The organism is Thermodesulfobacterium hveragerdense DSM 12571, from assembly GCF_000423845.1.
In the GTDB taxonomy this organism is placed as follows: domain Bacteria; phylum Desulfobacterota; class Thermodesulfobacteria; order Thermodesulfobacteriales; family Thermodesulfobacteriaceae; genus Thermodesulfobacterium; species Thermodesulfobacterium hveragerdense.
Map to the genome: position 1 here is coordinate 1 of NZ_AUIT01000007.1, position 55,743 is coordinate 55,743.

The 55,743-nt window shown below is 36.0% G+C and carries 63 protein-coding genes, 1 tRNA gene and 1 other RNA gene (1 of these 65 only partly in view); 19 read left to right on the forward strand and 46 right to left on the reverse strand.

Annotated features, from left to right (window positions below; all coding sequences use genetic code 11):
* Window positions 1-54 precede the first annotated feature (54 nt).
* The 9 genes from G580_RS0103035 to G580_RS09745 all read right to left on the reverse strand — a co-directional run bounded on the left by G580_RS0103035 (window position 55) and on the right by G580_RS09745 (window position 8,309).
* On the reverse strand, window positions 55-873 hold the full coding sequence (locus G580_RS0103035) for a hypothetical protein (RefSeq protein ID WP_028840989.1): 819 nt from the start codon (window positions 871-873) through the stop codon (window positions 55-57).
* Window positions 874-1,181: 308 nt separating this feature from the next.
* The gene (locus tag G580_RS0103040; RefSeq protein WP_028840990.1) at window positions 1,182-1,448 is read right to left on the reverse strand and encodes a hypothetical protein; all 267 of its coding nucleotides are present in this window, start codon (window positions 1,446-1,448) and stop codon (window positions 1,182-1,184) included.
* A 30-nt stretch (window positions 1,449-1,478) separates the two neighbouring features.
* Window positions 1,479-2,003: a hypothetical protein gene (locus G580_RS0103045; RefSeq protein ID WP_156874772.1), complete on the reverse strand. Its 525-nt coding sequence runs from the start codon at window positions 2,001-2,003 to the stop codon at window positions 1,479-1,481.
* A 69-nt stretch (window positions 2,004-2,072) separates the two neighbouring features.
* Window positions 2,073-2,930: an Eco57I restriction-modification methylase domain-containing protein gene (locus G580_RS0103050; protein WP_425425812.1), complete on the reverse strand. Its 858-nt coding sequence runs from the start codon at window positions 2,928-2,930 to the stop codon at window positions 2,073-2,075.
* A complete protein-coding gene (locus G580_RS11945; protein ID WP_425425813.1) occupies window positions 2,927-3,256 on the reverse strand; it encodes an Eco57I restriction-modification methylase domain-containing protein in 330 nt (109 codons plus the stop codon). Before G580_RS11945 ends, G580_RS0103050 begins: the two co-directional genes overlap by 4 nt.
* A 361-nt stretch (window positions 3,257-3,617) precedes the next feature.
* The gene (locus tag G580_RS0103055) at window positions 3,618-4,277 is read right to left on the reverse strand and encodes a DNA methyltransferase (protein WP_028840993.1); all 660 of its coding nucleotides are present in this window, start codon (window positions 4,275-4,277) and stop codon (window positions 3,618-3,620) included.
* Window positions 4,278-4,491: 214 nt separating this feature from the next.
* A complete protein-coding gene (locus G580_RS11410) occupies window positions 4,492-4,680 on the reverse strand; it encodes a hypothetical protein (RefSeq protein ID WP_156874774.1) in 189 nt (62 codons plus the stop codon).
* Window positions 4,635-5,189, reverse strand: a complete 555-nt coding sequence (locus G580_RS0103060; protein WP_028840994.1) for a hypothetical protein — start codon at window positions 5,187-5,189, stop codon at window positions 4,635-4,637. The genes G580_RS11410 and G580_RS0103060 overlap by 46 nt, the downstream gene beginning before the upstream one ends.
* A gap of 504 nt (window positions 5,190-5,693) precedes the next feature.
* Window positions 5,694-8,309, reverse strand: coding sequence for a helicase-related protein (locus G580_RS09745; RefSeq protein ID WP_211211342.1), 2,616 nt, complete (start codon window positions 8,307-8,309; stop codon window positions 5,694-5,696).
* A gap of 348 nt (window positions 8,310-8,657) precedes the next feature.
* Here G580_RS09745 and G580_RS0103070 point away from each other — a divergent pair, with 348 nt between their 5' ends.
* The 3 genes from G580_RS0103070 to G580_RS09750 all read left to right on the forward strand — a co-directional run bounded on the left by G580_RS0103070 (window position 8,658) and on the right by G580_RS09750 (window position 11,962).
* Window positions 8,658-8,864: a hypothetical protein gene (locus G580_RS0103070; protein ID WP_028840995.1), complete on the forward strand. Its 207-nt coding sequence runs from the start codon at window positions 8,658-8,660 to the stop codon at window positions 8,862-8,864.
* A 270-nt stretch (window positions 8,865-9,134) separates the two neighbouring features.
* A complete protein-coding gene (locus G580_RS0103075; protein ID WP_028840996.1) occupies window positions 9,135-10,415 on the forward strand; it encodes an OmpP1/FadL family transporter in 1,281 nt (426 codons plus the stop codon).
* A gap of 20 nt (window positions 10,416-10,435) precedes the next feature.
* Window positions 10,436-11,962, forward strand: a complete 1,527-nt coding sequence (locus G580_RS09750) for an AMP-binding protein (protein ID WP_028840997.1) — start codon at window positions 10,436-10,438, stop codon at window positions 11,960-11,962.
* On the opposite strand, the gene G580_RS0103085 is transcribed toward G580_RS09750, so the two are convergent.
* Complete coding sequence (locus tag G580_RS0103085) at window positions 11,959-12,858, reverse strand: cation diffusion facilitator family transporter (protein ID WP_028840998.1); 900 nt, start codon at window positions 12,856-12,858, stop codon at window positions 11,959-11,961. The two genes, G580_RS09750 and G580_RS0103085, sit on opposite strands and share 4 nt — an antisense overlap.
* 83 nt (window positions 12,859-12,941) lie before the next feature.
* Between G580_RS0103085 and G580_RS0103090 the strand changes: the two genes are divergently transcribed.
* Window positions 12,942-13,679, forward strand: a complete 738-nt coding sequence (locus tag G580_RS0103090; RefSeq protein ID WP_028840999.1) for a 2-phosphosulfolactate phosphatase — start codon at window positions 12,942-12,944, stop codon at window positions 13,677-13,679.
* Here the strand turns inward: G580_RS0103090 and G580_RS0103095 are convergent.
* The 3 genes from G580_RS0103095 to traT form a co-directional block, all read right to left on the reverse strand.
* Entirely contained in the window at window positions 13,674-14,066 is a 393-nt protein-coding gene (locus G580_RS0103095) for a CBS domain-containing protein (protein ID WP_038041435.1), read from the reverse strand. The two genes, G580_RS0103090 and G580_RS0103095, sit on opposite strands and share 6 nt — an antisense overlap.
* A gap of 139 nt (window positions 14,067-14,205) precedes the next feature.
* Window positions 14,206-14,754 carry a hypothetical protein gene (locus tag G580_RS0103105; RefSeq protein WP_028841001.1) on the reverse strand — a complete coding sequence of 183 codons (549 nt, stop codon included), beginning with the start codon at window positions 14,752-14,754 and terminating at the stop codon, window positions 14,206-14,208.
* Between the two features lie 130 nt (window positions 14,755-14,884).
* Window positions 14,885-15,646, reverse strand: a complete 762-nt coding sequence (gene traT / locus G580_RS0103110) for a complement resistance protein TraT (RefSeq protein WP_028841002.1) — start codon at window positions 15,644-15,646, stop codon at window positions 14,885-14,887.
* 364 nt (window positions 15,647-16,010) lie between these two features.
* Here traT and ssrA point away from each other — a divergent pair.
* Window positions 16,011-16,366, forward strand: a transfer-messenger RNA (tmRNA) gene (gene ssrA / locus G580_RS11235).
* A gap of 90 nt (window positions 16,367-16,456) precedes the next feature.
* Here ssrA and G580_RS0103115 read toward each other — a convergent pair.
* From G580_RS0103115 to G580_RS0103150, 8 genes are all read right to left on the reverse strand, one after another.
* The gene (locus tag G580_RS0103115; RefSeq protein ID WP_028841003.1) at window positions 16,457-16,663 is read right to left on the reverse strand and encodes a hypothetical protein; all 207 of its coding nucleotides are present in this window, start codon (window positions 16,661-16,663) and stop codon (window positions 16,457-16,459) included.
* Between the two features lie 197 nt (window positions 16,664-16,860).
* The gene (locus G580_RS0103120; protein ID WP_028841004.1) at window positions 16,861-18,543 is read right to left on the reverse strand and encodes an NAD+ synthase; all 1,683 of its coding nucleotides are present in this window, start codon (window positions 18,541-18,543) and stop codon (window positions 16,861-16,863) included.
* 16 nt (window positions 18,544-18,559) lie between these two features.
* The gene (locus G580_RS0103125) at window positions 18,560-19,894 is read right to left on the reverse strand and encodes a glutamine synthetase family protein (RefSeq protein WP_028841005.1); all 1,335 of its coding nucleotides are present in this window, start codon (window positions 19,892-19,894) and stop codon (window positions 18,560-18,562) included.
* Between the two features lie 152 nt (window positions 19,895-20,046).
* On the reverse strand, window positions 20,047-21,627 hold the full coding sequence (locus tag G580_RS0103130; RefSeq protein WP_028841006.1) for an FMN-binding glutamate synthase family protein: 1,581 nt from the start codon (window positions 21,625-21,627) through the stop codon (window positions 20,047-20,049).
* Between the two features lie 150 nt (window positions 21,628-21,777).
* Window positions 21,778-23,319, reverse strand: coding sequence for a sigma-54 interaction domain-containing protein (locus tag G580_RS0103135; RefSeq protein WP_028841007.1), 1,542 nt, complete (start codon window positions 23,317-23,319; stop codon window positions 21,778-21,780).
* Window positions 23,288-23,749, reverse strand: a complete 462-nt coding sequence (locus G580_RS0103140) for a hypothetical protein (protein WP_028841008.1) — start codon at window positions 23,747-23,749, stop codon at window positions 23,288-23,290. Before G580_RS0103140 ends, G580_RS0103135 begins: the two co-directional genes overlap by 32 nt.
* A 2-nt stretch (window positions 23,750-23,751) precedes the next feature.
* Complete coding sequence (locus G580_RS0103145) at window positions 23,752-24,921, reverse strand: Mrp/NBP35 family ATP-binding protein (RefSeq protein ID WP_028841009.1); 1,170 nt, start codon at window positions 24,919-24,921, stop codon at window positions 23,752-23,754.
* 202 nt (window positions 24,922-25,123) lie between these two features.
* Window positions 25,124-25,197 (reverse strand) — tRNA-Arg (locus G580_RS0103150).
* A gap of 180 nt (window positions 25,198-25,377) precedes the next feature.
* Here G580_RS0103150 and G580_RS10940 point away from each other — a divergent pair.
* Genes G580_RS10940 through G580_RS0103170 form a run of 4 tightly spaced genes read left to right on the forward strand, consistent with a single transcriptional unit; the run spans window position 25,378 to window position 27,764 of the window.
* Window positions 25,378-25,812, forward strand: a complete 435-nt coding sequence (locus tag G580_RS10940) for a flagellar protein FlaG (protein WP_051173022.1) — start codon at window positions 25,378-25,380, stop codon at window positions 25,810-25,812.
* Between the two features lie 3 nt (window positions 25,813-25,815).
* Window positions 25,816-27,114 carry a flagellar filament capping protein FliD gene (fliD, locus tag G580_RS0103160; RefSeq protein WP_028841010.1) on the forward strand — a complete coding sequence of 433 codons (1,299 nt, stop codon included), beginning with the start codon at window positions 25,816-25,818 and terminating at the stop codon, window positions 27,112-27,114.
* A gap of 21 nt (window positions 27,115-27,135) precedes the next feature.
* Window positions 27,136-27,537 (forward strand): flagellar export chaperone FliS, encoded by a 402-nt coding sequence (gene fliS / locus G580_RS0103165; protein ID WP_028841011.1) that lies wholly within the window; start codon window positions 27,136-27,138, stop codon window positions 27,535-27,537.
* Window positions 27,507-27,764: a hypothetical protein gene (locus G580_RS0103170; protein ID WP_028841012.1), complete on the forward strand. Its 258-nt coding sequence runs from the start codon at window positions 27,507-27,509 to the stop codon at window positions 27,762-27,764. The genes fliS and G580_RS0103170 overlap by 31 nt, the downstream gene beginning before the upstream one ends.
* Here G580_RS0103170 and G580_RS0103175 read toward each other — a convergent pair.
* The 7 genes from G580_RS0103175 to trpC are packed head-to-tail and all read right to left on the reverse strand — an operon-like array spanning window position 27,761 to window position 32,209.
* Window positions 27,761-28,009 (reverse strand): hypothetical protein, encoded by a 249-nt coding sequence (locus G580_RS0103175; protein ID WP_028841013.1) that lies wholly within the window; start codon window positions 28,007-28,009, stop codon window positions 27,761-27,763. The two genes, G580_RS0103170 and G580_RS0103175, sit on opposite strands and share 4 nt — an antisense overlap.
* A gap of 24 nt (window positions 28,010-28,033) precedes the next feature.
* Complete coding sequence (locus G580_RS09760) at window positions 28,034-28,963, reverse strand: GGDEF domain-containing protein (RefSeq protein WP_051173024.1); 930 nt, start codon at window positions 28,961-28,963, stop codon at window positions 28,034-28,036.
* A 5-nt stretch (window positions 28,964-28,968) separates the two neighbouring features.
* Window positions 28,969-29,835 carry an HDOD domain-containing protein gene (locus G580_RS0103185; protein ID WP_028841014.1) on the reverse strand — a complete coding sequence of 289 codons (867 nt, stop codon included), beginning with the start codon at window positions 29,833-29,835 and terminating at the stop codon, window positions 28,969-28,971.
* Window positions 29,836-29,843: 8 nt separating this feature from the next.
* Window positions 29,844-30,152 carry a hypothetical protein gene (locus tag G580_RS0103190; protein ID WP_022854880.1) on the reverse strand — a complete coding sequence of 103 codons (309 nt, stop codon included), beginning with the start codon at window positions 30,150-30,152 and terminating at the stop codon, window positions 29,844-29,846.
* 30 nt (window positions 30,153-30,182) lie between these two features.
* On the reverse strand, window positions 30,183-31,058 hold the full coding sequence (gene hisG, locus G580_RS0103195; RefSeq protein ID WP_028841015.1) for an ATP phosphoribosyltransferase: 876 nt from the start codon (window positions 31,056-31,058) through the stop codon (window positions 30,183-30,185).
* Window positions 31,042-31,425 (reverse strand): phosphoribosyl-AMP cyclohydrolase, encoded by a 384-nt coding sequence (gene hisI, locus G580_RS0103200; protein ID WP_028841016.1) that lies wholly within the window; start codon window positions 31,423-31,425, stop codon window positions 31,042-31,044. Before hisI ends, hisG begins: the two co-directional genes overlap by 17 nt.
* Complete coding sequence (trpC, locus tag G580_RS0103205) at window positions 31,409-32,209, reverse strand: indole-3-glycerol phosphate synthase TrpC (RefSeq protein WP_028841017.1); 801 nt, start codon at window positions 32,207-32,209, stop codon at window positions 31,409-31,411. The genes hisI and trpC overlap by 17 nt, the downstream gene beginning before the upstream one ends.
* A gap of 96 nt (window positions 32,210-32,305) precedes the next feature.
* On the opposite strand from trpC, the gene rpmH reads away from it, so the two are divergent.
* The 10 genes from rpmH to G580_RS0103255 are packed head-to-tail and all read left to right on the forward strand — an operon-like array spanning window position 32,306 to window position 40,261.
* Window positions 32,306-32,440 (forward strand): 50S ribosomal protein L34, encoded by a 135-nt coding sequence (gene rpmH, locus G580_RS0103210; RefSeq protein ID WP_022854885.1) that lies wholly within the window; start codon window positions 32,306-32,308, stop codon window positions 32,438-32,440.
* 23 nt (window positions 32,441-32,463) lie between these two features.
* Complete coding sequence (rnpA, locus tag G580_RS0103215; RefSeq protein WP_028841018.1) at window positions 32,464-32,817, forward strand: ribonuclease P protein component; 354 nt, start codon at window positions 32,464-32,466, stop codon at window positions 32,815-32,817.
* Entirely contained in the window at window positions 32,814-33,056 is a 243-nt protein-coding gene (gene yidD / locus G580_RS0103220; protein WP_028841019.1) for a membrane protein insertion efficiency factor YidD, read from the forward strand. Before rnpA ends, yidD begins: the two co-directional genes overlap by 4 nt.
* Window positions 33,057-33,061: 5 nt before the next feature.
* On the forward strand, window positions 33,062-34,705 hold the full coding sequence (yidC, locus tag G580_RS0103225) for a membrane protein insertase YidC (RefSeq protein WP_028841020.1): 1,644 nt from the start codon (window positions 33,062-33,064) through the stop codon (window positions 34,703-34,705).
* 17 nt (window positions 34,706-34,722) lie between these two features.
* On the forward strand, window positions 34,723-35,373 hold the full coding sequence (locus tag G580_RS0103230; RefSeq protein ID WP_028841021.1) for a Jag family protein: 651 nt from the start codon (window positions 34,723-34,725) through the stop codon (window positions 35,371-35,373).
* A gap of 36 nt (window positions 35,374-35,409) precedes the next feature.
* Complete coding sequence (gene mnmE / locus G580_RS0103235) at window positions 35,410-36,810, forward strand: tRNA uridine-5-carboxymethylaminomethyl(34) synthesis GTPase MnmE (RefSeq protein WP_028841022.1); 1,401 nt, start codon at window positions 35,410-35,412, stop codon at window positions 36,808-36,810.
* Window positions 36,811-36,824: 14 nt separating this feature from the next.
* Window positions 36,825-37,598: a bifunctional hydroxymethylpyrimidine kinase/phosphomethylpyrimidine kinase gene (thiD, locus tag G580_RS0103240; protein WP_028841023.1), complete on the forward strand. Its 774-nt coding sequence runs from the start codon at window positions 36,825-36,827 to the stop codon at window positions 37,596-37,598.
* Entirely contained in the window at window positions 37,583-37,879 is a 297-nt protein-coding gene (gene gatC, locus G580_RS0103245) for an Asp-tRNA(Asn)/Glu-tRNA(Gln) amidotransferase subunit GatC (protein ID WP_028841024.1), read from the forward strand. Before thiD ends, gatC begins: the two co-directional genes overlap by 16 nt.
* A gap of 18 nt (window positions 37,880-37,897) precedes the next feature.
* The gene (gatA, locus tag G580_RS0103250) at window positions 37,898-39,367 is read left to right on the forward strand and encodes an Asp-tRNA(Asn)/Glu-tRNA(Gln) amidotransferase subunit GatA (protein ID WP_028841025.1); all 1,470 of its coding nucleotides are present in this window, start codon (window positions 37,898-37,900) and stop codon (window positions 39,365-39,367) included.
* An 18-nt stretch (window positions 39,368-39,385) separates the two neighbouring features.
* On the forward strand, window positions 39,386-40,261 hold the full coding sequence (locus G580_RS0103255; protein ID WP_028841026.1) for a ParB/RepB/Spo0J family partition protein: 876 nt from the start codon (window positions 39,386-39,388) through the stop codon (window positions 40,259-40,261).
* A gap of 16 nt (window positions 40,262-40,277) precedes the next feature.
* On the opposite strand, the gene G580_RS0103260 is transcribed toward G580_RS0103255, so the two are convergent.
* The 18 genes in view from G580_RS0103260 to speB are tightly spaced (at most 55 nt apart) and all read right to left on the reverse strand, a layout consistent with a single transcriptional unit that may run on beyond the window.
* Window positions 40,278-40,619 carry a DsrE family protein gene (locus G580_RS0103260; RefSeq protein ID WP_038041439.1) on the reverse strand — a complete coding sequence of 114 codons (342 nt, stop codon included), beginning with the start codon at window positions 40,617-40,619 and terminating at the stop codon, window positions 40,278-40,280.
* A 15-nt stretch (window positions 40,620-40,634) separates the two neighbouring features.
* Window positions 40,635-41,651 carry an NAD(P)H-dependent glycerol-3-phosphate dehydrogenase gene (locus tag G580_RS0103265; protein WP_028841028.1) on the reverse strand — a complete coding sequence of 339 codons (1,017 nt, stop codon included), beginning with the start codon at window positions 41,649-41,651 and terminating at the stop codon, window positions 40,635-40,637.
* Between the two features lie 19 nt (window positions 41,652-41,670).
* Window positions 41,671-43,305, reverse strand: a complete 1,635-nt coding sequence (locus G580_RS0103270) for a peptide-binding protein (protein WP_156874775.1) — start codon at window positions 43,303-43,305, stop codon at window positions 41,671-41,673.
* Window positions 43,306-43,307: 2 nt separating this feature from the next.
* The gene (locus G580_RS0103275; protein ID WP_051173025.1) at window positions 43,308-43,799 is read right to left on the reverse strand and encodes a phosphate-starvation-inducible PsiE family protein; all 492 of its coding nucleotides are present in this window, start codon (window positions 43,797-43,799) and stop codon (window positions 43,308-43,310) included.
* Window positions 43,796-44,368 carry an RNA 2',3'-cyclic phosphodiesterase gene (gene thpR / locus G580_RS0103280; protein ID WP_083960788.1) on the reverse strand — a complete coding sequence of 191 codons (573 nt, stop codon included), beginning with the start codon at window positions 44,366-44,368 and terminating at the stop codon, window positions 43,796-43,798. The genes G580_RS0103275 and thpR overlap by 4 nt, the downstream gene beginning before the upstream one ends.
* A complete protein-coding gene (locus G580_RS0103285; RefSeq protein ID WP_028841032.1) occupies window positions 44,310-45,590 on the reverse strand; it encodes a nicotinamide-nucleotide amidohydrolase family protein in 1,281 nt (426 codons plus the stop codon). Before G580_RS0103285 ends, thpR begins: the two co-directional genes overlap by 59 nt.
* A 13-nt stretch (window positions 45,591-45,603) precedes the next feature.
* Window positions 45,604-46,095, reverse strand: a complete 492-nt coding sequence (locus G580_RS0103290) for a phosphatidylglycerophosphatase A family protein (RefSeq protein WP_038041442.1) — start codon at window positions 46,093-46,095, stop codon at window positions 45,604-45,606.
* The gene (locus G580_RS0103295; RefSeq protein ID WP_028841034.1) at window positions 46,082-46,660 is read right to left on the reverse strand and encodes a hypothetical protein; all 579 of its coding nucleotides are present in this window, start codon (window positions 46,658-46,660) and stop codon (window positions 46,082-46,084) included. Before G580_RS0103295 ends, G580_RS0103290 begins: the two co-directional genes overlap by 14 nt.
* A complete protein-coding gene (locus G580_RS0103300) occupies window positions 46,653-47,660 on the reverse strand; it encodes a potassium channel family protein (RefSeq protein WP_051173027.1) in 1,008 nt (335 codons plus the stop codon). Before G580_RS0103300 ends, G580_RS0103295 begins: the two co-directional genes overlap by 8 nt.
* Window positions 47,660-49,471: a sensor domain-containing diguanylate cyclase gene (locus G580_RS0103305; RefSeq protein WP_028841036.1), complete on the reverse strand. Its 1,812-nt coding sequence runs from the start codon at window positions 49,469-49,471 to the stop codon at window positions 47,660-47,662. Before G580_RS0103305 ends, G580_RS0103300 begins: the two co-directional genes overlap by 1 nt.
* A 55-nt stretch (window positions 49,472-49,526) precedes the next feature.
* A complete protein-coding gene (locus G580_RS0103310; protein ID WP_028841037.1) occupies window positions 49,527-50,837 on the reverse strand; it encodes a tRNA nucleotidyltransferase/poly(A) polymerase family protein in 1,311 nt (436 codons plus the stop codon).
* Window positions 50,812-51,696, reverse strand: coding sequence for a site-specific tyrosine recombinase XerD (gene xerD / locus G580_RS0103315; protein ID WP_245542834.1), 885 nt, complete (start codon window positions 51,694-51,696; stop codon window positions 50,812-50,814). Before xerD ends, G580_RS0103310 begins: the two co-directional genes overlap by 26 nt.
* The gene (locus G580_RS0103320) at window positions 51,693-52,187 is read right to left on the reverse strand and encodes a hypothetical protein (protein WP_028841039.1); all 495 of its coding nucleotides are present in this window, start codon (window positions 52,185-52,187) and stop codon (window positions 51,693-51,695) included. The genes xerD and G580_RS0103320 overlap by 4 nt, the downstream gene beginning before the upstream one ends.
* A gap of 2 nt (window positions 52,188-52,189) precedes the next feature.
* Window positions 52,190-52,849 carry a metallophosphoesterase family protein gene (locus G580_RS0103325; RefSeq protein WP_038041444.1) on the reverse strand — a complete coding sequence of 220 codons (660 nt, stop codon included), beginning with the start codon at window positions 52,847-52,849 and terminating at the stop codon, window positions 52,190-52,192.
* Window positions 52,850-52,857: 8 nt separating this feature from the next.
* Window positions 52,858-53,787, reverse strand: coding sequence for a radical SAM protein (locus G580_RS0103330; RefSeq protein ID WP_028841041.1), 930 nt, complete (start codon window positions 53,785-53,787; stop codon window positions 52,858-52,860).
* Window positions 53,784-54,851: a (Fe-S)-binding protein gene (locus tag G580_RS0103335; RefSeq protein WP_028841042.1), complete on the reverse strand. Its 1,068-nt coding sequence runs from the start codon at window positions 54,849-54,851 to the stop codon at window positions 53,784-53,786. Before G580_RS0103335 ends, G580_RS0103330 begins: the two co-directional genes overlap by 4 nt.
* On the reverse strand, window positions 54,820-55,419 hold the full coding sequence (locus G580_RS0103340) for an HD domain-containing protein (RefSeq protein ID WP_028841043.1): 600 nt from the start codon (window positions 55,417-55,419) through the stop codon (window positions 54,820-54,822). The genes G580_RS0103335 and G580_RS0103340 overlap by 32 nt, the downstream gene beginning before the upstream one ends.
* Window positions 55,403-55,743, reverse strand: the 3' portion of a protein-coding gene (gene speB / locus G580_RS0103345; protein WP_028841044.1) for an agmatinase. 526 nt of this gene lie beyond the right edge of the window; only the last 341 of its 867 coding nucleotides appear in the window; the start codon falls outside the window, past its right edge; its stop codon occupies window positions 55,403-55,405. Before speB ends, G580_RS0103340 begins: the two co-directional genes overlap by 17 nt.

Genomic DNA, 55,743 nt, shown 5'->3' on the forward strand with positions numbered 1-55,743 from the left:
ATTTTACAGACCTCCTGGTTAGTTTAGTCTTTTAGGTTTTATGTTATCATTAATTTAAAAAATATTAAAAATTTTTATTATGCCTCTAAAATATTTTATTAAAAGACACAATTTATATTCTACTCCCTGTTTCTTTTTAAAAATACTTTTTAATTTATCTGCTAAATTAAAAATAATATTTTCACTAAATTTCTCTCCAACTTTTGATGCAATCCTTTTATTTATAAATACTTCTCCAAGCCAGTATGTATCTACTATTGTTTTAGGTTCTTCTTCATCTAATAATATTTCAATTAGAAGTTTCTCTTCATCTGTTCTCTGTTCTTCTGGTTTCTCAAAAATATGTTTATGTTTTTCTCTTATTTCTTCTTTTTCCTTTTCTGTATATATAGGAATCCATTTTATTTGAGTAACAGCATCTACAATTTTTTCTGCTTTTATCCAGTCATTAGGATCATCGCTGTTTAAAAATTTGGGAAGCAGTTTTTCTATAATTTCTGCTGTGGACAGAATATTATCAAATTTTGAATCAAGCCAGATGAGAATTAAGTCAATAATATCAACCGGAATTCTATCATTTGGTATATTACAAAGAATTTTTACAAAGGAATACCAGGTTAGAAAATTGTCTAATATCCTCTCATGTTCAATGTAGTATTTAGTGACCTCTCGGATTATACATAGAAGTTCATCAATATATTTTTCATTAGTTGGTTCGTTGACCTGTTGAGAAACTTTTTCTAAATATGGTAAGACATCCCAGCATGGAATTGTCCAATAACTTTCTTTATCTGCAGGTTTTGAACCCGGAGCTTTTTCCGCTGAAAAATAACCTTTTTCTTTTAATGATTCAAACCATTCAATATGCTCCAACTTTCTGAAAAAATACTGCTTTCTGACTTCATTTTTAAGTAAATTTTTTAATGTTCCTAAAATTTACTCTGTTGGTTGTTTAGTTTCTAAGATTTTATCGATTAACCGAGTTATTTTTATATAATCTTCAACTAAGTGATTTAAAATATTTTCAAACCTTTTCCATAAATTGTCAAATACATCTTTCTCTCTCGGGGTTTTCCATGCGCCATGTCTATGAGCATATTTATGGAATTCCTTTGCTACATTGTGCCATTCCTGTACAAATTCATCATTTTTGTCTAAGCCAAGGAACTGACATATTTCATCTATATGTGTAGTTGTTTTTTAGAATAGCATTGTGGGCATATTTGAACTTTTTCTTTAATATTAGAAGCAAATATGTCTCTTATTCCCCCTTCAATTTCCCTTGCTATATGGGCTAGTAAGTATGGTTTTGAAGTAAAATTACTTTCGAATATCCTCACACCATCGTAATATAAATTTGCAATTTCTTTTCCAATCTCTTTTAATCCATTGAAAATATGAATCTGGTAATCATCTAATGATGAAGACCTATCTATATTTTCATGCATATCATTGTTTCATTATTTCATTATCCATCCTCATACACTTCTTGCTTTATCTAATCTTGCTTTTACCAACTCGGCTACTGCCCAGTAGACTTCTTTACGTTCTTCTTCGGTAAGTCCTAAAGCATCAAAAACGATGTCATCTAATTCTTTTCTGTCTGGTAATGGGTTGGGCTCTTGGTCGCGGATTGGTTTTGTTTTGTCAAAGCCAAGCTCGGTGAAGATGTTGTATATTTCTCTAGTTATTAGTTTCGTATAAACTTTTTTACAATGTTCTTTATTCAAAAGTTCTGGATTTAAAATTAATGTATCTTTGAGTTCATAAACTTTTAAATCCAACGATGGAAGACTACCTGTCATTACTCTTCCAGCAATTTCCCAGTATATCACTAAATATATTGAGTTTAATGAAACAAAAAAATTTTCGCTATTTATATTTTTTAACTTTTTTATTGCATATAAACGCGCATCAATAAAATAATTCTCTTCGTTTAAAGGAACCAAATATCTATTTCCGGAAGGCATATTAAATAACAATTCTCCAGAAATATCAGGCAATTCAAAATAGCATCTCCGAGATTTGCATTTTGGTTTAAGATGAAATCTATTTTTTATACCCCAATCAATTTAAGATTTTAAAAACATAGAAGTAGAATAATCTTCCTCTTTTGCAATCAATACTAAAAATTCTATGTTTTCTAACTCAACAAAGGGGCTTTTAATATTTTTAAGACTTTTTATCACCAGCTTTAAAAACTCTGCTTCAATTTCACCTTCCCAACCAGCACCATTCTTAACCCTAATCAATGCTTTTGAATCTCTTTCGGCAATCTCAACAACTTCTTTGACATTCATACCAACTGGTTTAAGATAAAAGAATTCGTTGGCACCTGTTTTGATTCCAAATCTTACATCTGCAATATCTCCCAATTTTACCAGTTTATCTTTTCCTTTTTCCAGAATTTTAAAATAAATCTCCGGAGCCCTAAGATACTTTCCGTCCCATTTGTTACCTATATAAGGTAAAGATTCTACAGAATGCTTTAATCCTAATTCTGTTTCTTCTAGATATTCCACGCCCTCTTCTAAAAGCTCTTTTTTGGTTTTTGGATAAAATCTAAAGAGAAGATGGTCAAAAATAGGTTTGTTTGCTATTTCAATTTCTTTAAGAACATCTAGCGATATGGCTTCTTCAAATGGTTTTTTAAAAGCAACAAATTTTATCACATAATCTTCCAGTTTGTTTACTGGCTTCTGAATTAAAACAATCACTGTATTAACATCTGCCTGCTTGAAAGAACGCTTAGCAATGTTATCAATTATGTAAATAGGTCTCATGTTTTTAAGCAAAAATTCTTGAAGTCCCGCACCATATCCTACATCAAGCCAGCTGTTGGAGTTTATAAAACAAAAAATTCCGCCATCATTCAACAGGGATAAGCCTTGATAGTAGAAGTAGACATATAAATCACTCTTTTTGTCTATTTTTTAACATCTTTCCAAACGCTTTGAACCGCTTGAATAAGCTTCTCTTTGTATTGTTTTTTTATATCTCTCCATTTATCAGGAGTGTAATTCTCTTCTCTTTCAAGTGGTGAAGCTATGAGCTCTTGTCTAACATAGGGTGGATTACCAATTACGATGTCAAAGCCACCTTTTAAGGCAAAAACTTCTGCAAAATCAATTTCCCAAAGAAAGTAATCCTTCTTTTCACTTTTACCGATTGTATAAAGAACATTTTGGTATTTGTGTATTTCATTTTCAAATTGTTTTATTTCTTCTTCAAGTTTTTTAGTTCTTTTTCTTGTGATTTATCTTTTCCAAAAAGATCTTTTTGACCTTTTAACATATTTAATTCTTTCTCTTTAAGATTTCTTTTTTTCTGTTAATTCATCAATTCTTCTCTGCAAAATCTCCCTAAAAATCTCCATCTCTAAGCTTTTTATCTCATACTTTTCTTTTAAGTCTGCAATTCTTTTTCCTGAGAAATAATCTGCTTTTCTATCAACCAGTTCAGAAATTTTCTACTGGATTGAATTTGGCAATGTTTTTAAAGCATCCCCTCTTAGATTTATGAACAACCCTCCTATCTCTTCAACCAATGAGTCGCCCTGGCGAATTTTAAAAGAAAGGTTCGGAAGAAGTGGTTTTGTGTAAATATCCATATATTTTTCATCGGTTAAGTGAAAGCCAAAGACTAAGTTCACCAACCATAACAGCCCAATCTTTAACGTCAAACCCGTAAAGGTTCTCAAGGATTATTTTGTTTTTCAGGGCAAACAGATTTTCTTCTCTGCTCTCAATCCTTTTTGTTAATTCAGAGTGAAGATCAACCAGAATATTCATCATTCCAACAAGAAAAGACGCTGAACCAACCGTAAGGTCAACAATTTTAACCTCTTCAAGGTATCTGCGGATGAGTTTCAATTTATCAATGTTTTCATATTTGCCGATTGATGCTGAATTAAAAATAAGGTCTATTAAATCTTGCTTGTCAATGCCTGTTTTTGCATGAAGATATTCAACTAACGACAACCTGCTCATAAAATCTATTTCATTTCTGGGGGTGTAGAAAATTCCAGAAGTACCACGTTCTTCTTCGTTTATCAAGAATTCATATACTTTACCGAGCATTTCAGGGTCAACCGCAACTTCCACGTCAAGAGGTGTTGCCTCATCAATGATAAAATTGAAAATTTCAAGAAATCCCTTCTTTTTGTCAGAAGACCCCAAATCAGGCTCAAACAACCATTCAAAAACTTCATCAGGAACATCAAAGCCAATCTCATCCCATTCATTCTCCGAAAAAAGACCACCATTTAAAAACGGCATCGTGGAGTAAGATTCTCTAATATCGTCAGGCAACTCAGAATGGATGCATTGAAATCTTTTATTAAATGCTCCAAAAAATAGGCTTTTTAACCAGATAGAATAAAATTTATTTAAACCATAAATTTTTCAATAACTTTTATCCTGCTCGTAGTTTTTTCCATTTAAGCCATCCTTTCTTTTGAAGGAAGTAAATAAACAGTATTCTTGATAGCATTTATTGTGCAAAGGAATGTTTTTTCTCATAAGGAATTTCGTTTATATTCTTGTGTTTTAGATTTTTGATAATTACTTCGTGGAGCGCATAGCGGTAGGCATCAAAAAATTCTTTAGTGACAGCTTCAACATTAAAAGCCTCTTCTAAATCTTCAAGGCTTGGTGGCTGGTCTCTTTCAAGAAGCGGCAAAACCTGCTTTGGGCAGTGTGGCTACTTTCGTTCTTTCCAACAAGATATGACCACCTTAGGGCAGAGGTAAACTCTTCTCTAACTTTGACCTTGCCCTCAGGCGTCTCTTCATAGCGATAGTCCATCTTGACGAGGGAAAACCTCCAGTCTTCACTGTCCGGTGAAACAAAGACAACCAGTGCGGCATCCTTTAACTTTCCTCTTCTGCTCCCCTTCAGATACCAGGCGATGAAGTTCCTCTGCATCGTCCTTGCTCGTTCAAAGTAAGTCTCCTTCTTAAGCTCTACTATAAGAAGATCAATCTCCTTTCCGTCGTGGTTATATTTTTCAACTCTTTCCAGAGACCTTACGTATTTTTCAAAGGCGTCTGGGATGTAGTTTCTCTGATAAACAAAGGTGCTTTCCTCAAAGGATTTCAGAAGGTTTCTCAGGAAATAAACAAAGCGTTCTTTAGCAAAGGGATGTTCAAAAGTGTTGATTATAAGCTCTTTTGTCTGTTCTCTATCCATGCCTTCCTCCTACTCACCCTTTGCCAAGTATAAGGAGAGTATAACTTTTCTCTTCTCCTCGGTTGCGGTAAATACTTCAGAGTAATGACTTTCAAAAAGTCTGTTTGAGATCTCTTTTTGCAAGACTGCAATAACCTTTAAGGGATTCAATTTTTCTCTGCCAAGTTTTTTTTAGCTCAGACAGGACTTTTCTTACAGTTTATTTAGGCAAGGCCCCACGCTTAAGCTAGGTTATGACTCGTTGAAGATATTCTTCTTGATCTTCAGTGAGCTGTTTGCTGTGACTTTGCATTGCCTTAAGCTCTCTGAAAAGTCTGTGATAAATATCTCTACTACTGTGCTTGAATGTTACTATCTCTTCCGCTGTTGAGTAAAAAAATGCTGTTTTATTTTTGTTTAGTAATTCGTAGTAAGTTTCAACGGGAATTTCTACCCTCTCTTCGTCAACTAATGATTCCAAGATTTTAGCCGTAGTCAAAAAAAACAAGCTCAATCGTTCTATTATTATCTGATAGAAAAAACTTCATTAGCTTTCCTTTTCTGAAAAATGTAACAAGAGAGCCGGGAGTTGCAATATTTATTAAAGATGGATTGAAAACGTTCCCTGAGCGGGCTTTTTTTAGGGAGGCGTTTTATTTTCTCAAAGAGGTCTGGATTTTTGTCCCTTACGTCTTCAATAACCCGCAAATACTTGCGCTCGCTTTCTTCTTCCTCATCTTCTGTGATGGTTTTCTTTGAGAGGAGTTTATCAAACAACTCATGAGAAGATCCAGGCTCACCTTCAGTCAGGATGGCGCTGTCTCCACCGAGCAAGGTAAGGAAGGCTTCTATCTTTGAACGGGCGATGTTTGTAAGCTCTATCTCAGACTCAGCCTGTTTTATTGAGAAAAAGTTAAAGGTGTAAATTTTGTCAAAGGGTGTGTCTACACGGTTGACCCTACCCACCCTTTGCATCAGCTTTGTGGGGTTCCAGGGTATATCGTAGTTTATCACTACGTTTGACCTGTGGAGGTTGACACCTTCAGAAAGAACCTCTGTTGACACAAGAATTCCGTAGTCATCTTTTTTATTCCTTGCCCTTGCGTCAAAGTTTTCTATGACCTTGTCCCTGTCGGCTTCAGTTGAATTCCCGTGGAAAAGGAGCGCAATTTCTTTTTTGAAATGTTCGTTTATCTTTTCTGTTAAATACTCTGCAGTCTCTTTTGATTCCGTGAAAATAATTACCTTCTTGTCCTTAAGTATTGGGTTATTTTCAAGGTTTGAGAGTAGGACTTCAATTTTGGGGTCTCTTTTTATTTTGCCCCACATTGATTTTATTCTTTTTAAAATTTCAAGGTCTTCTTTCAAATCTCTTCCAAACTCAGGCCTGAAATCTTCTTTGTTATACTTCTCTGCCTTTCCTTCATCAATAATTTTCTGAATTTCTTTATCATCCCCCTTTTCTATGAGGTTAAATATTTTATTTATATAGTCCTTACTTACATACACATTCCCTTTTTCAAATTCTTTAATGAACATTTCATATGAACGAATAAACCTGTCAATGCTACTTTTGAAAGCGTGGAAGCTACTTTCAAGGCGCTTAACAAGAAGGACTTTCATAAAGCCAGCCATGTTCCTCTGCGATTGCTCTTCAAGAGGTTTTATTCCTTTTTTTAAATAAAGAAGTGGCGTGTAGCGAGCATATTTAAACTCTTGAGTTATGAGCCTTACTGTTTCTGTGAAAATTTCATCTTCTTCATCGTTGAGCTGATAGTAAAGGGGCTTAGGGTCTTCAACCTCTGGAAACTTGACGTTGTTTCGTCCTAAATCTTCGGCAAAGTATTTCTCAATCTCGCTTCTTGTTCTCCTGATCATGATATGTTTCAGCACTTTGTTGCGGATTTCTTTGGCGTTCTCTCTTGTTATTTCAAGGAATTTTTCGTAATCTCTCTGACGATTGACTTTGCTTAGCCTTCTTTCAAGCTCTTTGAAAAACTCTTCAAGATTGCTAACACCTGGTATGGTGCTTTTTCTAACATTCTGAAAGAGTTTGATTTGAGCAAGAATATCGCTTGGGTAGTTATTATAAGGAGTAGCAGATACCAAAATCACCCTTTTTCCACGGCATATCTCTGCAAGCTTCTCATATCTCTTGGTCTCCTCTGTTCTGAAGTAGTGTGCTTCGTCTATCACAACATTTTTATATTCTCTGTTTTCTATCATCTGAATGGCATCGTCAAGTTTGCCGATTGATACGAAATCAGCCTGCACGTTAAAATCGGAAAAAACATTAGGCCATGAACCGGGATTATTTTTGGTTAGGAGTGCAGGAGGGGCCACGACAAGCGTTCTTCCATCAAGCTGTTTTACGAGCATCGCGGTGATATAAGTTTTTCCGAGCCCAACCACATCGGAAATGAATACCCCACCATGTTCTTCTAAAATCTTTTTTGCGTTCAACACTGCTTGTTCCTGGTATTCAAACCGTTTAAACCCTTGCGGTAAGTAAACCAAAGAAAGTTTTTCCTTCAGAGAAAGGTCTTCTTTAAAGTATTCGTAGAGGAATTTCAGATATAATTCGTAAGGGGTTATGTTATCGTTGAGCCAGGTTTTTTCATTGATTGTTTGAACATATTTCTCACTGACAGGAACAGCCTCAGACCACAACGCTTCAAATCTCTCTTTGGCAAAAAAATAGTCGGATGGATTTTTCAGTTCAACGTTGAATTCCAGTTTTTTCTCAAGCCCAGAATAAGTAAGGTTGCTTGAACCTGTAATAACCCTTCCAATGTCTCTGTCCCCCTCTCTAAAAGTCATGATATAGAGCTTTGCATGAAGTTTCTTTGATGGATATGCTCTTATTTCAAGCTTTCCTTTTTTTATCCATTCGATGAATTTTTTAATCCCAATTTCAACCTTAAGGTCATCTTCAGAATCAGCCATTTCTTGCTCAATCAACTCAACCACCTTTTCTTTTGTTTCTGCATGAGAAGGACGTGAAGACGGATTCTGTGCCGACTTTATCAATTCAAGGGTTTGTCTATCCGTTCCTAAACCTATGAGGATCCTTATCTTTTCTGTTCGTTCTAAGGGTTCAACAATCAGGTAAAAACCACTCAAATAAAAATACGCAACCAAACAATCAAAACTCTTACAGTCTTTTATAAGATCTCCAAGTCTATTTTTTAGTTTCTTCCCTGCTCGTTAGTTATGAAGGTTAAATCAAGTGGCGCTTTTACATTACCCATAGGATTTTTATCTCGATTTAAAAATTTAAAAATTTTTGTCATTCAAAAATTATTAATAAAATTATATAACAAATAAATATCATATAAACAAATCTGAGTCAATAATATGTAAATTTTCCCCAAATTTACCAATAGAAATTTATATTCTTTCATGTTTTCCCGTATTTTCCAATCTGTCTAAACGATTTATAATATCACCCATTAGGTGAAAAATCCATAAACCTAAGAGGATTTCTTTATGCCGCAGAAATCTCTTGCCTTTAAGATCCTAAAAACTAACCTGAACTTTCGTTCAGGACTCGTTAATGCCTTCTTAAAAATCTTTAGAATAAAAACCTTAATGGACCAACTTATGCCTTTACCTAGGTCAAACAGAGATTACAGCGCTTGGCAATATATTCAACCTATCCTTCTTATCCTTATAGAGGGAGCCCATATCTGGTAGGTTAAAAGAGGATATGGGGTAATAATTTTAAAATCAGGGGAAATTGAGAGAGAAAGAGTTGTAGGTAGAAAAGGGAGTAGAAAATACATAATATTTGGGCAAAAATTAATAAAGTAACTAAGTCATATGATTTTTAAGTCTAAAAATTACAGGAAATTTTTTGATGTTATTTTCTATTAGCAATTTCGTTATAAAAACCCTCTTGATTTATTGAAAGTTTTTTGCTAAATTGATTTCAATTTTTTATAAACCTAAAAAAGAGGTAGACTTATGTTTTTGAGTTTACTTCTAATTCTTTTAAGTTTTTTTCCGTTATTAGTAGTAAAGTCTTATGGAGCTGGAATTGCTATTTATGAACAAGGGGTAAGTGGGCTTGGCAATGCCTATGCAGGGGCTGCAGCATCAGCTGAAGACGGAAGTACTATTTTTTACAACCCTGCAGGCTTGACAAAACTTGATAAATCTGAAGCCTCCTTAGGTACCCATGTAATCATACCTACCGCTCATTTTAAAAACACAGGCTCGATTAAGGCTGATAAAACACCTCTTACCGGAAACAACGGAGGAGATGCAGGTGTAATAGGAATAGTTCCTAACCTTTATGTTTCAACCCCGATATCTGAAAAATTTTTTTTAGGTATAGGGATAAACTCTCCTTTTGGATTACAGATTGAGTATGACAAAAACTGGGTAGGTAGATATCATGCTATAAAGTCAAAGCTTACAACCATAAACTTAAATCCAGCTATAGCTTATAAACTCAATTCAAAGGTTAGTTTGGGTTTAGGGGCAAACTTTCAACGGGCAGAGGCAGAAATAACCAATGCAATAGATTTTACCAAATATGGAATTACTCAAGATGGTTTTGCCAGATTAAAAGGAGATGACTGGTCTTTTGGTTGGAATGCAGGCATTCTCTATGAACCCTCAGAAAATACCAGATTGGGTGTTGCTTACAGGTCTAAGATAACCCACCAACTAAAAGGAAAGGTTAAGTTTGAAAATATCTCTTTTCCTTTAAGCAGTATATTTCATAAAGATAATGTTAAAGCCCGTCTTGACCTTCCTCCAATGCTATCTTTTAGCGGTTTTCATAAGCTAAACTCAAAATGGACCGTTTTGGCAGACATCACCTGGACTAGTTGGAGCAGGTTTGAAGAATTAAGAATTAAGTATGATACTTTAACCATAGGAGACACAGTGATTACCACCAAGTGGAAAGATTGCTTCCGCTACTCTATAGGCTTATCTTATCAACCTACCTATAAATGGGTTTTTCGCTCAGGCATAGCCTATGATGAAACCCCTATTGCTTTTGATAAACATAGAACTCCAAGGATCCCAGACACAGACAGGTTTTGGATAGCTTTAGGTTTAGGCTATACCTTATCTGAAAAACTGAAGTTTGATTTAGGATATGTGCACATATTTTTTAAAAAATCTTACATAGATAAAGACCCTGTAGGAGAAGATGAACGAAGAGGTGGTTTAAAAGGTTATTATCGAGGTCATGTAGACATAATAAGCGCTCAGTTGCGTTATAGTTTTTAATTTGAAAAGAGGGAAAGAACATGCAACTTCATGAAAAATTTATTTATACAGCTAAAGCCTATCCTAATAAAATAGCTATTGTTGACAGAGCCATTGATAAAAGGTTTACTTATCAACAAGCCTTGATTGCAAGTCTTATTTTTTCCCGAAAAATAAGAAAATTTAGGGATCGATTGGTTGGGGTTATGCTTCCTAACTCCTCTGCAGCCGTCTTTACAGTAGTAGGTATTCTTATGGCTGGAAAAATCCCAGTGATGATTAATTATTCTACCGGTCCAGAGTATAACATAAGATATGCAAGGGAAAAATGTAGTTTTAAGACGGTGGTGACTTCTAAGAAACTGCTTGAAAGGGTAAACTGTCCAGTTTTGGAAGACATGGCTTTTGTAGAAGACTGGATAGAGGAGATAGACTTAAAAGAAAAGTTAATCTCGTCAGCCATCTCACGGCTTCCTTTAAAATTTCTTATGACTTATTGTAACATCGATGAAGATGCAGAAAAAACAGCGGTTATACTTTTTACCAGTGGAAGCGAAAAAGACCCTAAGGCTGTGGAATTAAGTCATAAAAACATTCTTAGCAACATAGAAGGTTTTAGTGAGATGGCTAAGCTTACAGAAAAAGACATTATCCTCTCAATTCTACCTTTTTTCCACGTTTTTGGGATAACCGTAAACCTCTGGACACCACTTTATCATGGTATGACGTTTATTACCTATCCAACCCCACTTGATTATCAAAAGATCTGTCAAATTATAAAGGAAGAAAGACCTTCTGTGATGGCTGCTACTCCAAGTTTTTGGTGGGGATATCTTAAAAAGGCAGAACCAGGAACCTTTGACAGCTTAAGGCTTATGGTAAGTGGAGCAGATAAATGTCCTCAATCTCTTAGAGATGCTATGTGGGAAAAGCACAGAAAAATACTTTTAGAAGGCTATGGGACTACTGAGACCTCACCTGCCATCTCAGCTAACATGCCTGATGCTAACAAACCTGGGAGTGTAGGAAAACCACTCCCTAACGTGGAAGTTATGATAGAGAACTACGAAACAGGAGAAAGGTGTGGGCCTAATGAAATAGGAAGAATTTTAGTAAAAGGTCCTAACGTGATGAAAGGTTATTATAACGATTTAGAAGAAACCTCTATGAGGATAAGACATGGATGGTATGATACAGGAGATATGGGTTATTTAGATGAAGATGGTTATCTCTGGCATGTCGGAAGACTTAAAAGGTTTGTTAAAATAGGTGGAGAAATGATATCTTTGGTTAAAGTAGAAGAGGAGTTAGAAAAGGTTCTACCTAAGGAGATAGAATGTTGTGTGGTAGAAGTACCTGATGAAATTAAAGGGGCTAAAATCGTTGCAGTGGTAAGCCAAAAGATAGATGAAAAGTCAGTGGTAAAACAACTTGCTAAGGTGCTCCCAAATTTAGCAATGCCTAAACAATTTTTAATCATCGAAGAACTCCCTAAGATGGGAAGTGGGAAAATAAACTTTAGTAAAGTACAAGAAATGGTGATAGAAAGGCTGAAGCTTAAAGGTTAAGGTTTTTTCTTTTCATCGGGTTCTATATGGATGGTTACCTTGATGTCTCCATGTTTTTCTGAGATGTTTTTTTCTATTTCATTACAGATATCGTGGGCAGATTTAATAGACATCGTTTCTGAAACGGTTAGATGAAACTCTACAAATCCTTTTCTTCCGGCTCTTCGTGTTTTGAACTCATGGATGTCATGAATCTGTTCTTTTTGAGGATGATTTTTGATGGTTTCAGAGATGATGTTTTTGATAGAATCAACCTTTTCTTTGGGTAAGCTTGCATCAAGAAGAGAATTTATCGATTCTTTGGTAATTTTATAACCCATATAAAGTATATTGACCCCTAAAACCATAGCTATCAAAGGATCTAAAATCCATATATTAAAAAATTTAGCAACAAAAAGACCAATCATTACCCCTAAAGTAGTTAAAACATCGGTAAATATGTGATGGGCGTGTGCTATTAGTATCGGTGAGTTTTCTTTTTTTCCTTGTAAATAGGCTATAAAAGAAATAAACCCGTTAAGGACTAAAGTTATTCCTATTAAAACAAACCCCTGATTAAGATTAGGTGGTGGTTGAGGAGTTTGAAGGTTTTGAAAGGCCTTCCATAAAATAGAGATAGATGCAATAAAAATAAAGGTAGCTTCGACGATAGAAAAAAGGTATTCTATCTTAGTGTGGCCATAGGGATGTTCAGGGTCAGGCGGTTTAAGAGCTATCTTTAAGCCGATAAAGGCTGTTAAGGCAGAAAAGATGTTTATGGTTGATTCCATAGCATCCGAATAGATAGCCACAGACTTGGTAATAAGATAAGCAAAAATCTTTATTAAAAAGATTAAGACAGCCAGACCTAAGCTTATAAGAGAAACTTTTGTGCCCTGAAAACCTTTAAGTTCCATCGTTTTCTAATTTTATCACAGCGACAAAAGTTTGAAAAGAATTAGGGCTTGACAACCGAGGATATCGTTTAAAAATAAAGGGTATGTTTAAAGTTTTTTTATCTCCAGGCAGCAAGGGTTGTCAAAAGGCAAGAGATCTTAAGGCTATAGCAGTGGTAGTAGATGCTCTAAGAGCAAGTGCTACTATAGTAACTTTGTTAGAAAAAGGGGTAGAAACTATCTTTGTGGTTTCAGAGGTAGAAGATGCCTGGGCATTAAAAAGAGAGTTACTCCAGGCTATGTTAGTAGGAGAAAGAAACAACCTTATAATAGAGGGTTTTGACTACAGTAACAGTCCTTCAGAGATATTTTCTGCTTCTAACTTAAAGGGTAGGTTAGTTATTTTTACCTCAACTTCTGGAGCAAGGAGAATCCTTGCTTGCAAAGGAGCTACCAGGGTATTTGTGGGAACTACCTTGAACGCAGAAGCCTTATCTGCGGTTTTAAGAGAGGAAAGCCAAAAACATCAAAAAGATATTGTTATAATTCCTGCAGGGGTATATGGAAAAGAAGAGTTTTCAGAGGAAGATGTGGTAGCTTCCTGGGAAATAGCTAAAAGGATAGGATTTAAAGTGATAGATGAGACAGGTTTTTTAACAGAAGAGGTCAAAAACCGTACAGTAGAAGAAAATTTTTATTTATCTAAGCATGCTAAAGAATTAATAGAACTTGGTCTAGAAAAAGATGTTAAATTTTGTGCTCAAGTAGGAGTAGCTAAAACCATCCCAGAGGTTTTTCAGTTTATAGAAAAAGCAGCATTAGTCAAAAATCGTCTATCATAGAAAAGGCTTGATGATATCTCTTAGGGTTATGATACCTACAACTTCATCTCCTCTGGTTACAGGAAGTCTGACCAATCCTGTCATTTCCATAAGTTTCGCAGCATATTTGATGTCATAAAATTCAGGTACAGTTATACAGGGTTTGGTCATTATTTCTAAAACTTTGACCTTTTCTAAAGGTAACCCTTTAGCTATTACTTTGTAGACTATATCTTTAACTGTGATGATTCCATAAGCATCTTCTTCGTCTGTTTTTTCTACCACCAATCCTCTACAACCATTTTTTATCATAAAATCTGCCGCTTCTTTAACTGTGGCATTTCCGTTGATGGTAAACACAGGGGTACTCATAACATCTTTAACCCTAATTTTTTCAATCTCTATCATAGCCCTTCACCCTTTAATTTTTTGCCTCTATTATAATAAAAAATTAAAGCACAGTCAAGGTAACCTGCTTTTTTAAGTTTAATAATCTTCAAATTAAACCCATAGAGGCTGAATTAGGTTGTCAGATATTATATAAAAATTATTTTAGGATTTCGTTAGCCATAGCATTCCCAAGTTTCTCAGCTGCTTTTAAATAACACTCTTCAATAATAGATTTGTATATCTCAGGAGAAATATAATTGACAGATTTCACCGTGCCTTCACCAAGGATTAATTTTTCTTGCACTCCACCCTTTAAAACTCCCTCGATTTTACACTCCCATATAATTGTGTTTTTAGAAAAAGTAAGAAGTTCTCTCCAAAAAGATTGCCCTATGGTCGGTTTTTTAGGTATAAACTCATATGTAATCTCCTTTTCTGCGGTTTGAGCCGCGTTGTTTACTACTAAATATCCAGGGACCCTTTTTTGAAGTTCTGGTACTATAAACTCACTGATTTCTCCTTTATAGATATTTCTGCCTCGACTATGTTCTATAAGGATTGGATAAACAATTATAACCTTTATTGCCCGTTCTGGATTGACAATTTTTACCTGCTCCCCAAGGTAATTAAGCTTAAATTCCTTAGGGGTACAAGCAAATAAGAAAACTGAGAAAAGAAGAAGGCCTATTTTTACAGATTTTTTCATAATATCCCTCCAACCAAATTTTATACATAAAACTCAAGCTTTTTATCCATCAATACGTTTATTTTAAATAATTGCAACTCATAGTAATAAACAGGATAAATGTTACTCACTTGTTCAATGATATATTTTTTTAGAAAAAGTTAGCTATTAAAACAGAGGTTTTATCTACTACTTCTTTAGCAGCTATCTCTTTTTTAAGGTTGGTTTGGGTAGCTGTTACCGCTAACTTAGTTCTATAGGTTTGATAGTTGGTAGTGATAGCTTGTTCTGTCTTGATAGTGGTAGATGTTCCTTGTTTAAGGTTAGAGGTTATTACACCTACAACCGGGTTTTCTGTTTTTTCCATGATTTGGATTTCCACAACTCCAGCAAAGGTTTCTATTTTGAGAGCTGAACCTATTAAAGCACCGCCAACATATCCAACTCCTGCACCGATGGCTGCTAATATCAAAGCATCAACGTCTCTTCCACCTGCAAGACCACCTGCTAATCCACCAGCAACAGCGCCACTCAGAGCCCCATCTTGAGCTGCTGTTTTTCTGTAATAATCAAAATAAACTACGTTTACCTGAAGTATGTAATCAGCAATGCTTGGATCCTGAACTACATTATACCCTTTGGCTTGAAGTTTATGCTCTATCGCATTTTTATATAAGCTTGTGTCTATCTCTTGAAGTTGAGAGGTATTTCTGACATCTACAAAAATATTTTTATATTTAGCTCTTTTGGTTACATCAAGAAAAATGGTGTCTGTCATTTTGTAGTTAGTGTATAGTTCACGATACTCAATAGCTTCAGGCAAAGTAGCACAACCAAAGAGTTGAAAAGAAAGTGCACCAATTGTGACAAAAGTTGCGACTCTTTTGGTGATTTTGCTTTTAAACACTGACATATACACCCCTCTTTATTATTTTTAAATAAAGAATATTAAAATATTTTTTTATAAATGCAAACATAATTTTTGAATTTAAATGACCTATAGAGGATAAAATTTAAAATTTTATGCAATTTTTAAACTAAAAATATATTTTTAATTAATTTTTATAATATTATATGTATAAAATTTTGCTAAATTAATATCAACGCGGAAGGTTTGAAATGAGGGATTTTTGTAGTTTTATTTATGATACCCTCTTATGTTTTGAGATTTTCTCCAGGGTGACATTATAAATTTTTGCAGACAAAATAGGGAAGGTTTGGTCAATTGAAAAAATCGTAATATGTTTTATAATTTATTTAAAGTTCTTTGAAAATATGGGGGCGAAAAGGGCTCGACGGGGATAGGTAGGGTTAAACAGCAGGCCGTGGTCGCACCCAACCACGTTAAATAGGGTGCAAAAACACAACTGCCGACGAATACTCCTACGCTTTGGCAGCCTAAGAGTTGCTGCCACGCACCTTTAGACCTTGCCTGTGGGTCTAAAGGTGTGTGACCTAACAGGCTTTGAGAGGTTTAATTGGTGGGGTTAAGCCTCTCGAGAAAACCTCCCACCTGGTAGGGTTGCTTGGTGCTTGTGACAAGCACCCTACAAGATTGCCCCACAAGCTAAGCCTGTAGCGGTTTAATCTGAACTATCTCCGGACGCGGGTTCAATTCCCGCCGCCTCCACCAAATTTTCTTTTTGATACTTTTTCTACCTACAACTCTTTCTCTCTCAATTTCCCCTGATTTTAAAATTATTACCCCATATCCTCTTTTAACCTACCAGATATGGGCTCCCTCTATAAGGATAAGAAGGATAGGTTGAATATATTGCCAAGCGCTATAACCTCTGTTTGACCCAGGTAAAGGCATAAGTTGGTCCATTAAGGTTTTTATTCTAAAGATTTTTAAGAAGGCATTAACGAGTCCTGAACGAAAGTTCAGGTTAGTTTTTAGGATCTTAAAGGCAAGAGATTTCTGCGGCATAAAGAAATCCTCTTAGGTTTAGGAAATTTTTAACCCGATGGGTGATATTATAAGAGCAGGTGGAGAAAGGGGAAAATCATGAATGATTGTAAGTTTCTGTCGGAAAATTTAGGGTTATAAAAAATTTAAAATAAAAATAAAAAAGGAAATTAAAACTCAAAGAAAGGGGCATAAAAATCAGAAGTTTTGAGAAAAACTTAAAACACTGGATAAATTCTGTCTGCAACCATAGAGGTTTTTGTTACCTTAGGACCAAAAGGAGCTTGTTTCCTTTTAAACTCTGCCTTTTTCACCATAGATAAAACCTTTTCTACCACTGATTTCTCAAAACCTTTTTCTATGATAGAGTTAACAGAGGCTTTTTTTTCAAAGTATAGCTCTAAAATTTGATCAAGTATTTCATAAGGTGGTAAAACTTCATAGTCTGTTTGGCCAGGACGTAGTTCAGCAGAAGGAACTTTTAACAAAACCCTTTCTGGGATGTCAGGCTTTAAACCGTTCCTGTATTTAGCAAGTCTGTAAACCATCGTCTTATAAACGTCTACTATAGGAGCAAACCCTCCGGCTATATCTCCATAAAGCGTCCCATACCCAACCGCTGCCTCGCTTTTGTTTGAGGTACAAAGAACTAAGTATCCTTTCTTGTTAGAAAGATAAAAAAGGATATTAGCTCGCAAACGAGCCTGAAGGTTTTCGTCTGCCACGTCAAACTCAGGATAACCAAAGGTTTTCCTAAAGGTTTCAAAGACCTCATCTATAGGATATTCTAAAAGCTCTATTCCTAAATTTTGAGCTAATTTCGTGGCGTCTTCTCTACTTTCTTTAGAGGTAAAAGAAGAAGGCATAAAAACTCCAACCACCCTGTCTTTACCTAAGGCATCAACCGCTATACAAGCTACCAGAGAAGAATCTATACCTCCAGAAAGTCCTAAAACAACCTTTTTGAAACCTCTTTTTTCTACATAATCTCTTAAAGCTAAAACTAAAGCTTTATAAACTTCCTCTTCTTCAGAAAACTTAGCCTCTATTTTCCCTGTAAAACTTAAAGGCCTTCTTCCGTCTTCCAAAAAAACCTCATCAAAAAAACAACACATACAAGGTTCTTTTTCCTTTTTAAGTTGAATATTAGATAATTTCTTTCTCAAGATTGTTTCACAATCTATTGATAAAATGCAGAAATCTTCTTTAAATCCAGAAAGAAGGGTTACTATTTCTTCGTAAGGGTCTATTACCAAACTTCTTCCGTCAAAAACCCAACGTTCATGTCCACCTATTAGATTTACACAAGCCACATAAGCATTAAACCTTTGAGTTAAGGCTTGGAATACCTTTTCTCTTTCTTTAAAAGACCCTTGATAGTAAGGAAAAACCCCTAAGTTTATCAAAAGGTCTACATCCATCTGGTTGTAGAAATGAAACCATCCGTTATCTTTCCAGCAATCCCAACCTATACTAACTCCTATTTTAAATGTATTAAAGTTTATGATCAAAGGTTTAACCCCTGGATGAAAATACCTTCCTTCATTGAAGGCTTCATCTAAACAGCGTTTATGATATTCTGCCAATATCGTCCCTTTTTTTATTACCAAAGCACTGTTAAACAGTCCTCGGTTAAAGTAAGGGGTACCTATAATAAGGGTAGAATTGAAGTTTTCTGAGGCCTTTACCAACCTTTGTATGGTTTGTTTTAAGTTTAGTAAAAAATCTGTTTCAAAAAAAAGATCTGCTGGGAAAAAACCAGAAAGGGCAAGTTCTGGGAAAATTACTATGTGGGAATACCCGTCAACTTGCCCCCAAAATTCTAAAACTCTATTCAAGTTGTAATCAAAATTTCCTAAAACTGGGTCTATTTGGACCAAAGCTATGTTTAGCTTATCCATTTTAAGCTCCTCTCTTCTAAAGGATAGGTAAATACCTCTCTAACTCGTAGGGGAACACCTGTATTCTATATTCGTCCCATTCCTTCTTTTTACTTTCTATAAGATTATAAAAAGTATGTTCTCCCAAGGTCTCCCTAAGAAGCTCGCTTTTTTCAGCATATTCTATCGCTTCTATTAAACTTCCAGGAAGGTTGTCTATCCCTAAAGAAGCCCTTTCTTCTGGGTCTAAGTGATACACATCAACCTCTACCGGTTGAGGCAACTCATATTTTTCGTTAATCCCTTTTAGACCAGCATTTAACATACAAGCAAATGCCAGATAAGGATTACAAGCTGGGTCAGGAGACCTAAGCTCAATCCTGGTTGCTTTTTCTTTTCCGGGTTTGTAAAGTGGTATCCTTATTAGTGCTGAACGATTTCTTCTTGCCCAACAGATGTAGACCGGAGCCTCATAACCAGGCACAAGCCTTTTATAAGAATTTATCCACTGGTTAAGAACTAAGGTAATCTCTTTTATATGTTTTAAAAGGCCTGCGGTATAATGTTTGGCCACATCAGACAGATAAAAAGGATCTTTAGGATCAAAAAAGGCGTTTTTATTTCCTACAAAAAGAGATTGGTGGGTATGCATTCCACTTCCACATTTTCCGAAAAGAGGTTTAGGCATAAAGGTGGCGTAGACACCATATCTTTTAGCTATTTCCTTAACCACCACCCTATAGGTCATCACTATGTCTGCCATCGTCAAAGCTTCTGCATATCTTAAATCGATTTCATGCTGAGAAGGAGCTACTTCATGATGGGAATACTCAACCTTTATACCCATCTTTTCTAAGGTTAGGATAGTGTCTCTTCTGATATTTTCTGCGGCATCTAAAGAATAGTCAAAATAGCCTGCCTCGTCTAAAGGCTCAGGATATTTATCTGACTTAAAATAAAAGAACTCAAGCTCAGGACCGATGTAAAAGGTATAACCAAGTTTTGCAGCTTTTTCAAGGTTTATTTTTAGGATATATCTTGGGTCACCTTTGTATGGGGTTCCACCTGGCTCATAGATATCACAAAACATTCTGGCGGTGGTTTTCTCAGCAGGGGTCCAAGGTAAAAGGGTAAAAGTTGAAGGGTCAGGTATAGCTATCATGTCTGATTCATCAATCCTTGCAAAGCCATGAATGGAAGAACCATCAAATCCCATACCCTCTTCAAAGGCTGCGTCTAACTCCTCTACTGCCACCGTAAAACTTTTTAGCTGACCTAAAATATCTGTAAACCATAGACTAACAAACTTAACGTTGTGTTTTTTAATAAGCTCTTGCACATCCTTTTTATCCCTGGGCTTATCGAGTAACATCTCCAAGAGCCTCCTGAAGATTAATGTTTTTCTATAATTAAACCGCAAAATAAAAAAAAGTAAACCTTTAACAAAAAAAGGGAGGCAGACAAAATGATTTGCCTACCTCCCTTAAAAAATTTAGACTCCTAAAGGATTAATCAGTCTTTAACCTATCCTAAAAGGATTTCATAAGCTTTTTCCATATCTGCTTCCATCACATAAGGAATACCAGTAACTTCGGCAGCTTCTTTGGTAAGGGCTACCAAATCGTTTCTGTCAAGATATTCGATAGAGAATTTTCTCGCTCCAGCCATAAGCTGCTTCAACCCGATGGTAAGTCTTTCTATAAAAGTATACATAGCTACAGCGCCCCAAGGTATTTTTTCAAAATCTTTTCCATATTTGTTTTTAAGCACCTCTGTGTTGATAAAAATCTGTTCTAAGGACTCACCATACTTTTTAATCTCAGGAGGAAGTTTTCCTTCTTTATACCAGTTAGCGATGTTTTTACCTACAAAGGCTGGGATCATTAAAGCTCTTCCCATACAAACTGCCTTAAAGAAAGGAGCTCCAAGAGCCAAGGCTTTAAAAATGTGGTCTTCCAAAGAAAAACCACCTGCTATCGCTAAATCAGGGACATATTTTCCTCTGGCTGCAAGTTCTTTAGCAAAGTTGTAAGCTATAGCCTGTAAGTAAATAGTAGGAATACCCCACTCGTTCATCATTCTCCAAGGGCTCATACCAGTCCCACCACCAGCTCCGTCTATCGTAACAAGGTCGATACCAGCATCAGAAGCAAACCTTAAAGCTCTGGCAAGGTCTGTAATCTTGTAGGCACCTGTTTTTAAAGAAACAAACTTAGCTCCAGCCTTTCTGTAGTGTTCTACAGTCTTCATAAAATCGTCATAATCTACCATCCCAAGCCTTGAGTGTCTTTCAAACTCCTTGATTTCACCTTTTTTAAAGGCTTCTTGAATAACAGGGTTTTCTGGGTCAGGAACAACGATATAACCTCTTTTTTTAAGCTCTAAAGCTCTTTCCAAGGTTTTTAACTTAACCTCTCCTCCGATGTCTTTAGCTCCCTGTCCCCATTTTATTTCAATACAGTTAACCCCTAACTTTTCTATGGCATATTCAGCAGAACCAAGCCTTGAGTCCTCTACGTTCTGTTGCAAAATGACCTCTCCATAACCATCATACCAATTCTTGAAAGCCTTTACCCTTCTTTCAAGCTCTGGAGACTTAGTAACTTTTCCGCTTTTAAACTTGGCTTCTGGGTCCATACCTACCACGTTTTCTCCGATAACTACCATAATACCAGAAATAGCAGCGCCGATGGCTAATTCATCCCAGTTGTTCTTAGCTATATCAGTAGAACCTAAAGCACCGGTAAAAATAGGAATACGAAGTTTGATTTTGTAATTTCTACCTATCTCTCTTTCTGTGTTAACTGCAGGGAAGGTAGCTTTGTCTGGATCTGGATCAACACCTACAGCCCCTACACAAGTACCTTGGATGTTAAGATGAGAGTAATCTACAGGATATTTTTTAGTAGCACCAGCGATAACCTTTCCAAAAGGTTGAGGATAAAGGACCTCTCTTCCTCTAAAAGAGGACTTACCTATTTCACAAAAACCCGGACAGCCATCTAAACAAACAGAACAAATCCCAGAGTATGGTGCCGGGTCAGAAACCCTATTACGAGTACCTGTAGCAGAACTAGCATTAGGTTGACCTGGATAAATGCTCATAATTCACCCTCCTCCAATTAAATTTTATTCTTTTTAAAATACAAAAAGCATGCCATTACAAAACCTATGAAAATCAAGAAAAAAATTTAAAAATTAATGACAAAGTTGTTACAAAAATACAAAAATGTTTAATTAGAACAAAAAGATAAACTACTTTGTGAGTATACCATATTTTTTTATCCTATAGCTTATTTGTCTTTTGGTAAGCCCAAGCATCTTAGCGGCTTTAGTCTGGTTATATCTACACGCTTTAAGTGCCTCCTCTATAGCCTTCTTTTCTATGAGCTCTATATGATTAGGTAAAAGTCTTTCTTTAAAACCCTTTTCTTTTTTTATTTGATCTTCTAAAGAAGCTTGCCTTATATAAAAAGGAAGCTCTTCTAAAGTAATAAAATCTTTTTCTGCCAAAACTACCAACCTCTCCAACGTATTCTCAAGCTCCCTTACGTTTCCAGGCCAATGGTAAGCCATAAACTTTTCCATTATCTCTGAAGAAATCTGTACGTTCTTGTTATACTCTTGATTAAATTTTTTAAGAAAATGGTCTACTAAAAGAGGGATGTCTTCTTTTCTTTCTCTTAGAGGAGGTAAATAAATAGGTATTACATTTAATCTAAAGTATAGGTCATCTCTGAAATTCCCTTCTCTTACCATTTCTTCTAAATCTCTGTTAGTTGCCGCTATAATCCTTACGTCAACCTTTATCGATTTAGTATCTCCTATCCTTTCAAAGGTCTTTTCTTGTATAACCCTTAAAATTTTAGCCTGTAAAGAAAGAGGTAAATCTCCTATTTCATCTAAGAAGATGGTTCCACCGTTAGCAAGTTCAAATTTACCTGGTTTTGAGATAAGAGCACCGGTAAAGGCTCCTTTTTTATAACCAAAAAGTTCCGCTTCAAGAAGGGTTTCAGGGATGGCAGCACAGTTAATAGCTATAAAAGGTCCATTAGCCCGATCGCTTTCAAAATGAATGGCCTTAGCTATAAGTTCTTTCCCTGTTCCACTCTCTCCTATAACTAAAATATTAGCTTTACACTTAGCAGCTTTAATGGCAAGCTTAAACACCTGCTGCATCTTATCAGAAATACCGATAAGATTCCTAAATTGATACTTACCCTTAAGTTCTAAAGATAAGCTCTCTTTTTCTTCTTTCTCCTTTTTAAACATCTGATAGAGCTTTAAATATTGTGAAAATAGAGTAGCTACTATGTTTAAAAACCTGATATCCTCTTTAAGGTCTATTTCTTCGTTAAATATTCTATCTACTGAAAGAACACCTAATACCTCGCCTTCTATCTTGAGAGGAACACACAAAAAAGAAATATTTTCTTTGGTTAATCTCGCTCCGGTTTTATTTAAAAACATTGGCTCCTTTCCGATGTTAGGTATAATTATAGGCTCTCCTGTATCAAAAACCTTTCCCACTATACCTTCACCCTTTTTATAAATACCTTTTTTAACCTGCTCTGGGGTAAGTCCATAAGCTACTGAGATATGTAAAGTGTTAGTTTCACTGTCATAAAGTGTTATGGTTGCTCTTTGCATGTCCAAAATGTCTGAAAGAACTTTTAAGCTTTTATAAAGATTATGCTGCATATTAAAAGAAGAACTTAAAATTTTACTGATCTCAAGTAAAGCTAAAAGTTCTTTATTTTTTCTTTCAAGCTGGTCTAATACTTCCTGCTGAGGCATACCCTTCTCCCTTAAATACAGCTATAATTTTCGATAAATCTCTTTGCCAATTCTTTTTCTTTATAAAGAAAATTTCTACGCTTTCTGAATTTGTTAAACCTAAAGATCTATAAATTTTTTTATAATGTTTTTCCCCCCACCCTTTATAACAAACCACCAAAAACAGGTGTTTACACCTTATTTTTTTTAAAAAATAAGTTACTGGAGGACAGTTAAAAGTCCATTTAGGAAAACAAACTATTATTTTTTCTTCTTTAGGTGGTTCAAACCAACTTTTAACAGGAAAATATGGAATAAAAGACAGAAAAAGCCAAAAAAAATAAGGTAATCTATAAGTTTCTATTTTTTTAGGGTTTACCCTTAAAAAAGAAGAAATCTCCCTTGCTACAACTTCCGAAAACCCAGTATAAGTAAAATAAAAAACTTCCACCTTTAATGTAAGCTTTTTTGATTGATGTATTCTTCTATCAAACTATCAGGGTTTTCTTCCAAAGTTTCAGCCACCAAAACTCTTATTCCTTGTTTGACTAAATCATCGGCAAGCTCCTTAGGTGGAGCATAGAGTAAAATGTGGGTAGCCACCTGTTCTGCCAAAAATGAAAAAAGGTCTTGATTTTTAGGCTTTTTTACTAAATCTTTGACCAAGATTTTATTGTTTTCTATATCATAAACTAAAAACATGTCAAAATTTTCCAGAGAAGTTTCTATCTTATTAGGTGGTGTAGTCACCGGCACTGCAATCCTCATAAACCTTTCTTCTAAGACATCTGCTCGCATCTCTTCAGTAGCAGCTATAATATTTCTAACCAGTTCTTCAAAGGCTTTGGCAGTAACACTTTCTGGATAAGCAGCAACAACCGGTCTTCCTGTATCTCCAGTGTCAACTACCCTTGGATCAACAGGTATCCTACCTAAAAACCTTATCCCTAATTCATCTGCTAATTTTTGCCCCCCTCCTCTTTTAAAAAGATCGATGGGTTTTCCACAGTGGGGACAGATAAACCCACTCATGTTTTCTACTATCCCTAAAATCCTCATCTTTATCTTCTGACAGAACCTTATAGACTTCTTAACATCTATCAACGAAACCTCCTGAGGGGTGGTCACGATTAAAGCATAAGCATCAGGGATGGTTTTTGCGACAGTTAATGGCTCGTCTCCGGTACCCGGAGGAGCGTCTATCACTAAATAATCAAGCTCTCCCCAGTCTATATCTCCTATAAATTGTTTGATAGCCGAATGTTTGATAGGACCTCTCCAGATAATAGCTGTATCTTCGGAAGGTAAAAGAGGTTCGATGGAAAGAAACTTTAAATTAGGAGAATATTTGATAGCTCCCATCCTTCCGTCTGGTTTTCGAGAGATTCTCAGATCTCTTGCACCTAACATTTTAGGGATACTTGGTCCATGAAGGTCTACATCTAAAAGACCTACCATAAAATCTTGTAAGGATAATCCCACAGCTACGTTAACCGAAATGGTGCTTTTACCTACTCCACCTTTACCAGACATTACCATAATTTTATGCTTTATTTTAGCTAATTGTTCTCTTACTTTTTTGTCCTGCTGATCCATCAAAAAACCCTTTTCTTTTCCAACCATAAAATCCCCCTCTTTTTAGAAAAAAAAACTTATTAAAATATTAATTTTTTATATTTTCGCTCGCCGTTCTATTTTAATCTTAACTCGCATTTTGTCAAACCAAAATTAAAAATGTAAGTCCAAAATTAAAAATGTTTCTTAAAACCATTTTTTAAAAGACTTTAGCTTTAAAAAGTTTGAAACATAGGGAACTTACTAGGAACGCCCCCGGCAGGATTCGAACCTGCGACACCGAGATTAGGAATCTCGTGCTCTATCCTCCTGAGCTACGGGGGCAAAACTGAAACTGCTTATTGATTAAATATAATAGCCTCTAAACCAATTTTTGCAAGATAGCACCTATAAAATTTCTACCCTTTTATTCAGCCTAAAAAATTAAAAAAATTTTTTATTTAGGCCTTAAGTTTTTTTAAATTTATCCGATAATATTATTTGAGAAAATAAAGGAGCGTGCCTATGAACATAAAAAAGATAGATAGTCAATCCTTTGATGTTTTTTTATCCTCGCAAGAGGTTACCATAAAACCTCGAGACCAAACCTCTTCTCCTGAAAAATCCTATGATACGACCTTTTCTTCTAAAGGCAGTTCTACCCAAGAATCCTTAACTATGAACCAAAAGCAACTCAAAGAAACGTTGAAAAATTTTAACAAATTTATCGAAGCTTTAAACAAAAGATTGGACCCATTAAGTAAAGAATTAAAGGTAGAGATAGACCACGAGTTAAATTTGCCTATTTTTAAAATTTTAGACAAAGAAACCAAGGAAGTTTTACGTCAAATTCCATGGGAAGAAAGCTTAAAACTTCTCAAATACTTTCGAGAAATGAATTTTTCTGATAATCTAAAATTAGAAGAACTAAAAGGTTTGTTACTACAAAAAGAGGTATAAACCATGGCAGACAACCCTTTGTATTTAAACAACGTAACAGGACTGCTTGACATAGATTCGATGGTTCAAGGTATATTACAACCTAAATTAAAAACCCTTAATAAACTTCAACAGGATAAAGCTACTCTTCAAATTAAAAATACTGCTATAGCCAATTTGCTTGGGGCTATAAAAAGTGCTCAATCTTCGATAGACAGCTTAAACGTAGAAAATTTGTTTAAAAACAAGACTGCTGTGGTAGGTGATAGTTCAATCCTTTCGGCTTCAGCTACCAAGGATACCCCTAACGTTTTATTAAATCTTAATGTTACTCAACTTTCTCAGACAGAAACCAGGATTTCCACCCAAGGGGTAGAAAGCTTATCCAGTTCCATAGACGCAACAACTTTTGATTTAAAATACTATACTTCTAACACCGATTATCAAACCTTTACCATTAACTTTGGTGGTGGAAACCTTCAAAATTTAGTAGACACCATAAATCAATCCCAAGACAAGGTCACAGCTTCAGTGTTTTATGACGGTACTTCTTATAAACTCATGCTTGCTGAAAAAAACGCAGAGGCCTCTACCAAAGAAACCCAAGACCAAGATACAGTCATCCAGGTAGAGGGGAACTTTCCTGCTGTATTAGGTGGACTTACCACCTTACAAGAAGCTAAAAATACAAAAATCCAAATAGGAACAAACACCATAGAAAGTGCTGGGACAACCGTGAATAATCTCCTACCTGGTTTAACCGTAAATGTAAAAAAAACAGGTAGCACCTCTATAACCATAAAAGATGATTATTCAGCGGTTTCATCTGGGTTGTCTAAAGTTTTAGACAACCTAAACTCTGTGCTTAGCTTAGTAAAAGCTAACACCGACAAAGGCCAACTTTTTCAAGGTAATGCTATGCTTACCCAGGTTAAAACCCAATTTTTAACTAACTTTCAACCACTTATAAAATTGGGGATTATCAACGTAGATGATGATGGAAATTTTTCTATCAATACCTCAACCCTAAACAACCTTTTGGAAAAAAACCCTGATCAAGTAAAACAAGCTATTTATGAATTCAAAAATAACTTCTCTAAAACTTTAACCAATCTTAACTCTGCTTTTAATATCTATCAAAGTAGACAAAACCTTCAAACAACCCTTATAGATAAAAAAATTTCTTCCTTACAAGAATCTATAGCCAAAGAAGAAAGCAAATTAAGGCTAACTTTTAGTAAAATAGAAGCCCTTATGTATAGAAATGATCAGTTAAAATCTAAGCTACAAAGTTTTGCCACACCTCTGTCTGAATCAAAATAAACTAAATCTTTAGGAGGATTTATGGTTAAAACGGTTTATAACTACCTGGAAAATCAGGTTAAAAATGCCGATCCTTTAGACTTAGTAGTTATGCTTTATGCTAAGGCTATTTCCTGTCTAAAAATTTCTAAAAACGTTATAGAATCTGGATTAAACAAACCTGAAGATATAAAAAAGAAGGCAGAAAACTTAGGAAAGGCTACTGATATCATAGCCTACCTGCAAGGGTCTCTTAACCTCGAAAAAGGAGGAGATATCGCCAGAAACCTGAATGAAGTATATCAAACTCTTTTAAACGAGTTGATTGTGGCAAACTCTCAAAACGATGCAAAGAAAATCGCAGACAGCATAGAGATTTTAGAAAAACTCAAAAAAGCCTGGGAAGAAATTAAATGTCAATCTCAAAACTCAAAGAAAGACTAATTGAAATAGAACTTGCTATAAAGAATCAAAATTTAGATAGAGCTTTAACAATCTATGAAGAAATAGACCTAAACTGGGAACAATATTTAAAAGACATAAAACAAGAAGAGCTAAAATCTATCTTTAACCTGGTGGAATTTTTAGAAAAATTACTTAAAGAAAAACAGGCAGAGCTTATAGAGTCTAAAAAATTACTTAACCTTAAGAAGGCCTATACAAGGTTTTAACTTTTTTCCATAAAGGCTTTTAGCCCTGCTAACCTTTGCTTTTCTGACTCTAAAGCTTTATAGGTTTGCCATAACTTCTTAAGTTTAGGGTTATCTTTAATCTGTTGCTCCTCTAATTCAGAAACTTTAACGTTTAACTCCTTTTCTAAAGCTTCAAGCTTTTTTGTCAAACTCTTAATATTGTCCTCGCAAACCTTTATCTCTCGAGAAGTAGTAAACCAGACCTCGTCATAAACTATTCCCATAGCTCTCCCCTTTTATAAAATTTTTTATTTTCTCCTGTCCATAAAATAGTTACTTCCTGGCATCTTCTTTACCAAGGCTTTTACTTCAGCTGCTCTCTGTGAAATCTCACCTAAGTATTTAAACCTATTAGGATAAATCGGTACTAAAGCTATAGAAACCGAAGGCAAAGGAATTTGTCCTAACCGTCCTTGTCTGTCTTTGGTTATAAAATATCCTCTTTTTAAATCTTCTTCTTCTAAAAATATAGAAAGGGTTGTTTCAAATTTTTTGATGATTTCTTTAGCAACCTCTTCCCCTTTTTCGATGGGAACCACAAAAACAAAATCATCTCCTCCTATGTGCCCCAGAAAATACCCTTGGCCTACCTTTTCATTTAAGGTTGTGGCTAAAATCCTTGCTAAATTTTTGATAAGCTCATCCCCTCTTGAAAAACCATACACATCGTTATACACTTTGAAATTGTCTAAATCTACATACCCTATGGCTACCTTTTGTTTTTCTTTAAGAATCTTTTCTAAATATTTAGAAATAGAAGTATTCCCAGGTAACCCGGTGAGAGGGTTGGTGTCAGAAATCCTCTCTATTCGTTTAAAAGCATATTCTATTCTAAGGATAACTTCTTTTAAATCTTCATGAATGATTACAAAATCGTCTACCACCTCAGCTTTATTTATCAAAAACTCAAAGTCTAAACCATTAACTACCAATATAACAGGAATACCGGTGAGATTAAAATTTTTCTTAAGACTTATTATTTGTTCAAAGGCTAAAGGGTCCTTTTCGTAGTTAAAAAGAACCATATCTGGTGGCTTAAATAAAAAATTTTCTAACAAAAACTTAGAAGAATAAAAAAACTTAAGAAAATATCTCTCTTTAAGCTCGAAAAAAAGCTGTTCTTTCCATTTTTTAAAGATTTTATCTCTTTTCAAAAACAGATAGATGGTCTTAGACATCCACCCTACATACCTTCTGTTTCTTTTTTAAGTTCTTCAGTAAAAAATTTAAGCTCATAAAGTTTAGGCTCAAGTTTAAAAAACAATTCTTTGATAAAAGAAAAATCAAGCTTAAGGATTTTAAAAGCTTTTTCGTCAAGAGGAGGTACTTTCTTGTAAAGGCTTTCACCATAACCTCTTGCATGAATTAAGACATCAGCAAGATGGATTACCGCAGCCTCCTTTTTAAACTCTTTAGCCTTAGAAAGGTCGTGATGAGCCTCTACTGCCTCTATCAATCTTTCTGGTAAATTCCATTGTCTCATCAAAAAAGCCCCAATCTCTGCATGGTTTATTCCTAAAACCTCTTCTTCTGCTTTCAAAGGATCTTTTTTTTCTTTTTTGATAAATTCTATTATCTGGTTGTATTCCTGTAAAAAGGCTACCTTTTCTATCACCCTTCCCAGGTCATGTAAAAGCCCTGCTGTAGCTATTTCTTGAGGTTCTTTTAGTTCTACCTTTTCTGCAAGAATTTTAGCACAGGCAGCCACCCCAACAGAATGTTCCCACAATCCTACATCTTCTTTATGTAAAATCTCAAAAATAGATGAGGTGGTGATCAAAATCTTGATCACGTTGATACCGAGTAACATCAGAGCATTTTGAACCGTACTCACTCTCCTTGGAAAACCATAGAAAGCTGAGTTAGCAAGCCTTAGGATTTTAGAGGTTATTACCTGGTCTTTTTCTATCAACTCTGCTATCTGTCCTATAGAAACCCTTTCGTCCTCTACCATGGTATTTAGTCTTTGCACGATAGGAGGTAGGGTAGGCAATCCTTCTAGTTTACGAAGCTTTCTCCTTACTTCTTTTCTCTTTTCATAGGGATCCATAAAATCTCCTAAGTTTCTTTATATTTTTCCAGCAAAAACTCCTTTAACACTTCTTTTATGTTAAGTAGAACAGGGTCAGAAATCCCTTCAAACCTCTTTTCTAAACCTTCTAACTCTTCTTCTAAAGTCTTTTCCCAAGGAAGCCTTACTTTAAGCCCTTCAACCGTAATAAACTGTACCCCAAACTCTTGAAACCTTTTTAAATGTTCTTCGGTAAGCTCTACCCCTTTGCCACAAAGGGTTCTTCCGTTTGCATCTACTACCTCTTCGTAAGTTTTCATACCAGGAATTATATAAGCTAAAGGAAGTCTCTGCATGTTGCACCTCTTTTTAAAATCACCTTTTGTTTAGATAACTTTGTTTAAGCTATATTCTATGATTCCTTCAGCCCCTAACTCTAAAAGTTTAGGTACAAGGTCTCTCACCTCTTTTTCTGACACAATCACCTCTAACGCATACCAGTCTTTGTTATAGAGCTGGGCAATGGTTGGAGAGGTAATACTTGGTAATACCGCAATAATTTTTTCAAGATTAGAAGCAGGCACGTTCATCTTTAGTCCTACTTTCTTATGAGAGTTAAGGGCACCTTTAAGTAAAACTGAAATTTGGTTTATCTTTTTTCTTTTCCATGGATCTTCCCAGGCTTTTTCGTTGGCTATTAGCTGTGGATAGGTAATCAACATTTCATAAATAATCTTTAAACCGTGAGCTCTGATGGTAGTACCTGTCTCTGTAACCTCAACGATGGCATCACAAAGACCTTGTACAACCTTAGCCTCTGTAGCACCCCAAGAATAGCTTACTTCAACGGGAATGCCTCTTTCTTCAAAAAACCTCCTTGTAAACTGGACAAGCTCTGTGCTGATCTTTTTTCCTGCTAAGTCTTCAAGCTTTTCTATTCCTGATCCTTCTTTTACTGCCAAAACCCATCTCGCAGGTTTCTTGCTTACTTTAGAGTAAATCAGGTCTTCTACCACCACGACCTTTGAATTATTTTCTAAAATCCAGTCTTTTCCGGTAATTCCTGCATCAAGTATACCTAATTCTACATATCTACTCATCTCTTGAGGTCTACATATCACCATCTCTAACTCACAATCATCAACCTCGGGAAAATAGTTTCTGTGATGAACATCTATCGTCCACCCCGCCTTTTCAAAAAGATCGATGGTTGCCTTTTCTAAACTTCCCTTAGGAATGCCAAACTTAAGCTTTTTTTCCATAAACCTCCTCCGGATTAAATAGTTTCTCTTCTATGATTTCTAAACCCTTTTCTCCAAGTTTTCTATAAAAACAACTACCATATCCTTCATGGCATACAGGACCCTTAGGGTCTACCTTAAAAAGTAAGGTATCTTCGTCACAATCAACCAATACCTCTTTTACCACCAGATAATGTTTTGAAGTTTCTCCTTTTAGCCATATTTTATTTCTCGTTCTACTATAAAAGTGCATCAAACCTGTCTCTAAAGTTTTCCTCAAAGCTTCTTCGTTTAAAAAACCCACCATCAGAACTTTAGAAGTTTTAAAGTCCTGAATAACCGCTGGCAAAAGACCTCCCAATTTTTCAAAATTAAGTTTTAGCTCCATCTACTACCTCCTTAAAGGCTCTAAGTTTTTTCTCAGGATTTTTGGCCTTAACCAAAGAAGTCCCTATCAATACCCCTTTAAAACCTTTCTTTATCAAAGGCTTTAAATCTTCAGGCCTGTGATAGCCACTTTCAGCTATTACTTGACATCTCGAAGGAATCTTTTCAAAAAGAGCTAAGCTTTGGTTTTGGTCAACCTTTAGAGTTTTTAAGTTTCTGTTGTTAATCCCAATAAGAGTTGCCCCTACAGAAAGGGCCTTCTCTAAATCCTCTTCGTCATGGACCTCAACCAAAGGAGTTAACCCTAATTTTTTGGTATGTTTAAAAAGTTCCTTAAGGTCTTCTTGGTTTAAAATAGTACTTATCAAAAGAACAAGGTCTGCCCCAAAAGCTCTTGCCTCTTCTATCTGTATGGGATCTAAGACGAAGTCTTTTCTTAAAAGTGGCAGGTCTGTTATAGTCCTTATGGCAGCAAGATATTCTAAAGAACCTCTGAAAAAAATCTCTTCGGTAATAACTGAGATGGCTTTAGCCCCTCCTTTAACATAACTTTTGGCAAGCTCTAAGGGATCAAAATCCTCTCTAAAATTATCTTTTAACGGGCTTGTCTTTTTAATTTCAGCGATGATAACAAAACCTTCCTTTTCCAAGTATTTTTCAAAATCAATAGGGGTTCTATCCTTAAAAGGCCTAAAATAAAGGCCTCTTTCTTTTCGTTTTAAAACTTCGTAGTATTTTTCCAAAAGAATGCTGGATAAAACTGGGTTGATTTTATGTTTTTCCATATTATCTTTATAGGAAATTTTTCTTTTATTTTATCCTGTAGAAAAATTTTTAAAAGATGTTAATATCATAATTTTTAGAAATATGGAGGTAAGGAGATGAAGAGGACTTACCAACCAAGTCGTTTGAAGATGAAAAGAAGACATGGATTTAGAGCCAGGATGAAAACCCGTTCTGGCAGAAGGATCCTTAAAAACAGAAGAAGAAAAGGCCGTTGGCGTTTAACTGTTTAAAATTTGCTTAAACTTAAAAAAATTTGAAAAAAGAGGGCCTTTCTAAAAAGGAACGTTTAAACAAAAACTTAGAGTTTCTGAAGGTTTTTAAGTATGGGAAAAAAGTATGGGTTGAATCTATACTGCTAATGCTTTATGCACCTAACGAATTAGGAATAAGAAGGTTAGGGATAGTAGTTTCTAAAAAAATTAGAAAGGCTACTAAAAGAAACAAGGTAAAACGCTGGATTAGAGAAATTTTTAGAAAAAATAAAGAACTGTTTCCTGAAGGATGTGATTTTATAATTATACCTCATCCCAGAATAGGGGAGTTAAGTTTTTCTGAGGTTAGGGCTAAGGTTTTAGAAAAACTGGTTGAACTAAAAAAGTTAAGATGAAAGCTTTGATTGTTTTTTTGATAGACTTGTATAAAAAAATCATTTCACCTATATTTTCAGTGTATTTTAACATAAACTGCAGGTTTTATCCTTCCTGTAGTGATTATACCAAAGAAGCAATCTTAGAGTTTGGCCTTTTAAAAGGGACTTTTTTAGGGATTAAAAGAATCCTTAGATGTCATCCCTTCTGTAAAGGTGGATACGACCCTGTACCGAAAAATCCTGCAAGGAGGATTTAATTTAAATGGATAATAGGATTTTGATTGCTTTAGGACTTTCTTTTTTGGTGATAGTTTTCTTCCATTATATCTATCTCAAGCTTTTCCCAGCTCCTTCTATTGAACCAACGACATTTAACTCAACCTTATCTAATTCAACGGTTAGTCAGAACAACGCCTCAACCACTCAAGCCTTATCTTCAAACTCAACCCTACTTAATAATTCTACCTTTTCTGAAAGATCCAATCTACCTTCTTATGTCATCGTTTCTCCGAAATACAACGCTACCCTTACCACCTCTGGGGTAAGGTTTAACGAGTTTTTTTTAAAAGAATTTTTTAAAGACAGAATCAAAAAGGATCCGGTAAACCTCATAACCGCGGGATCCTACTCTTTACCCCTTGAGGTCTACTTAGAAACCAAACCAGAGCTTGCGGTTTTAGGTTACAATTCCAATTCTTCTTCTAAAGTAGTTTTATTAGAAAAAGATGGAGAAAAAGAGCTATCCTTTTACACATCCTATCAAGGGATAGCTTTAGAAAAAACTCTAAAATTTAAACCTCAATCCTATTTTATCGACCTTAAAATCAAAATTACCAACCAAAGTAACCAAACCCTTACAGATAAACTTCTTCTCAGAGGTGCCTTTGCCCCCTTTGTGGATGGAACAAAATATGTATTTACAGGTCCTTTTTATTACACCAATCATCTAAACGAGGTTAAACTCAAAAATTCTAAGGTTGAAGAATACGTAGGAAATTTAAAATACTTGGGATATGAAGACAACTATTTTATGGTAGCTGTTATTCCTGAGGGATTTAGTAACTCCTCTCTAAAAGCTACTTTTAGAAACCTGACTGACACAGTGCAGGAGTTTATCCTCTGGGTTCCGGTTGAAAACCTTAAACCAGGTGAAGTGGCTTCTTATCAGTTTAAGCTGTATATGGGGCCTAAAAAGTTAGAAGAAATGCAAAAGGAGTTTCCTTTACTTACCAAAGCCTTATACTTTGGAATTTTTGATTTTATCGCTAAACCTTTACTTTATGTGTTAAAATTTACCCATCAGTTTACCCACAATTTTGGATGGGATATCATAATTATGACCTTGCTTTTAAGGGTCCTTTTCTTTCCCTTAAATCACATAAGCTATAAAAGTATGAAAAAAATGCAAGAACTACAGCCTGTGATCCAGAGGCTAAGAGAAAAATATAAAGATGACCCACAAGGTCTAAATCGTGAAGTGATGAACCTTTATAGAACTCAAAAGATAAACCCTTTTTCAGGATGTCTTCCGATTCTTATTCAGATACCTGTTTTTATCGCCTTTTATAAAGTGTTATTAATGGCGATAGAATTAAGACATGCACCTTTTATGCTTTGGATAACCGACCTTAGTGCTCCTGAAAGGCTTTACATAGGGAACTTGGTTATACCTTACTTAGGTGGTATACCTGTGCTTACGATTTTGATGGGAATTTCGATGTATTTACAACAAAAGTTGACTCCTTCCTCTCCTGATCCTATGCAAGCCAAAATTATGCTTTTTATGCCTATATTTTTTACCATCCTTTTTATAAACTTTCCTTCAGGGCTTGTTTTATACTGGTTTGTAAACAATGTTTTATCGATCGTTCAACAATATTTTACTCTTAAATTAACCAAAAAATAATCTGAGAGGTGGGAACTATGGTTTTAGAGAAGGAACTTGAGGGAAAAAGTTTAGACCAGCTTTTGGAGGTTGCTTGCCAAGAATTAGGGTGTATGCCAGAAGATTTGGAGTTGGAAATTTTAGAGGTCACCTCTTCTTCCGGACTTTTAGGAATGCCCAGCAAAAAAATTAAAATCAAAGCTAAGCTTAAACCAGACAAGATGCTCTCCGAAAGAGCCAACAAAGCCTTAACTTTTCTAAAAGACCTTTTTTACTACACCGATTTTCAAATAGAAACCCAAACCAACCTTTTAAAAGACAAACTCCAGATAGAAATTTTGTTAAAAGGTGAAGACCTTAAGTATCTTGTGCAAAACGGAGGAGAGGTACTCTCTGCTTTAGAGTTTCTTACTAATAAAATCGTAGCCAAATCCTTAGGGGTGGGGCCTAAGATTGTGTTAAAACCTGAGGGAATTAACTTAGAGAGAGAAAAAAGACTTGTTTCTGCGGTGAAAAGAGCCTTAGAAAAAGTAAAAACCACCAAAGAGCCTCAGGTAATTAAGGTTGGGTCTCAAAGGGAGCAAAGGATTGTAATTAACTTGGTTAAAACTGAGGAAAACATAGACGCTACGATAGAAGGTGAAGGCAAACAGAAAAAGGTTATCCTGCAATGGAGTAACTCTCAATAAGCCTTGAATAAGGGGGGATTCCCCCCTTGATGTTTTATGCAACTTAAACTTTATCCTGAAGATACCATTGCTGCTATTTCTACACCCTTAGGGCGTGGAGCTATAGGTGTCATCAAAATAAGCGGTGAGTCTGCTTTATCTATTTTAAAACAAATATTTAAAACTAAAAAACCTCAACCTTCCTTTCAGTCTCATCGACTTTACTATGGTTTTATCGTGGACCCAGAAACAGAAAGAGTAGTAGACGAGGTTATGGCAGTTTACATGCAAAAACCTAAGACATATACAAGAGAAGATGTGGTAGAGATTTATGCTCATAGTGGGACTCTTATTTTAAAAAAGATCTTAGAACTTGTTTTAAAAGCAGGGGCAAGGCTTGCTCAACCAGGAGAGTTTACTTTAAGGGCTTACCTCAACGGAAGGATTGACCTTTCTCAAGCAGAAGCCATTCAAGAGTTGATCTCAGCCAAAACAGAAAAGGCTCTCCAACTCTCCTTAAATACCCTTTTAGGCAGGCTTTCAGAAAAGATAAACCAGATAAGACAAAATCTCTTAGACCTTCTAGCTCAGGTAGAAAGCGCCATAGACTTTCCAGAAGAAAACCTTGAGATACTTGAACCACCTCAACTTATCGAAAAAATAAGCTCTCAAATTATCCCTCAATTACAACAGCTTATCAAAAATTATCAAGAAGGAAAGATATATAAAGAAGGTATCAGTTTAGTGATAGCCGGAAAACCTAACGTAGGCAAATCCTCTCTAATGAACGCCCTTTTAAAAGAAGAACGAGCTATCGTTACCCCTATCCCTGGGACTACCAGGGACTTTTTAGAAGAAGAGGCAACCATCGAGGGACTTCCGGTTAAACTTATAGACACTGCCGGGATAAGGGCTACAGAAGATCCTATAGAAAAAATAGGGGTAGAAAGGGCTAAACACAAGTTTAAAGAGGCAGACCTTATCTTGTTTTTGGTAGACGTAAGTTCTCCTCCTTCTGAAGAAGAAAAAAACCTTTTTGAAGAGGTAAAAATCTACCCCCACTTGGTTTTAATCAACAAGATAGACTTAATACCAAACTATTTAGAAGCATGGGAGAAAGAACTGGAAAAATGGGGGGTCAAAGACTACTTACCTATTTCTGTAAAAGAAGGAAAAAACTTAGACCTTTTAGGTAAAAAAATCTTTGAAAAAATCACCGGAGGTAAAGAACCAGAGATACCTGATTTAGTACCTAACTTAAGACAAAAAATTTCTTTAGAAAAGGCGATAAGGTATCTAAAAAACGCTTTAGAAGAGCTTAAAAAACCTAATCCCCTTCCTGAGATCATCTCTATAGAAATAAGAGAGGCGATTTCTGCTCTTTCTGAAATCATAGGAGAGGTTACCACCGAAGACCTTTTGACTCAAATCTTTTCGACTTTTTGTATAGGAAAATAATTGCAGAGGGATAGATGTACGTCCTTTCTTTAGCAGGGTTTGACCCTTCAGGAGGAGCAGGAATTTTAGTAGATGTTAAGGTCTTTTCTCTGTTAGGTTTAAAAGGAGGTGGTATACCTACTGCCCTTACCCTGCAAAACACCTCTGTTTTCAAAGGCTGGGTCCCTATAGATTTAGATTACTTTAAAGAAGCTTTACAGATGGTGTTTTCTGACCTAACTGTAACCGGCGTAAAAATAGGTATGGTTGGGTCTTGCGAGGTGTTAGAAATACTTGTCTTTTACCTTAGAAAATATCGGCAGCAACTTTCAGCAGTAGTTTATGACCCTGTGCTTAAGGCTACCCTAAATCATCCTCTTTTTTCTTCTGAAGAATTTTTAGACTTGGTCAAAAGGGAGCTACTACCTCTTTTAGACTTTATTACCCCTAATCTTTATGAAGCTTCTTTGCTAACCGGTAAACATATAAACACTGCAGAAGATTTAGAGGAGGCAGCCAAAAACCTTTTGGAATATGGATGCAGGCAGGTGGTGATTACAGGTTATCAAAGGAAGAATAAAATTTACGACTATTTCTTTTCAAAAGAAAATAAAGTGTCCTTAGGGAAAAAAAAGTTAAACCTTGAGTTTCATGGGACTGGGTGTGCTTTTTCTTCAAGTCTTTTGAGTTTTTTAGTTAAAGGTTTTCCTCCTTTTTTTGCCTTTAAAAAAGCCAAAAATTGGTTATACTTATACCTCAAAAAAGCAAGCGTTCAACCTTTAGGAGGGAAAATATGCCTATTTCTTTAGAAGAAGTACTTAAGATCGCCCACTTATGCAGGCTTGAATTTGACGAAGAGGAGGCTAAAAAGTTTTCTGAAGAGCTTTCTAAAATTTTAGACTATTTTGAAACCTTACAAACCTTAGACACTCAAGATGTACCACCTACCTTTCATGCCGTAAAACTCCCTACCCCTTACAGAGAAGATGAAGTTAAATCTTTTGATAACATAGAAGGGTTGCTTGCTAACTCTCCTAAGGTGAAAGATAACATGATAGTGGTTCCTAAAGTAGTGAAATCTCCTGCATAAACTCAAGAGAGGTGAGTAATGAAAGGCACAACAATAACAGAGTTTACCATAAAAATTGCTTTGGAGATGCTTGAAAAAGGAGAGATAAGCTCTGTTGAGCTTGTGGAAGAAACGTTTAACCAAATTAAAAGGTTTGATCCTGAGGTCAAGGCCTTTTTACATCTGTTTGAAGAAGAAGCCCTTTTAAAAGCCAAGGAAGCTGATGAAAAACGAAAAAAAGGTGAAAAAGGAAGCCTTTTAGGAATTCCCCTTTCTATTAAAGACAACATCTGTGTCAAAGGACATCCTACTACCTGTGGTTCCAAAATTTTAGAAAACTTTATCGCCCCTTATGAAGCTACGGTGGTTGAAAAACTAAAGGCTGAAGGGGCTGTGTTGATAGGAAAGACAAACTTAGATGAGTTTGCCATGGGATCTTCTACAGAAAATTCTGCCTTTTTTACCACAAAAAATCCCTGGGATTTAGAAAGGGTTCCTGGAGGCTCATCTGGTGGTTCTGCCGCGGCTGTAGCTGTAAGGATGGGGATTGGGTCTTTAGGCTCTGATACCGGAGGGTCAATCAGACAACCTGCCGCTTTTTGTGGAGTAGTGGGATTAAAACCTACCTATGGCCTGGTCTCTCGTTATGGTTTGGTAGCCTTTGCCTCTTCTTTAGATCAGATCGGACCTTTCGGATTAACTGTAGAAGATATTGCTATACTTTTAAAAGCCATCGCAGGAAAGGATGAAAAAGACTCTACCTCTGCCGCGGTTAGCATACCAGACTACTTACAAGTGATAAATCAAAACGAAAAAACTAAATTTACCATAGGCCTTCCTAAGGAATATCTCCAAACCGAAATGGACCCAGAAATAAAACAAAAGATCGAAGAGGTAGTAAACCTACTCAGGAAAACCCATGATATTAAAGAAGTGTCTTTACCTCATACCCCCTATGCAGTAGCTACTTATTACATTATCGCTCCTGCTGAGGCTTCATCAAATCTGGCACGTTACGACGGTGTTAAATATGGATTAAGAGTAGAAAGCTCTAATCTAATCGACATGTATAAAAAAACCAGAGCCAAAGGGTTTGGGAAAGAAGTAAAAAGAAGGATCATGATAGGGACTTATGCCCTTTCTGCCGGATACTATGATGCCTTTTATCTCAAGGCCTCTAAGGTGAGAACCCTGATTTTAAGGGACTTTTTAGAGGCTTTTAAACAGGTTGACCTCTTAATCACCCCTGTAACCCCTACCCCACCTTTTAAAATAGGAGAAAAGATTACTGACCCCTTGCAGATGTATCTTTCTGACATCTTCACCATCCCGGTTAATCTGGCAGGACTTCCTGGTCTTAGCCTACCAGTAGGTCTTAACTCAGAGGGTCTTCCTATAGGTTTACAGATAATAGGACCTCATTTTAGAGAAGATTTACTCCTTAGCTTGGCCTATCAAATAGAAAAAATGATAGACCAAAGGTTTGTACCTCCTCTGTTAAAAAGTTAACATCCAAGGATAAGGCCCATGAAAAAAAAGGCACTTGGCAAAGGGCTTTCTGAACTAATCCCTGACATAGACCAGGAGATCTCTTTACAAGAAAAAGCTGACCATAAAGGCATAAGGTTTATTCCTGTAGATTACATACTTTTTTCTCCACTACAACCCAGATTAGTGTACAAAGAAGATGAAGAGTTTGAAGAGCTGGTTAAGTCCATAAAAGAGACAGGGATTTTGCAACCTATTTTAGTACGAGAAAAAGGAGAAGGGTTGTTTGAGTGTATTGCAGGAGAACGCAGGCTTAGAGCTTGTAAAAAAGCTGGAATCTCTGAAGTCCCTGCCATCATCAAAAACCTTTCTGATGAAGAGGTCTTAGTAGTTGCGTTGATAGAAAACTTGCAGAGGAAAAATCTAAATCCTTTAGAAGAGGCGATAGCTTATAAAAACCTTGCAGAAAAGTTCGGTTATACTCAAGAAGAGATTGCAGCCAAAGTAGGTAAAGACCGTGCCACTGTAGCTAATCTTCTCAGGCTTTTAAACCTTCCTCAAGAAATTCAGCAAGACCTTATGGAGGAAAAGCTTACGGTAGGTCATGCTAAGGCCCTTCTATCCCTAATTTCTAAAGAAAAACAATTAGAGGTAAGAAACCTTATCCTGCAAAAAGGACTTTCAGTAAGAGAAACTGAAAGGCTGGTTAACAAGCTTTTAGCAGGAGATAAATCAAAAAAAATAAAACAACCTGACCCTAATCTTTTATATTTGTCTGAAGAAATAAGTAAACTGGTTGGCACAAAGGTTAACGTAAAAGTACAAAACAAAAAAACCTATTTTATCTTTGAGTTTGAAGAAACAGAAAGGGTAGAAGATTTTTTGGAAACTCTTAAAAAAGCCTTTGGTATTTAGAACTATTTTCTAACATTTAGGCCCTTACATAGGCATATCCTTCCTGTTGCAGCTCTACTAAAGCTTTAATACCAGCAGGAACGGTCTTACCTCCTTTAGGCACTGCCTCAAAAGGTATGTTAAATCCTTTTAAAGCGTTTTCACAAAAATAAACCTCTCCTCCTAAAGCAAGTAGCTCGTTAAAAAGGTCTGTATAAGAAGTAAAATCTTTTAAAACGGTTATTCCTTCAAAGTTAACGATTATTTTAACCAAAGGTTGTTCTTCAGACCTACAAGCATTAAGAAAATTTTTCGCCATCTTTAAAGCTGGTACAAACCTATCAGATTGAGGAACATGTAATAAAAGCTTTAACCCCATACTTACCCTCCTCACCTATGATAATATATCCAAGCTTTCAAACTCTTTTTTAAGCCTCCTTGAAAGGAGCCTTTTTAAACATTTTTGAGGGTTTTCCTTTTCAAAAAGGACATGGTAAACCTCTTCACAGATAGGCATCTCTATCTTAAAATGACGGGCTAAACTTCTTACTACCTTAGCAGTTTTAACTCCTTCAGCTACCTCTCTCAAGTTTTGCAGGATATCTTCTAATTTTTCTCCCTTCCCTATTCGGTATCCTACTTGATAATTCCGAGAAAGGGCACCTGTACAGGTTAAAACAAGATCTCCAAGGCCTGCAAGACCATAAAAAGTAGAAGGCTGTCCACCCATCTTGATACCTAAACGTATCATCTCTATAAGACCACGGGTTATCAAAGAAGCCCTGGCATTAAGTCCTAATTGAAGTCCGTCGCAAATCCCAGAAGCTATGGCTATCACGTTTTTTATGGCACCAGCAATCTCAACCCCAAGGGGATCATCACTTCTGTAAACCCTAAAATAAGGCTGAGCTATTAGTTCTTGGATCCTTTTGGTTTCTTCTTCTTTTTTACCTGCCAAAACCACCGCTGTAGGAAGCTCCTTAGCCACCTCTTTAGCAAAAGAAGGTCCTCCCAACACCATCACTTCGCAACCCTCAGGCAACAACTCCGTTAATATATTATAAGGAGTCTTTCCTGTTTCTAAGTCTATCCCCTTGATAGCAGAAACATGATATTTTATCCGTTCAGCCAAAGATTTTAACCCTTCTAACAGATGTCTTAAGGCATAGGAAGGCACCACCCAAAAAATTGCCTCAGAGTTACCAAAAGCTTCTTCCGGGTCTAAGGTAGCTTTTAATTTTTTAGGAAGCTTAATTCCGGGAAGGTAAAAAGGATTTTCTTTTTCCTTATTGATGCTATCACAAACGACTTCCCTTCTAACTAAAAGAGAAACCTCGATGTCTTTTGAGGCTAATACCCTACCTAAGGCTGTTCCCCAACTTCCTCCTCCTATTACCGTTATCTTCTTCATATACTCATGCCTCTTTTTTTTATGGTATCAAGTATTTTTGTTTTTCTTTAGGAACCCACCATTCTTCTAAGTTATACCCTACCCCTATGGCTGAGGTTTTCACCTCCTGAACCCTTGAGCTGATAGCTTCTAAACTCATAGGTATATAAAGAAACGTATATGGTTGGTCTTCAGCCAAGATCTCTTGCACTTTAAAATAGATTTTTTTTCTTTTTTTAACGTCTAAAGTATATCTTCCTTGTTCTAAAAGACGATCAAGTTCAAGATTAGCATATCCCACAAAATTTAACCCAGGAGAGACCGTTTTAGAAGAATGGAAAATGTCGTAAAGGTCTGGGTCTGGGCCAGTAGACCAACCCAAGATAACTGCTTCAAACCTTCTTTTATCTATAAACTGATGGATAAGGGTTGTCCATTCTAAGGTTCGTATCTTTACCTTTATCCCTATTTTTGAAAGCTCTTGCTGGACAATCTGAGCGGCAAGAAGCCTTGGAAGATTACCTTGATTAACCAATAGGGTAAACTCAAAGGGTTTACCGTCCTTTTCTAACCAACCTTTTTCGTTTTTCTTAAAACCTGCTTCTAAAAGTAGATTTAAAGCCTTTTGAGGATCATAAGGACAACTTTTTTCTATCGTTGGGTTGTAAAACCAAGCATCAGGTTTATAAGGACCATAAGCCGGTATCCCCTGACCTAAAAGCGCCCCCTTTACTATCTTTTGTTTATCTATCGCATAACACAAAGCCTTTCTTACCCTTTTGTCTCTAAAAATCGGATGAGCCAAGTTATACCCTATGTAAGTAAAGGAAAAAGCAGGATATTTATAGATATGGAAATATTTTTCTATTTTTTCCCTCTGAAGTTTTAAGTATTGAAGAGGGGTCATAGAAATCCAGTCTATACCTCCAGAACGGAGCTCCATAAAAAGGGTTGTAGGGTCAAGGATGATACGATAGATAAGATAGTTTAAATAAGGTCTACCTTTATAGTAAAGAGGATTAGCTTTTAAAACAATTTCCTGCTGAGTCTTCCATCGTACCAACGTAAAAGGGCCATTACCGATGGGATTTCTTCCAAAAACATTTTTTAAATAATCAAGGTCCTTTCCCTCAAGCAGATGTTTCGGAAGAACCACCAAGTTACCCCAAGAAGAAAGAGCTAAAGCAAAAGGCCTTTTATAGGTAACCCTAAAGGTATAACGATCAAGCACCTCAAACTTTTCTACCTCAAGAAAATCGCTGGCATAGGGAGTAGGTATCTTAGGGTCAGTAATCAACCGGTAACCAAAAGCTACATCCTCTGCTGTAACCTCAACCCCATCACTCCACTTAACCCCTTTTTTTAAATAGAAGGTAAAAGTTTTTTGATCCTCCGATATTTCATACCTTTCAGCCAGGTCACCTACAAGATTAAGGTCAGGTCCGTATTTAACCACTCCCAAAAATAGATGCCCCCCTATCGTATGACTCATAACATCTGTGGCTATCATAGGCACCATCACGCTGGCATCAGCTATAGCTCCTATAACCAGGGCATCTCCATAATCTTTAGAAAGACGCTGTTTTGAAGAAGTTCCATATAATGAAATCACCACTCCAAAGCTCAAGGTTAAACATAAAACTAATAAAACTAAAACCTTTGGTTTCAACGACATGCTTATTCCTGTAAAGAGCTAATCCGAGGTTTTTTAAAAATTTTTATTCCCTTATATATTATTAAAATAAACCTGCTCACTACCACCAAAACGATGGCAAAAGCCCACCAAAAAACCTCAAACCCTGTGGCCTTCCCTTCAAAAAGATGTATCATAAATTCTCTTATCAAGAAGGCTATCAAAACCTCTATCAGGATTTCCATACTCACTGCCTCGTGTTCAAAATAATCTACAAAAGCCCTTATCAATTCGAGTACAACTATCAAACTCAATACGTTGGTTACCAGATCTTTAAAACTTGCCCTAACGGTAGGTTCAGTAAAAACAAAGGTAAGGTCTTTAACGGTCTTTAAAATTCCTATACCTAAACTTATGATCAAAATGATGATGGCTAAATTAAAAGCAAGCTTAATGATACCTTTATAGACACAAAGGATGACATTTTGTAAAGCCTCTAACTGGGAAGGTGGACTACAGGGAAGGTCTTTTTTCATACCTTTAGTCCTACCTCCTTAAAGATTTTATAGACAGGACCTTTAGGGGTTAGGTTGCTCTCAAAAAAATCAATCTTTCTTACAGGGAACCTTATACCTTCAAGCTTTTCAGCCTGTTTGTAAAGGTTCTTAAAGTAGTCTTCAAAGACTGCCTTATCTTTTATTTCTTTTATCCTAAATAGGGTGATATGGGGATGAAACCTTTGATCAAGGCCTAACTTAAATTTTTTAAAGGCTTTATGTAAATCTTCTACCAGTTTAAACAAAGTCCCTGAATCTTCTTTAACCCCTATCCAAACCACCCTGGGATTGCCTTTTTCAGGGAAAAACCCAAGTTTATCTATGGATAAAACAAAACTTTGATGTTGGGTAGCCACCTTTTCTACAGACTTAACCAACCTTTCCAAAAGGTTAGCCCCTATTTCTCCGAAAAAAACTAAGGTAAGATGAAAATTTTCCAGTTCTACCCATTTAGTCCTAAGACCCTCTGGTTGTTTAACTTTTTCTAAATCAGCAAGACCTTTCTTCAACTCCGAGGGCAAATCTATACCTAAGAAAACTCTCATCATATAGGATAAGCCTCCTTAACATATCTAAAGCAGTATAACTACTTATCAACTGAACCTCTCTTCTTCCTAAACCATAAAATCCAAAATTAAAAGCCTTAACCTTGTTTTGATAAGCAAGTCCTATGTAGACTGTTCCCACCGGGTTTTCAGAAGTACCTCCTCCAGGGCCTGCATAACCTGTAATTCCGATAGCAAAGTCTACCTTTACCTGTCTTCTCACTCCCTCTGCCATATCTAAGGCCACTTGATAACTAACCATCCCAAACTGTTCTATATGCTCCTTTTTTACCCCAAGTAGGTCCATTTTACTCTCAGGACTATAGGTCACCCAACCTCTTTCAAAATAATTAGAACTCCCTGCAACTGAGGTTAAAAGAGAAGCCAACATACCTCCTGTACAGGATTCGGCAACCGCTACCTTTTTTCCTCGTTCTATCAAAAGACTCCCAACCACTTCTACCAAAGACAAATCTTCCTCACTTACTAAGGAAACCCTAAACTTTTTTTTTAGCTCAGATATTACCTCTGACAATAGGCCTTGATTTTTACTCCTAACCACCAACTTAACCTCAGGCCAAAGGGGATAGTATCCTATCTTTAAGTCTTGAGCATTTAAAGTATAATCTTTTAAAAATAAATTTAAAAATAAATTAAGGTCTGTTTCATTTAGGTCAAAAAATCGCAAAGATTTAGATAACTCTAAACCTTCCGCCTTAAACCTCTGAGATAAAAGTGGTAGCACCTTTTGGGTTAAAAGATATTCAAACTGATGAGGTACTCCAGGCAAAACAAAAATAAGTTTTTCTTTAAAGTCTAAAAGATATCCTGCCATCGTTAAGTTATCTGCTAAAGGCACCGCACCCTCAGGAAGCAGAGACATTTTTCTGGCTATTTCTTGAGAACTGGCATATTCTTTAGAATCTGTTATAGCCTTAGAAATTTCCTGATTTTCAATTAAATTAAGCCCTAAAGCATCAGCCACAGCCTGGTTAGTCAGGTCATCATCTGTAGGTCCAAGCCCACCAGACAAAACCAAAAAAGAATACTTAACAGCCAGATCCTGTAAATAAGATTTCACCAGAGATAGATCGTCAGGGATGGTTACTATTTCTCTAACCTGAAAGCCATGAGAAGAAAGTTCCCTGGTAGCAACGATAATATTGGTGTTTACCACCACCCCAGAAACCAGCTCATCTCCGATAAAGACTAAGGCACCTTTCATCTTAGAGATAAGTTTATATCAAACCAGAAAATTTGACAACATAGATTAACAAAGTTACGATAACATTGGTAAGGATCCCTGCCAACAGATCGTCTAACATAATACCCCATCCTCCAGGAAAAGCCTCTAATCTGCCGATAAAGAATGGTTTTTTGATGTCTAAAACCCTGAAAATCACAAAGGCTAAAATAAACTCAAACAAGCTATGTTTGCCGATCAAGGAAAACCACATACCTGCTATCTCGTCTATCACCACAAATTCTGGGTCTTTCTGTCTAACGATTTTACTTGATAAATGACTGGATAAAACCCCTAAGATTGTAAGACTCAAAGTTAAGAAAATTTGAGTTAACCGGTCAGCCTGTTTGATCAACCAAAAATATATAAGCCCGGTTAAAGCTCCCAAAGTCCCAGGACAAACAGGTAAAAACCCTACAAAACCACCTGAGGCAATAAAAATCCATAAAAGATTCTTTAAAAAGTTAGGCTGTTTAGAAAGGGGCATGTTCTATCTCTTGGTAAAACTTTTCATAATCTTCTAAAGCCATCAAAGACCTTAGTTTCCACAAATAAAGCTCTATCCTTAACCTCTCTTCTCCTTTTTTACTTTTTAATATCTCTTTAGCCTTTTGTTCCACAGCTTGATATCGTTGCATCGCCTCTCTTTTCAAAGTTTCTCGGTAGGTTTCAAGCTTGTTTTTTAAGGTTTCTACCTTAGGTTTAAATCTTTTCAATTCTCTTCCACATCTTTTATAATACTTCTTTTTGTAATATTCTTCTATCCTTTCCCACTCTTTTAAAACAGTCTTCTGCTCTTCTTTGTAAAGGTCAGGCACTTTGGCCCCTTTTATCCATTCTACCATCCCTTTTATCTCTTGATAAAGCTCTTTGGGAGGAGGATAAAGAGAGACATATTTTCTTACCAAAGGAAGGTTTGAAAGAAGTACCTTAACACGTTCTACGTTGTCTTCCTTAAACTCCTGAAAACGTTCTTTCAGGGTACAAGAAGACAAAAAGAAGGTTAAAGTTAAAATCACAACCAAATTTTTAATCAACTCCTTTCTACCCATTAGTCATCTCTCTCTCAAGCAATTCAAGTTTCTCTGGAGGTCCTATGGCTAAAAGAATGTCTCCAGGCAGGATGTAGCTTTCTGCAGAAGGATTAAACTCTATCTTTCCTTCTCCTCTTTTTATCCCTACGATCATCACTCCAAAAATCTTGCCTATTTCCGCTTCCTTCAGTGTCTTACCTGCATAAGAAGATTTTTCTGATACATAAATCTCTTCTATGTCAATCTTTAGATATTCTGAGCTTGTTATAAACTCCCAGAAATCAACCACGTTAGGCTTTAAGAGTGTGTGTGCCATCCTTAAACCGCCTATATGATAAGGACATACCACTTTGTTTGCCCCTGCTATCTTTAGTTTCTTTCTGGCTGACTCTTCTGCAGCCCTGGCTATGATAAAAAGGTCAGGGTTTAAAGCCCTGGCACTTAACACCACATAAAGATTATCGGCATCTGAAGAAAGGACTGATACAAGCCCCTTAGCCTTCTCAATACCCGCTTCTTTAAGTATCTCATCCTTGGTGGCATCTCCTATCACGAATAAAAACCCTTCTTCCCTTGGGTCAAGATGTTTTTCTATCACCACCACTTCCTGCCCATTAGCCTTAAGTTCTTTTGCAATAATCCTTCCCATCCTTCCATAACCACAGATGATGTAATGACCCTTAAGTTTTTCTAACATCTTTCTTCTTCTCCTTTCGTTAAAAACATCTTTTAGCTCTCCCTCTATCAAAATTTGTGCAACGGATGTGGCTGCATAGGTAAAAACTCCAAAACCCATGACAATAAGAACGATGGTGAAAACTTTACCTACTTCACTAAGCTCTTTGACCTCTCTAAAACCCACGGTAGCTAAGGTTATAACCGTCATGTATAAAGCATCCAAAAAATACATCTCCTCGATTACCATATAACCAGCAGTTCCTAAACTTAACACCACCAAAAGTAATGTTAAAATAAAAAAAAGACGTTTACCTATCGAATATGAATACTTTGTAGACATCAACTCAATACCTTAATAACCCCTCTTCCTTCAAACTTGGCTTTGTAAAGTGCCTGGTCTACTTTAAGCAACAACTCCTCTAACTCCCTATCTGGCTCTATCTTAATAATCCCTATACTAACAGACCCTACCACCTCTTTTCCGTTTGCTTTGATGCGGATTTTTTTTACCTCCTGTAAAATTCTTTCAGCTAATTTTTTTACCCCTTCAAGGTCTGCTCTAAGAATTAAAAGAAATTCGTCCCCTCCCCATCTAACAGCAATGTCCTCTGCCCGAGTATTTTTCTTTATTACCTCAGCTATAACTTTTAAATATTCATCTCCTACCAAGTGACCAAACTGATCGTTTATCTCCTTTAGATAATTTACATCCATAAAAAGTAAACAGTAGTTTTGCCCTCTCTTTACCAACTCGAAAATCCGTTTGCTAACATCCTTTAAATATACCCTGTTATAAAGTCCTGTAAGTTGATCTTTGGTTGCTATATCAAAAAGTTGTTCCACCCTTTCTTTAAAGTAAGAGACATCATGTCCTATCACTAAGTAATACAGACTGTATTCTTTAATAGGAATTATCTCAAAGCTGAAACATACCTCTTTTCCACTTTTTGCTTTTAAACAAAACTCAAAACTCTCACCCCTCTCTAAATCCTTTGAATCCATCAAAAATATAAAAGAAGATAAAGATTTATCGTCCATCAAGTTTTTCCACAAACTGTTTGCATATATCAAATTTTTTTCTTCATCAAATACCGCAACCACTAAGTTAGACCGTTCTGCTATCAGCTGATAGATCTTTGTAGCTTGGTTTATCTCTTCAAGCTGACGTTTTAAAAGCAAATAAACTTCGTTAAAATGTGCTACCAGCTCAACAAGCTCATCTTCTCCTTTTAAAGTAACCTTTTCTTTTCTACCCTCCACAAGCTGTTCTATTTCCTCTTTTACATAATGTATTCTTTTTAACACTCTCATCATATGAAAATAGTATATTCCGAAAATAAGTGCTAAAAACAAGGCTTGTATCAGGATAAACTCCCAAAGATATTTTTCAAACATCAACTTTCTTGGAGCAGTAAAACTCATAGCCAGAGGATTACCAAAGAAATCTCTAAGTGTGGTGACAACCTCATAAAACCCTCTTTCATCGAATTTAATGCTATTCTCGACCTTTCTACCCTTAGAAGGGACAAAACGTAGTTCACTAAGCACAAAAATGTTTTTAATCAAATCTACCTTCTCTTCGTCTAAAGGATAAACCATAACCAAAATCCCTACAGGTGGCTTTATGCCCTCTGAGTCACTTACAGGATAAAAACTGACTATAGATGGAACGTTTTTATAAAAAGAAAACGCGTTATAAACAGAAGTTAAGGTTATCTCTTTGTAAAGAGAACGATAATAGCGATAGTGTTCCTCTAACCATAAAGGGTCTATAGGTATGATCTGTTTGATTTTCTTATCAAAAAAGCCTCCTGCCTTTACCCTTCCGTCAGGATAAAGATAGACGATCACAGAAAGTTTGTTGTTTTCATAGGATTCTATGTTTAGGTTTGACTTGACAAAAGCAGTGGTTTCACCCTGTAAAAATTTATATGCCTCATCCCAAACCGCCCAATCTCTGGTTAAAAGTTCAACTCTCTTTTTCTCTGCTTCAAGGTATCTTATTACTTCTATACTTGTTGAAGCAATCCAGTTTTTTTCTATTTCAAATAAAACTTTTTTAAAAAAACCCGAATAAATCCCCCAACTTAAAACTAAGAACAAAAAAAGTTGAATAAAAAGCCAGATCAAAATCTTCTTTTTAAGCCTCATATAAACCTTAGTTTTTTAATCTATACGATAATTTTAATAAAAAAAACAAAATTTACTACTCATTTTTAACCAAAAACTTTCTTAAAAACTCTATTTCATCTTCTTTAGTTTTAACCGTTCCTTCTACCCTCTTTAAACGAAGGATTTTTAAAAGTTCTCCTATCTCTTTTCCTGGTTTAAACCCCAATTTTTTCAAATCTTCACCGTTTAACTCTGGTCTAACCTTAGAATAAATCTTTAAATACCGAAGGATTTCTTCTTTAAGTTCAGGGAAAATAACAGCAAAGGCACAAAGATACTCCCTCCGAACTTTATCAAACCACTCTAACCTTTCTTTTAAGCTCAATCGGTTTATTTTATGATAAAATCCTCTAAAGTTATGTAGAAGACTTTCAATCCTTGTAATCTCAACCTCACTAAAACCTAATCTCTCTAAACCACTTAAGCTTTCAACCATCCCTAAAAAATAAACCTTTTCCCTTTCTTTAGGACTAAACTCTTCTTTTACCTCTTTTAACACCTCACAAAACAACGGAAAATTTTCCCTGGCTACCTCAAGCCCTGCCTTTTCAAAAACCCCAAGCTGATAAGTAGTTTCAAGGAGCTCTAACAGAATATCTTCCCCTTCTTTAAACAAATAAAGTCTCAGCTCATTTGCCAACCTTGCAGAAGAAAGCTTTTTTAGACCCTCCTTTTGATAACAAGCCTCTAAAGCCTGATAAAACTCCTCAGAAAAATCAAATCCAAGCCTTACTTTGTACCTTATCCCCCTAAAAATACGGGTAGGATCTTCCACAAACGAGTCGTGGTGCAAAGGTTTAACAAGAGAAGCTTCAAGATCATTTTTACCGTCTAATGGGTCAAGCAAAAGCCCTTCATAAGGAGCAGAAAGCCCTATGGCTAAAGCATTTATCGTAAAATCCCTTCTTAAAAGGTCGTCCATAAAATTAGAAGGAAAAACCTTAGGAAGCTGGGCAATTTCTTCATAAACCTCTCTTCTTGCTGTGATAAAGTCCACCTCCAGAGGTTCTCCGTCTAAAAAAAACCTTACTTTGTAGGTAAAAAATTGAGACTTTAACAGAATTTCTTTTTTTAGGTCTCCGTTTAGTTCCTGTAAAAACTCCTCTAAGTTTCCCTCTAAAACGATATCAAAATCTTTAGAACTTTGAGGGTTTAGTTTACCTTTTTTAGAAAGGAGGTAATCCCTTACCACCCCTCCTGCAAAATACAAAAATTCCCCTCTTTTTTTGGCTAATTCCCTGAGTCTATCCAAAAATTCTTTGGTTTCCCTTTCCTTAGCCACAAAATCTAAAAAATCTTCGAAATCAACAGGATAAACCTTAGGCCCTTGGGTGATGTTTGTCATAAACCTCTTTAAGCCTATTGTAGTCTAAGTGAGTATAAATCTGGGTAGTAGCTAAGCTACTATGTCCAAGCATAAGTTGAAGGGCTCTTAAATCTGCTCCTCCTTGCAGGAGATGAGAAGCAAAGGAATGTCTTAACACATGAGGAGAAACCTTTTCAGGGTCTATCCCGGCTTTTAAGGCATATTCCTTAATTATCTGCCAAAACCTTTGTCTGGTAAGAGGACCTCCCCTTCGGTTTAAGAACACATAGTCTTTACTTTTAGGGTTGGCAAACAAAGGCCTTATGTTATAAAGATAGCTTTTTAAAAACTCAAGGGCATAATCTCCCATCGGAACAAGCCTCTCTTTTCCACCCTTACCCATAACCCTTAAAAAACCTAACTCAAGGTTGAAATCCTTGATCTTTAGTTCTACCAATTCAGAAACTCTGATGCCTGTGGCATACATTACCTCAAGCATCGTCCTATCCCTATATCCTAACGGATGGGTCAGGTCTGGTTGAAACAACAACCTTTCTGTCTCGTCAATACTTAATACCTTAGGGAGTCTCATCGGAAGTTTAGGATTTTCAAACCAATCCGAACCTACGTTAAGTCCCTTTTCTACCTGTAGAAATTTTAAAAAACTCCTAAGGCTTGAAAGCTTTCTTGCCACGGTAAAAGGATTATAACCTTTGGTCTTCAAATACTCTAAGTATTCGTTAAGATTGCCTATGTTTTTTACATTTAACCCGCCTTTTTTTTGTAAAAACTCTTCTAAGTCTTTCAGATCATACCCATATGAAACAACCGTGTTGAAAGAAGCGTTTTTTACTGCCAAAAGGTAAGACAAAAATTCTTCGATGTATTCCTTAATCAAAGAGAAAGCTCCTTTAAAAGAGCTTCTATCTTAAAACTTATGGTTTCATCCTTAGAAGTAAGCACCAACGTTTTAAGCTTAGAAAGCATACCCTGTTTTTCTGTGGTAGTCCTTTGAGGAAAAAGTTCCTTTATTTTTTCTAAGGTTTTGATTACCAAATTTTTGTCGTCCAGGTCTAAAAAAAGCATAAGGGTCCGCCAATCTTCAGGCAACCCATATCTTTCCACAAACTCTTTGGCTAATTTTTTGAAATTCTTGTTTCCATATTGCTGGTGTAAACGGTCTAAAAAACTCTGTTTTTCCAGCTCTTCTTTATCTACAAAAAGTTTATCAAGCTCTTTCAAGTATTTTTGCTTGTTTTTATTGTCTATCCCAGAGGAAGCCTTATCTTTTCTTTCCAGTTTTTTTCTGATTTTACTTAAACCACTTTGAGATTTTAGTTTGTCTATCTCTCGCCAAGAAAGTTTTCTGTCTCCATCGTCTTTCGACATGGCTACCTCCTACTTTTACATTTTACCTGAAAAAATTGTATGTCTGGTAACATAACCGCCGTTAGAAAACCTCCATACACACAACCTGTGTCTATACCTATTCTTTTAGGACCTAAAAATGGAGTTGAAAAAGGGGTATGACCAAAAACTACTGTTTGAGGTAGAACCTTTTTTGACTCATAAAAAATCCCTCTTATCCATAAAAAATCTTCTTCTGTTTGATCTTTTAAACTCTTATAAGGATTTATCCCTGCATGCACAAACAAGTAATCTCCAGCCTCAAAAAACAACCTTAATTCCTGAAAAAAAATCTGATGTTCTAAAGGAAGCTCAACCATTCGTTTTTCTGAATTATAATACTGACTAACGGTGGTATCTCCTCCGTTATAGAGAAAAAGTTCCACGTTTTTCCCCTCTAAAAACCATTCAAACATCAACTCGTGGTTTCCTTTAAGGGCGATTACATGCTCTGGATACTTCTTTTTTAAGGTTATAATTTTTTCCACCACCCCTCTCGGATTCTCTCCTCGGTCTATGTAATCACCTAAGAAAATCAACAGATCCTTTCCCCAGTTAATCGGCAATATTTCCAGCAAGGCTTCTAAACTTTCCAGACACCCGTGAATGTCTCCAACAGCAAAAATCTTTAAACCCTCAGACATATACAACCTTACAGATCCCAAAACCTTGCCCTGCGATCATCAAGACGCTTAAGCCCATACTTTTTTGCCCAACTTAAGGCTCTTTTCCATTCCTCTTGGGTAATCTTTCTATCAAGGGGAGGATATTTCCAGGCATCTCCACAAGGTCTGTACTGATCCATAAGGTTAAAGTAAGTATCCTTTGAAACCTCTTCAGCGATAAACTTAATCACCTCTTCTGTTTGAGAGACATCTTCAGGTAAAACTAAGTGCCTTACGATCAAACCTCTCTTTGCTATACTCCCTTCTATCACCAAGTCTCCTACCTGTCTATGCATCTCTTTTACAGCTTCCCTTACCACAGAAGAGTAGTTTTTTACTTTAGAAAGTTTTAAAGCAATTTTATCATCCAGATATTTGATATCAGGCATGTAAATATCTACTATGTCTTCCAATAATCTTAAAGTCTCTAAGGATTCATAACCTCCGCAGTTATAGACTATCGGAAGCTGTAAACCCATTTCTGCTGCTAACTTTATAGCCTTTACGATAAAAGGGACTTGATGGGTAGGTGTAACCAAGTTGATGTTATGACAGCCCCAGACCTGAAGGATAATCATGATCTTTGCTAAATCCTCTACTCCTAATACGTCCCCTTCTCCTAAATGACTGATTTCCCAGTTCTGGCAATAAACACAAGCCATATTGCAGTAAGTAAAAAAGATAGCTCCTGAACCGTTTTCCCCTACCAGAGGTCTTTCTTCTCCAAAATGAGGGCCATAACTTGAAATCATAGGCTTATCTAAAACCTTGCAAAAACCTCTTTCTCCCTTGAGCCTGTTAACCCCACACCGATTGGGACAAAGGTCACAACTTTCAAGCTTGGCATAAAGAATTTCTATCCTTTTATCTATCTCTCCGGTTTCCATCAGTTTAAGGTAAGAGGGATAGACACTCATAACAACTCTAACCAATGCTTTATCTGAGGAGGTGAGCTTAATACCATGTTAAAATTAAGAAAACAACCGGCACAAAATGTGGCAACAACCTTTACCTTTGTTAGTTTCTGAATCCAAACCCGTTTATATTTTTCCGGAAAACCTTCCCAATAAAGAGAAATCTTTGGGGAACCACAACAAAACTCACTTACCCTTATTTTATTTTTTACCAAAGAAAACTCTTCTGTCAAGTGGCAAGGAAGATGAAAAAGAACGGAACTATCCTTTGATCTCTCAGCTAAAACCTTTAACTCTTCTTCTCCCAAGAAAGAAAGAGCTTTATAGGCAGAAATTCCTCTTTTAGCTAAGTCTAAAAAATCCTTTTCATAAGAGGTGCCTTCGAAAAACTTAGGATAGACCTTTTTAAACATCCAGAGACAGGTAGCACAGAAAAAAACCACAGGAGAAGTTACTTCTTGCAAAACCTTAAGGTTTTTTAATGCCCTTTGTTTTACCAAAGAGGGGAATCCCAAGCTAAAAAAGTGAGCCCCACAACATTCAGATTCTTCAACTACCCAAACATTTACTCCTTTCTTCATTAGCAAACTTAAAAATTTTTCTAAAACCTGAGGATAAAAATGCTTTAAGTCACAAGAAAAATAAACCAATAAATCTGGCTTTCCCTGATTTTCTTTAAAAGAATAGATCTTGTTAGGGCTAACTTTACCTTTTTCTGATAATATCTTGTCAAACCTGTCTAAAAACCGAAGTTTAGAGAGGGTTTGCAGGGGATGACCCCCTATAAGGCCAAAGGCTTCTTTCAAAATTATGGGTTCTTTTTTATCCTTTATAAGCTCAAGGCCTGATTCTACAAAACCAACCCTGTTAGGGCACACCCTTTCACATTTTCCACAGAACAAACAAACCTCAAGAGATTGATGAGGTATTCTTTTTTGAAAAAGAAATAACCTACCTCGCGGAGAATAAGCCTCAGACCTAAAAACCCTGTAAGTTGGGCAATGAGGAACACATTTGCCACAACGAGTGCAGAGGTTATCGTTGGTGTTTTTTACGGTAGAGGTCATTGTTTTTTATCAAAAAGTTATACCACCAGCTACACCAATCAGTTTCTAAAATAGTTTCAACCAGAGTTTTAGCCACCTCGGTGATTAACTTTGGTTTAGCATAATCGATCCATTTTTGAGCATAAGGGTTATTAAGGTCTCTTTGTTCTTTAAGCTGTATAATAAGGTCGATTATGTCTGCGTCATGAACCAGTCTTGCCTCTAAAGAGGCTAAGCTTCTATATTCCTTCCATAGATTAAGAACTTCCTCACTTAAAGGGATACCCTGAAAGGCGTCTGCAAGCGCCTTTTTTTCGTCAGTTTGGTTGTAAAGCTTATTTAAAGCATTAAAATCTCCGGTCCTTGTCTCTGGAAGGTCATGTAGTAAGGCCATTTTAAAAAGTTTTTCTTTATCTACTTTTTCTTCCACAAGCTCTGAAAGTATCCAGGCAATAAAAGCCACCCCGAAGGAGTGAGAGGCTACATTTTCATGCCCTGTACCAAGATAGGGATATCCTGTCCTTTCTACTCTTTTGAGAAAGGCTACCTCAAAAAGAAAGTTAGCATATCTACTATAAAAGTCCTTCATTTTTAGCGGCTAAATACACAGCTACCTTAAAAATAAGTTTAGCTGCTAAATATTCTGTAACAGGATTTACAGGGTCTGGCTTTACCTCAACCAAATCCATACCTATCAACCGATGTTTTACCAGGGTTTTAAGGATGGTTAACGCTTCCCACCAATCAATCCCTCCTGGCTCAGGGGTTCCAACCCCAGGAGCAAACGCAGGGTCAAACACATCCATATCAAAACTAAGAAAAATATAACTATCTTTAACAAAATTTTCTACCTTTCTAAGGCCTTCTTTAAAATCAACCTTTATATCTTTAGCCCAAATGATAGGATAGTTTT

Excerpts from the sequence above, each read along its gene's own strand:
- G580_RS0103040 (WP_028840990.1), bottom strand. The coding sequence starts at position 1,448 with ATGCATGAAAATATAGATAGGTCTTCATCATTAGATGATTACCAGATT.
- G580_RS0103055 (WP_028840993.1), bottom strand. The coding sequence starts at position 4,277 with ATGCCGTTTTTAAATGGTGGTCTTTTTTCGGAGAATGAATGGGATGAG.
- G580_RS0103060 (WP_028840994.1), bottom strand. The coding sequence starts at position 5,189 with ATGGATAGAGAACAGACAAAAGAGCTTATAATCAACACTTTTGAACAT.
- G580_RS0103070 (WP_028840995.1), top strand. The coding sequence starts at position 8,658 with ATGCCGCAGAAATCTCTTGCCTTTAAGATCCTAAAAACTAACCTGAAC.
- G580_RS0103075 (WP_028840996.1), top strand. The coding sequence starts at position 9,135 with ATGTTTTTGAGTTTACTTCTAATTCTTTTAAGTTTTTTTCCGTTATTA.
- G580_RS09750 (WP_028840997.1), top strand. The coding sequence starts at position 10,436 with ATGCAACTTCATGAAAAATTTATTTATACAGCTAAAGCCTATCCTAAT.
- G580_RS0103085 (WP_028840998.1), bottom strand. The coding sequence starts at position 12,858 with ATGGAACTTAAAGGTTTTCAGGGCACAAAAGTTTCTCTTATAAGCTTA.
- G580_RS0103090 (WP_028840999.1), top strand. The coding sequence starts at position 12,942 with ATGTTTAAAGTTTTTTTATCTCCAGGCAGCAAGGGTTGTCAAAAGGCA.
- G580_RS0103095 (WP_038041435.1), bottom strand. The coding sequence starts at position 14,066 with ATGATAGAGATTGAAAAAATTAGGGTTAAAGATGTTATGAGTACCCCT.
- G580_RS0103105 (WP_028841001.1), bottom strand. The coding sequence starts at position 14,754 with ATGAAAAAATCTGTAAAAATAGGCCTTCTTCTTTTCTCAGTTTTCTTA.
- traT (WP_028841002.1), bottom strand. The coding sequence starts at position 15,646 with ATGTCAGTGTTTAAAAGCAAAATCACCAAAAGAGTCGCAACTTTTGTC.
- G580_RS0103115 (WP_028841003.1), bottom strand. The coding sequence starts at position 16,663 with ATGCCGCAGAAATCTCTTGCCTTTAAGATCCTAAAAACTAACCTGAAC.
- G580_RS0103120 (WP_028841004.1), bottom strand. The coding sequence starts at position 18,543 with ATGGATAAGCTAAACATAGCTTTGGTCCAAATAGACCCAGTTTTAGGA.
- G580_RS0103125 (WP_028841005.1), bottom strand. The coding sequence starts at position 19,894 with ATGTTACTCGATAAGCCCAGGGATAAAAAGGATGTGCAAGAGCTTATT.
- G580_RS0103130 (WP_028841006.1), bottom strand. The coding sequence starts at position 21,627 with ATGAGCATTTATCCAGGTCAACCTAATGCTAGTTCTGCTACAGGTACT.
- G580_RS0103135 (WP_028841007.1), bottom strand. The coding sequence starts at position 23,319 with ATGCCTCAGCAGGAAGTATTAGACCAGCTTGAAAGAAAAAATAAAGAA.
- G580_RS0103145 (WP_028841009.1), bottom strand. The coding sequence starts at position 24,921 with ATGGTTGGAAAAGAAAAGGGTTTTTTGATGGATCAGCAGGACAAAAAA.
- G580_RS10940 (WP_051173022.1), top strand. The coding sequence starts at position 25,378 with ATGAACATAAAAAAGATAGATAGTCAATCCTTTGATGTTTTTTTATCC.
- fliD (WP_028841010.1), top strand. The coding sequence starts at position 25,816 with ATGGCAGACAACCCTTTGTATTTAAACAACGTAACAGGACTGCTTGAC.
- fliS (WP_028841011.1), top strand. The coding sequence starts at position 27,136 with ATGGTTAAAACGGTTTATAACTACCTGGAAAATCAGGTTAAAAATGCC.
- G580_RS0103170 (WP_028841012.1), top strand. The coding sequence starts at position 27,507 with ATGTCAATCTCAAAACTCAAAGAAAGACTAATTGAAATAGAACTTGCT.
- G580_RS0103175 (WP_028841013.1), bottom strand. The coding sequence starts at position 28,009 with ATGGGAATAGTTTATGACGAGGTCTGGTTTACTACTTCTCGAGAGATA.
- G580_RS09760 (WP_051173024.1), bottom strand. The coding sequence starts at position 28,963 with ATGTCTAAGACCATCTATCTGTTTTTGAAAAGAGATAAAATCTTTAAA.
- G580_RS0103185 (WP_028841014.1), bottom strand. The coding sequence starts at position 29,835 with ATGGATCCCTATGAAAAGAGAAAAGAAGTAAGGAGAAAGCTTCGTAAA.
- G580_RS0103190 (WP_022854880.1), bottom strand. The coding sequence starts at position 30,152 with ATGCAGAGACTTCCTTTAGCTTATATAATTCCTGGTATGAAAACTTAC.
- hisG (WP_028841015.1), bottom strand. The coding sequence starts at position 31,058 with ATGGAAAAAAAGCTTAAGTTTGGCATTCCTAAGGGAAGTTTAGAAAAG.
- hisI (WP_028841016.1), bottom strand. The coding sequence starts at position 31,425 with ATGGAGCTAAAACTTAATTTTGAAAAATTGGGAGGTCTTTTGCCAGCG.
- trpC (WP_028841017.1), bottom strand. The coding sequence starts at position 32,209 with ATGGAAAAACATAAAATCAACCCAGTTTTATCCAGCATTCTTTTGGAA.
- rpmH (WP_022854885.1), top strand. The coding sequence starts at position 32,306 with ATGAAGAGGACTTACCAACCAAGTCGTTTGAAGATGAAAAGAAGACAT.
- yidD (WP_028841019.1), top strand. The coding sequence starts at position 32,814 with ATGAAAGCTTTGATTGTTTTTTTGATAGACTTGTATAAAAAAATCATT.
- yidC (WP_028841020.1), top strand. The coding sequence starts at position 33,062 with ATGGATAATAGGATTTTGATTGCTTTAGGACTTTCTTTTTTGGTGATA.
- G580_RS0103230 (WP_028841021.1), top strand. The coding sequence starts at position 34,723 with ATGGTTTTAGAGAAGGAACTTGAGGGAAAAAGTTTAGACCAGCTTTTG.
- mnmE (WP_028841022.1), top strand. The coding sequence starts at position 35,410 with ATGCAACTTAAACTTTATCCTGAAGATACCATTGCTGCTATTTCTACA.
- thiD (WP_028841023.1), top strand. The coding sequence starts at position 36,825 with ATGTACGTCCTTTCTTTAGCAGGGTTTGACCCTTCAGGAGGAGCAGGA.
- gatC (WP_028841024.1), top strand. The coding sequence starts at position 37,583 with ATGCCTATTTCTTTAGAAGAAGTACTTAAGATCGCCCACTTATGCAGG.
- gatA (WP_028841025.1), top strand. The coding sequence starts at position 37,898 with ATGAAAGGCACAACAATAACAGAGTTTACCATAAAAATTGCTTTGGAG.
- G580_RS0103255 (WP_028841026.1), top strand. The coding sequence starts at position 39,386 with ATGAAAAAAAAGGCACTTGGCAAAGGGCTTTCTGAACTAATCCCTGAC.
- G580_RS0103260 (WP_038041439.1), bottom strand. The coding sequence starts at position 40,619 with ATGGGGTTAAAGCTTTTATTACATGTTCCTCAATCTGATAGGTTTGTA.
- G580_RS0103265 (WP_028841028.1), bottom strand. The coding sequence starts at position 41,651 with ATGAAGAAGATAACGGTAATAGGAGGAGGAAGTTGGGGAACAGCCTTA.
- G580_RS0103270 (WP_156874775.1), bottom strand. The coding sequence starts at position 43,305 with ATGTCGTTGAAACCAAAGGTTTTAGTTTTATTAGTTTTATGTTTAACC.
- G580_RS0103275 (WP_051173025.1), bottom strand. The coding sequence starts at position 43,799 with ATGAAAAAAGACCTTCCCTGTAGTCCACCTTCCCAGTTAGAGGCTTTA.
- thpR (WP_083960788.1), bottom strand. The coding sequence starts at position 44,368 with ATGATGAGAGTTTTCTTAGGTATAGATTTGCCCTCGGAGTTGAAGAAA.
- G580_RS0103285 (WP_028841032.1), bottom strand. The coding sequence starts at position 45,590 with ATGAAAGGTGCCTTAGTCTTTATCGGAGATGAGCTGGTTTCTGGGGTG.
- G580_RS0103290 (WP_038041442.1), bottom strand. The coding sequence starts at position 46,095 with ATGCCCCTTTCTAAACAGCCTAACTTTTTAAAGAATCTTTTATGGATT.
- G580_RS0103295 (WP_028841034.1), bottom strand. The coding sequence starts at position 46,660 with ATGGGTAGAAAGGAGTTGATTAAAAATTTGGTTGTGATTTTAACTTTA.
- G580_RS0103300 (WP_051173027.1), bottom strand. The coding sequence starts at position 47,660 with ATGTCTACAAAGTATTCATATTCGATAGGTAAACGTCTTTTTTTTATT.
- G580_RS0103305 (WP_028841036.1), bottom strand. The coding sequence starts at position 49,471 with ATGAGGCTTAAAAAGAAGATTTTGATCTGGCTTTTTATTCAACTTTTT.
- G580_RS0103310 (WP_028841037.1), bottom strand. The coding sequence starts at position 50,837 with ATGACAAACATCACCCAAGGGCCTAAGGTTTATCCTGTTGATTTCGAA.
- G580_RS0103320 (WP_028841039.1), bottom strand. The coding sequence starts at position 52,187 with ATGTCGAAAGACGATGGAGACAGAAAACTTTCTTGGCGAGAGATAGAC.
- G580_RS0103325 (WP_038041444.1), bottom strand. The coding sequence starts at position 52,849 with ATGTCTGAGGGTTTAAAGATTTTTGCTGTTGGAGACATTCACGGGTGT.
- G580_RS0103330 (WP_028841041.1), bottom strand. The coding sequence starts at position 53,787 with ATGAGTGTCTATCCCTCTTACCTTAAACTGATGGAAACCGGAGAGATA.
- G580_RS0103335 (WP_028841042.1), bottom strand. The coding sequence starts at position 54,851 with ATGACCTCTACCGTAAAAAACACCAACGATAACCTCTGCACTCGTTGT.
- G580_RS0103340 (WP_028841043.1), bottom strand. The coding sequence starts at position 55,419 with ATGAAGGACTTTTATAGTAGATATGCTAACTTTCTTTTTGAGGTAGCC.